Here is a 49246-nt window from a genome sequence, read left to right on the forward strand (position 1 = left end):
TCTGCGGCACCGCCGGCTCGATGGGCACGGTGATTGCCGGGCGCGTGGTGCAGGGCCTGGGCGGCGGCGGGCTGATCGTGACCTGCATGACCACCGTGGGCGACCTGATGCCCCCACGAGAGCGCGGCAAGGCGCAGGGCTATCTTGGCGCGGCCTTTGGCGTGTCGACGGTGATCGGGCCGCTGATGGGCGGGGCCATCGTGCAGAGCATCGGCTGGCACTGGGTCTTTTTCGTCAATCTGCCCGTGGGTGTGCTGGCCTTTGTCGTGCTGAACCGCGCGCTGCCCACGCCGGTTGAACGCTCGGACAAGCCGGTGGACTATCTGGGGGCGCTGTTGCTGGCGGCGCTGCTGGGCAGTGTCGTGCTGGTGCCCCAGGTGGCGGGCACCTATGGCTGGAGCGGTCTGCCGACGGTGGGTCTGATCCTTGGCCTGATCCTTGCCCTGAGCGGCTTTGTGATGACAGAGAAGCGCGCGCAAGAGCCGATCCTGCCGCTGTCGCTGTTCTCCAACAACACCTTTCTGGTGGTCAATGCGGTGGGTTTTCTGGTCGGCATGGGCATGTTTGGCACGATCACCTTTCTGCCGCTGTTCTTGCAGATGGTCAAAGGCGTGACCCCCACCGCGTCGGGTCTGTTCCTTGTTCCGATGATGGGCGGTCTGATCCTGTCGTCCACGGTGGCGGGCCGGATCATGTCGTCGACCGGGCGGTACAAACTGATGCCGACGCTGTCGACGGGTCTGCTGGCGCTGGCGATGCTGGCGATGTCGCGGCTTGATGCGGACAGCGCGTTGTGGGTCATCGGGGCCGTCATGGTCTTGGTCGGCCTTGGCCTTGGGCCGGTTTTTGCGGTCGGTGTGGCGGCGATCCAGAATGCTGTGCCGCACTCCATGATGGGGGTTGGCACCGCCTCGACCAACATGTTCCGCCTGATCGGCGGGTCGGTCGGCACGGCGGTCTTTGGCGCGATGTTCAGCGCGGGGCTGATGCGCAATCTGGCGGATGCCTTGCCGGGTGACGTGTCGGGCGGGATCGGCGCGCTGGGTGCGGAAGTGGTCAATGCGCTGCCCGCAGAAACGCAGGCTCGGGTGCTGGACGGCTTTTCCGATGCGCTGCACCCGATCTTCTGGGCGGCGGCGGCAGCGGCGCTGCTGGCCTGCATTGCCTCGATGTTGCTGCGGGAAGAGCCTTTCGCGGACGGCTAACCCGCGCGCGCGTCAGCGCGGGTCTGTCGTCATGAACCCGGCGATCCGGTCGATGGCCGAGGTGACATTGAGAATGCCGTTGTGACCGCCGTTTTCAAACACGTCCAACCGGGCCCTGGGCCAGGTCTCGGCAAGGGGCCGCACTTTTTCGACCGGGGCGGCGTAATCGTTGAGCGCTTGAACGATCAGCAAGTCCTCTTTCCGATCCTGCGCGACGGGACGCCATGGTTTGTCAATGGCGCAAGGCGCGCCAAGCGCGTCCACCCGCGCCACAAACCGGTCAAGGCAACGGCCCGACAGACCGTATTGCCGACCGCCGAGGCGGATCAGTCCCGGCAAGTCGAGCGGGACCGAGATCAAGGCAAGCTTCTGGCAGGCAACGCCCCGCTCCAGCGCGTGAAACATGGCGTTTGCGGCCACACAATGGGCAACGATACCGTCATAGGGACCTTCACTCCGGGCGGCCCGGCAGATCGAGTCGACCATGTGCCTCAGGCTGCAGATCCGGCGCGCGGCATGGCCGTGGCCCGGAAAGATCAGTATGTCGACGGCGGCGCCGCGTTTTTGCAGGGCGCGGACGACGCGGGTGAATTGCCGGATGTGTCCATCGTGGCCCGGCGCGATGAGCACGCGTGGTCCCCCGGGACGCGATATGGCGAAACGGGATCGCAACAGCGCGGTATCCTCGCCCAGATCAAGAACCTCGAACCGGCGTGACAGGCCGGACAGCGTGTCGATCACCGATTGATCCGAGGTCAGGTAACGGCGGGCAAGCTGGTCGGCGGTCAATCTGGGGGCCAGCGCGGTGGCAGATAGCAGGACCGTGCGGCGCAGCGCGGCCCGGAATCCCGGTTGCTGAACGGGGATAGGGGGGCTGTCGTCGGCCTGTGGGCGGGGCATTCTGTTGGCGTTTAACTGCATGGCGCTGATCCGAAGTACTGCTGCCGAAACGTGAAATTCCACGTTTACGACTCAACCTGTGGGGTGAAGATGGCGCAAATTGGACCGGATTGTGACCTTGGGATGGAACGGCAGCGCGCCACGGATTGGGGCTTTTACAGGGGCCAACCACTTCATAAAGTAGCGCATGGCTGATCCTCGATTCATTCACCTGCGTGTCCACTCTGAATATTCCCTGCTCGAAGGGGCCATGCGGCTGAAAAAGCTGCCCGGCCTCTGCGCTGACATGGGGATGCCGGCGGTGGCGCTGACCGACACCAATAACCTGTTCGCTGCGCTGGAGTTTTCCGTCGGGGCCGCAGGCGCAGGCGTGCAGCCGATTGTCGGCTGCCAGATGGACCTGCGCTATGTCGAGCCGCAGCCGGGAGAGCGAGCCAAGCCGCCCGCCCCGGTGGTTCTGCTGGCGCAGACGGAAACCGGGTATGAGCATCTGATGAAGCTCAACTCTTGCCTGTACATGCGCCGCGACAACGAGTTGCCGCATGTGACGCTGGATGAGCTGGAGGCGCATTCCGAGGATGTGATCTGCCTGAGCGGCGGGCCGGACGGGCCGGTGGGACGGCATCTGCGGCAGGGGCATCGCGGGGCGGCACAGGCGCTGATGACGCGACTGGCGCAGATCTATGGCGACCGGCTGTACGTCGAGTTGCAGCGCCACCCCGGCGAAGATGGCACCACGCCCGAGGCTGAGCGCCTGTCAGAGCGCGGCTTTGTCGAGATGGCCTATGAGATGGACCTGCCGCTGGTCGCCACCAACGACGTCTATTTCCCCAAGACCGAGATGTACGAGGCGCATGACGCGATGATCTGCATCGCGGACGGGGCCTATGTCGACCAGCAGGAACCGCGCCGCCGCCTGACTCCGCAGCACTATTTCAAGACGCCGCAGGAAATGGCGGTGCTGTTCGCCGATTTGCCGGAGGCACTGGAAAACACCGTCGAGATCGCCAAGCGCTGTGCCTTTATGGCGTATCGGCGCGATCCGATCCTGCCGAAGTTTGCCGACGATGAGGTGGCCGAACTGCGCCGCATCGCCAATGAGGGGTTGCAGAAACGTCTGGCGGTTATCCCCCATGCGGTGACGGTCGAGAAATATCAGGAACGGCTGGATTTTGAGCTGGGCATCATCGAGGGCATGGGCTTTCCCGGCTACTTTCTGATTGTTGCGGACTTTATCCAATGGGCCAAGGACAATCACATCCCGGTCGGCCCCGGGCGGGGGTCCGGTGCCGGTAGCCTTGTGGCTTATGCGCTGACCATCACCGACCTTGACCCGCTGCGCTATTCGCTGCTGTTCGAACGGTTCCTGAACCCGGAACGGGTGTCGATGCCTGACTTTGACATCGACTTTTGCATGGATCGCCGAGAGGAAGTGATCCGCTATGTGCAGGAGAAATACGGCCACGACCGGGTGGGACAGATCATCACCTTTGGTGCGCTGTTGTCCAAGGCTGCGGTGCGCGACATGGGCCGCGTGTTGCAGATGCCTTATGGTCAGGTGGACCGCTTGTCCAAGATGATCCCGGTGGAGGGCGTCAAACCCGTCAGTATCGAACAGGCGCTGCGGGATGAGCCGCGTCTGGCCGAAGAGGCTAAGAACGAAGAGGTCGTTGACCGGCTGTTGAAATACGGCATGCAGGTCGAGGGGCTGTTGCGCTCTGCCGGCACTCACGCCGCCGGTGTGGTGATCGCCGACCGGCCCACGGATGAACTGGTGCCTCTCTACCGCGATCCGCGCTCTGACATGCCTGCGACGCAGTTCAACATGAAGTGGGTTGAGCAGGCGGGACTGGTCAAGTTCGACTTTCTGGGTCTGAAGACGCTGACCGTGATTCAGAACGCGATGGACCTGATTTTCAAATCCGGTCGCCCCCTGCATGTGGCCGCCGACGGCACCCAACTGTATGAGCCTGCCGAGGGCGCCGAGAACCAGATCAACGCCATCCCGCTGGACGATGAGGCGTCTTACAAACTGTATGCGGCGGCCAAGACGGTGGCGGTGTTTCAGGTTGAAAGCTCGGGCATGATGGATGCGCTCAAGCGGATGAAGCCCACCTGTATCGAAGATATCGTGGCGCTTGTGGCGCTGTATCGTCCCGGCCCGATGGAGAACATCCCGACCTATTGCGAGGTCAAGAACGGGCTGAAAAAGATCACTTCGGTCCATCCGTCGATCGACCATATCCTTGCCGAAACGCAGGGCATCATCGTTTACCAGGAACAGGTGATGCAGATCGCGCAGGTCATGGCGAACTATACGCTTGGCGGCGCTGACCTGTTGCGCCGGGCCATGGGTAAAAAGATCAAGGAGGCGATGGACGCCGAACGCCCCAAGTTCGAAAAGGGCGCGGGCGAAAACGGCGTGGATGCCAAGAAGGCGTCCGAGGTGTTCGACCTTCTGGAAAAGTTCGCCAACTACGGGTTCAACAAATCGCACGCTGCGGCCTATGCGGTGGTCAGCTATCAGACCGCGTGGCTGAAGGCGAACCATGCGGTCGAGTTCATGGCCGGGGTCATGAACTGCGATATCCATCTAACGGACAAGCTGGCGGTTTACTTTGAAGAGGTCCGCAAGGGGCTGAAACTGCCGTGGGTGCCGCCCTGCGTGAACCGCTCTCAGGCGACATTCGACGTGGTGGACGGCGAGTTGGTCTATGCGCTGGGCGCGCTCAAGAACGTCGGGCTGGAGGTCATGCGGCTGGTGGTGGCGGGGCGCGAGGAGCGTCCCTTTGCCACGATCTTTGATTTTGCGCGGCGTGTGGACCTCAAGAAGATCGGCAAGCGTCCCTTGGAGATGATGGCGCGGGCCGGGTGTTTTGATGTGCTGGATTCGAACCGGCGGCGGATCTTCGATTCGCTGGATGCGCTGGTGGCCTATTCGGCGGCGATCCATGAACAAAAGGCCAGCGCGCAGGTGTCGCTGTTCGGCGAGGCGGGCGAGGATCTGCCAGAGCCGCGCCTGTCGCCGGTGGCCGATTGGCTGCCTGCCGAACGCCTTGCCGAAGAGTTCAAGGCGGTCGGGTTCTATCTGTCGGGGCATCCGCTGGACGACTACATGCCGCGTCTACGCCGGGCCGAACGCACCGGGGCCTTCATGACGCTGGATGAACTGACCCACAAGGTGCAGGGCAATGGCGCGATGGTGGCCAAGCTGGCGGGGGTTGTTGCCGGTCGGCAGGAACGCAAATCGGCGCGCGGCAACCGCTTTGCCTTTTGCCAGATGTCGGACCCGACCGGGGCCTTTGAGGTCACGCTGTTTTCAGAAGCCTTGGAAAAGTCACGGGAATTCCTAGAGAGCGGGTCCAAGGTATTGGTCACTGTCGAGGCGACGATGGAATCCGACCAGTTGAAATTGCTGGGCCGTTCTGTCGCGCCGGTGGATGTGGCAGTGGCCGGGGCGGGCGTGACGGGCTTGCGCATCTTTGTCGAGACGGCGGATGCCTTTCCCAATATCGCCTCGGTGCTGGGACGGGCGGCAGAGCAGATGCCCAAGGCGGCGCGCGGACCGATCACCCTGTGCCTCAACGATCCGGCGCTCCCGGGGGAGGTGGAACTGGATGCGGGGCTGGATTACCCGGTGACGCCCGAGATCAAGGGCGCGGTAAAATCGCTGGACGGAGTGCTTGCGGTCGAGGAAATTTGAGTCGGCGCAGCGCTGGATCACGCCAATTGGCGTGACGGATGGTGGACGCGGCCCCCTTGTGCGCGCTACAACCCCGTGGATTTGCCGGGAGAACGACATGCGCGCAGGCGTTTCAAAAGCCGGAGTGACCCTCTGTCTGGGCCTGAGTCTGGGCCTGATGCTTGCAGGCTGTGGCGATCCGCTGTCCGAGGTGCCGCGCTACAGCGATGTGCCTTTGGCCGACGATACCGGGCAGGCAGATGCACTGGCACCGGATACGCCACGCACACCCGTAACGGGAGACGCGCCGCAGCGTGGGCTGTTGGGGATCTTCGGGGCAAGGGCGGCGGCAGCGACCGGCGATGGCGGTGCCGATGCGCCGGGGCCTGCGCCCCGACCCGGCGCGCCTGACGCGCGAGAGGTGCCGCTGGGGGTCAAGCTGCCCTATGGTCAGTTGGCCCGGGTCTGCGGAGAGCCCAAGCGTAAGCTGGGCAAACAGATCGAGGGATACCCCGCCAAGGGCAGCAAATACGTGTTGTATGACAGCGCGCCGGGGACAACGGCACCGCGTTCCTTTTACCTGACCGGATTCAAGGATCGCTGCGCGCGGCAATTCACGGCGGCGCTGGTGATCTTTGGTGCGCCTGAGAGTTATGAGCAGTTGCACTATGGGCCGTCCGGTGCGGAACTGCCGGTTTCGTCCACCGATGCAGCCTATGAAAAGGTCAAAAGCCGGGTGTGTCGCGTCCGCAAGGGCAAGCCCTGCGGGAGCAAGATGCGGACGCTGGCGCGCGATACGGTTTTTGTCAGCGTCTACGAGCGGTTCGGCAGCAATCCACGCTGGAAGAACATCCTGCTGCATGACGGTGAGGTGGTCGCCGTCGATCTCAAGAACTGAAGGGGACGCCGCACGGCGCTCCTGCGGCCCTGCGGGACCGCATATCGCCCCGCCCGCCGTCCCATGCGGGCTGCGTTTCAGTAGTGCGGGGGACGCTCATCCCCCAGCACGACACCGCCGGTGCCTTCGCTTTCACGGCTGGCCTCACGTTGCAGCAGCATCTCGACCCGCGCGGTCAGGCGGGCGATTTCCTTGTCCTGACGCGCGACCATTTCGGACAGGTCATCGAGGGCGCGCAGCGCGTGGGCAAGACGTTCTTCGAGCAAGTCAGTTCTGTCGTTCATGGCGTTTGCCCCTTTGCTGGTCTTGCGTGTGAGTATTTTCACCAAGAAGAAGCTGCAAGGGGGCGTGCTTGCCCCTCCGCAGCCGAAGGGCTAGAGGGAGCGCGAGCGAACCGACAACCGGGGACGACCCATGGCCAAAGAGAAAAAATCTCCTCGCCCCAAGGCGCAGACGCCGAAGGGCTTTCGCGACTACTTCGGACCGGAAGTGACCGAACGGACCGCGATGTTGCAGACCATTGCCGGGGTCTATCATCGGTACGGGTTCGAGGCGCTGGAAAGTGCGGCGGTGGAGACCGTCGAGGCGCTGGGCAAGTTCTTGCCGGATGTGGACCGCCCGAACGAGGGTGTCTTTGCCTGGCAGGATGAGGACGGCGGATGGATGGCGCTGCGCTATGATCTGACGGCGCCCTTGGCGCGGGTTTATGCGCAGCATCGCAACGAGTTGCCTTTGCCGTATCGGCGCTATGCGATGGGGCCGGTCTGGCGCAATGAAAAGCCGGGGCCGGGGCGGTATCGGCAATTCTACCAGTGTGACGCGGATACGGTTGGTGCGGCAAGCGTGGCGGCGGATGCCGAGATTTGCGCCATGCTTGCGGACACCTTGGAAAAGGTCGGGATTCCGCGCGGCGACTATCTGATCCGGGTGAATAACCGCAAGGTTCTGAACGGTGTGCTGGAAACCATGGGTCTGTCGGATGACGCGCAGCGCGACGCGGTTCTGCGGACCATCGACAAGTTCGACAAGGTTGGTGAGGCCGGTGTGCGTGAGCTGTTGGGCAAGGGGCGTCTGGATGCCTCTGGCGCGTTTATCGACGGCGTGGGGCTGAGCGACGCGCAGGCAGAGCCGGTGGTGGCATTTCTGACATCCGGTCGGTTGGACGCGGCAGAGACCTTGGCCAATTTGCGTGTGGCCATTGGGGGCGCCAAGATCGGCGAAGAGGGGATCGCGGAGCTGGAACAGATCGCCGCGTTGCTGGATGCGCAGGGCTATGGTCCCGACCGGATCATGATTGACCCCTCGGTGGTGCGTGGCCTTGGCTACTACACAGGGCCGGTCTACGAGGCCGAACTGACGTTCGAGATTTTCGATGAAAAGGGCCGCAAGCGGCAGTTCGGCTCCGTCGCCGGGGGCGGGCGTTATGACGATCTGGTCAAGCGCTTTACCGGGCAGGCGGTGCCTGCGACGGGGGTTTCTATCGGGGTGGACCGTCTGCTGGCGGCACTGCGCGAGAAGGGCCGCATTGGCGGTGCGGTGCAGGGCCCCGTCGTGGTGACGGTGATGGACCGGGATCGCATGGCCGATTATCAGGCCATGGTCGCGGACCTGCGCAACGCCGGGCTGCGGGCCGAGGTCTATCTTGGCAACCCCAAGAACTTTGGCAACCAGTTGAAATACGCGGACAAGCGCGGCTCTCCGGTGGCGGTCATCGAGGGCGGCGATGAGAAAGAGCGCGGCGTGGTCCAGATCAAGGACCTGATCCTTGGCGCAAAGCTGGCCGCCGATGCCAGCCTTGAGGAATGGAAAGACCATCCTTCGCAATATGAGGTGCCGCGCAGCGATCTGGTCGCCAAGGTGCGTGAGATTCTGGACCTGCACAAATGACACTGGCCGCGATCAAAACCAAGGCGGCGGTGCTCAAGTCCGGGTTTGCCGCAGCGGGCGCATTGCCGGTGGACTGTCCGGTTCTGTTGCCGGCGGAGACCTTGCTGGACCTGTATGGCGAGGACATCCGCACGCGGGCCTTTCTGACCCATGATCCGGTGCGCGGTGAGGTGATCCTGCGCCCGGATTTCACCCTGCCCGTGGTGCAAAAACACATGGCCGAGGGGGCAGAGCCTGCGCGGTACACCTATGCCGGGGAGATCTTTCGCAGGCAGGAGGAGCACCCGGAGCGGCCTTCGGAATACCATCAGGTCGGCTATGAGGTCTTTGACAGGGCCGATCCGGCGGGGGCGGATGCCGAGGTGTTTGCCCGCTTTGCGGAGGCGCTGGCCCCTTACGGGTTGCGGGCGATTGTCGGTGACATCGGTATACTGATTGCCGCCGTGACGGGGTTGGAAACAAGTGAGGCGCGCAAGGCGGCTATGATGCGGCACATCTGGCGGCCGCGTCGGTTCCGGGCGTTGCTGGAGCGCTACGCGGGCCGTGCGCCCGTGCCGCCGACGCGGGCGGCGTTGTTGAAGGCGGCGGACCCGATGGCTGCAACAGGGCCGGTGATCGGGCTGCGCGACGAGGATGAGATCGCCCTGCGGCTGGCGGCGCTGCGCGCCGATGCAGCCGAGCCGCCTTTGCCTGCCGGTCAGGTGGACCTGATCGAGGCGCTGGTGCGGGTCTCCGAGACCTGCGGCTATGCGCTGGAACGGCTGCGCGACATCGCCGTCGACATGCCGGCGATTTCCGGCGCGGTGGACCGGCTTGCCGCCCGCTGTGACGCGCTGGCGGCGCGGGGGGTCGATGTGAACAACCTGCCGTTTGATGCTAATTTCGGGCGCACCTCGATGGAGTATTACGACGGCTTTGTCTTTGGCTTTTCGGCGCCGGGGCATCCCGATTGGCCGTTGGTGGCGTCGGGCGGGCGCTATGACGCGCTGACCCGGCAGTTGGGGCAGGGGCGTGAGATCCCGGCGGTGGGCGGGGTGATCCGTCCCGGTCTGCTGGTCGATCTGGAGGAGGCCGTGGCATGAGCATCAAGCTTGGGGTGCCCTCGAAGGGCCGGTTGATGGAAAAGACCTTTGACTGGTTCGGCGGCTACGGCATCGGCCTGACCCGGACCGGGTCGGATCGGGAATATTCCGGCGTGGTGGCCGGGGTTGACGATGTGGAACTGGTGCTGCTGAGTGCCGGGGAAATCCCGCGTGAACTGGCGGCGGGGCGGATTCATCTGGGCGTGACCGGCACCGACCTCATTCAGGAAAAACTGGTGCAATGGGATCAAAAGGTGGCCCCGCTGGCGGAGCTTGGCTTTGGCCATGCGGATCTGATCGTTGCTGTGCCTGCCTGCTGGGTGGATGTGGACACGCTGGACGATCTGGACGCGGCGGCGGCGGCGTTCCGGGCGCGGCACGGGTTCCGGATGCGGATCGCGACCAAGTATCATCGGCTGGTGCGGGCCTATCTGCATGACGGCGGCGTGGCGGATTACCAGCTTGTCGACAGTCAGGGCGCGACAGAGGGCACGGTCAAGAACCTGACCGCCGAGGCCATTGCCGACATCACCTCGACCGGCGAGACGCTGCGGGCGAACCACCTCAAGGTGCTGGCCGAAGAGCCGGTGTTGCGGTCGCAGGCGACCCTGTTCAAGTCCCGTCTGGCAGCACAGACAGAGGCAGAGCGGGCGACGCTGCGCGCGGTCGAGGACCGACTAGGGCTTTGAGCCCTTGAAGATCGGGCGTCATTCCCAGTGACGGGGCCAAGGCCGTGGCCCCGTCGTTTTTCTTAACGCTTCCGATCAGACCAAACCGTCGAAATCGGACGCCGCGTGGCGTTCCTCCAGCGTCCCCTCATCGGTGCGGTTGACGATCCGGCCACGTTGCACGGCGGGGCGTTCAAGGATTTCGTCCGCCCAGCGTCGCACGTGGGTGTAGCTTTCAACATCGAGGAAGTCGCCTGCGTCATAGCTCTGGCCATGAACGGTGCGCCCGTACCAAGGCCAGATCGCCATGTCGGCGATGGTATAGTCCTCACCGACCATAAAGCGGTTGTCCGCAAGGTGCCGGTCGAGAACGTCCAACTGGCGCTTGACCTCCATGGCGAAGCGGTTGATCGGGTATTCCATCGGATAGGGCGCATAGGCATAGAAATGGCCAAAGCCGCCGCCCAGGTAAGGCGCGCTGCCCATCTGCCAGAACAGCCATGACAGCATCTCGGCCCGTTTGGCAGGATCGCCGAGGAAAGCCCCGAATTTCTCTGCAAGGTGCATCAGGATCGCGCCGGATTCGAAGACGCGGACCGGGGTGTCGCCAAAGCGGTCCAGCAGGGCGGGGATCTTTGAGTTCGGGTTGATATCGACAAAGCCCGAGCCGAACTGGTCGCCCTTGCCGATGCGGATCAGCCAGGCGTCGTATTCGGCGTCATGTCCGGCGGCCAGAAGTTCCTCGAACAGGATGGTGACCTTGACGCCGTTGGGTGTGCCCTGTGAATAAAGCTGGAAGGGATGTTCGCCCGTGGGCAGTTCCTTGTCATGGGTGGCCCCGGCGATGGGACGGTTTAGCGAGGCCCAGGCGCCGCCGTTTTCCTTGTCCCAGGTCCAGGTTTTCGGGGGGGTGTAGTTTTCGGTCATGGCATCACTTCTCCTGTCGCGTTGGTCAGAACGTACAACTCTTGTGCCGGAATGCCAGAGGAGGGCTGGGCTGCGCACAGTGACTGTGCGTATCTGTGGCATGACCGATCAAAACGATAGCCCCGTGGCGCTGGTGTTGGGCGCGGCGGTGCGACCCGGGGGAAGGCCTTCGCCCGCTCTGGAGCGGCGCGCGCGTCATGCGGCGGCCTTGTGGCGGGATGGCCATGTGCGGGGGATCGTGCTGTCCGGAGGGGAGCAGACCCATCCGCCGTCAGAGGCCGAGGTCATGGCGCAGGTCTGCCGCGACGCAGGGGTGCCGGATGCGGCGATGGTCATTGAACCGGCCGCCTCGACAACCGAGGAAAACATGCGGTTGGCGCGGCCGATTCTGGACGCGTTGGGCGCACATGAGGTGATCGTGGTCACAGACCACTATCACGCAGCGCGGGCGCGACTGGTGGCGCGCCGAGTGGGGCTGCGAGCGCGGACAAGTTGTCCGCAGTTGACGGGCGCGCGGCCTTGGCGCGTGGCGCGGGCCTGGACGCGCGAGGCGGTGGCCTTGGTCTGGTACTGGTTGCGCGGGGCAGGGCGCTAAGGCACCGCCCCACGCCAGTCGCCGGATTACCCAGGGACAATGATCTCGATATATTGCATCCAGCCGTTCTGACCGTAGACTTTGACGACGATATGCACGTTGCCGCTCATGATGGCATTGGCCACATAGGGCGGCAGACCACCGTTGTTGACCAGTTGTTCCAGTCGACCACGGTTGTTGATGTCACCGAAATACGGATCCCAGTCGTCACCGTATTGCGAGATGCCAAACCGGTGATAGTTGGCCCGGTCCTGCCGCAGAACCTGCGCCGCAGACGACAGGCGCACGCCATTGGAATTGTACAAATCCTGCTGCCCGATGAAAGCGTTGTAGGAGCCCATCAACTGCTGGGCCTGTGCCGCCAAAGGTGCGACGAGTACCAGCGCAAGAGCGAGTAAAAGACGTTTCATGTGAACCTCCTCATGACCATTTTCGATAAATCAATTTTATCACTGTGGGGAGGCAGGCGCATTGATGCAGGCCAATCCCGGGGTCAGAGGACACCAATTTGGGCCAGCGCGCCAGCCAGTTCCGGCGGCAGCGGTTCTTCCTCGGCGCGGGCTTTCGGTAGATCGGGGGGCGCATCGGCGCGCGCAAGATAGCGCCAGCCCTGAAAGGCGCGTTTTGGCGCGGCGGCGGTGCGGATCAACTCCGGGTCAAGGATCAGGGCACAGCGGGCGATGCCGTCCTGTCCGGTGACCGGATCAAACCGCAAAATGCGCTGGCGGCACTGGATAAGGCCCTTGATGACCCAATAGATCGAGCCACCGTTCAGCACCTCGGCCTCACGACGTGGCCACATCCGGGTGATGTGCCGCGGCAGACCGTCCGGACCATGGGCGCGCCGCGTGCCCTGCCAGTCGATCAGGCTTTCGACGCTTTCGGTGCCAGCGCTGAGTTTGAGTAGATGGGTTGTATCCGGCATGACGGGCCTTTCGTGTCCGGGGGATCATAGCGGGCGCAAGCCTGTGTTCAAGAACGGGTATTGCTGCGGTAGCGACAGAGACGGACGTAAACCATTCGCGTTTTGGTGAACCTCATGATGTGGTATACTCATATTCCCCGTATTCAACCTGTTGCGTGGATTTGCTAGATTGCCGCTCTGCCACCTAAGGGAATCGCCTGACATGACCCGCTTTGCCGCCCCCATCGCCGAACAGATCTGGGACATGAAATACCGCCTGAAGCAGGCGGACGGAACGCCCATCGACCTGAGCGTCGAGGACACATGGCGCCGGATCGCCCGGTCGCTCGCCTCTGTCGAGACTGATCCGGCCCTTTGGGAAGAGCGGTTTTACGACGCGTTGGAGGATTTCCGATACCTGCCCGCCGGACGGATCACGGCGGGCGCGGGGACCAACCGCTCTGTCACCCTGTTCAACTGTTTTGTCATGGGCACTATCCCCGACAACATGGGCGGCATTTTCGAGATGCTCAAAGAGGCCGCCCTGACCATGCAGCAGGGGGGCGGCATCGGCTATAATTTTTCCACGATCCGGCCCAAAGGCGCGCCGGTGGCGGGGGTGGCGGCGGATGCCTCTGGCCCGCTGTCATTCATGGATGTTTGGGATTCCATGTGCCGCACGATCATGTCGGCAGGGTCGCGACGCGGCGCGATGATGGCGACGATGCGCTGTGACCACCCCGATATCGAGGACTTCATCAGCGCCAAAGCCGACAGCGCGCGTTTGCGCATGTTCAACCTGTCAGTACTGGTGACCGATGCCTTTATGGCGGCGGTCAAGGCGGACGGCCCGTGGGAGTTACAGTTCGACGGTGTTGTCTATCACACGCTGCCTGCGCGCGATCTGTGGAACAAGATCATGCGCGGCACCTATGATTACGCCGAACCCGGCGTGATCTTTATCGACCGGATCAACCAAGCCAACAACCTGAACTATTGCGAGACGATCAGCGCCACCAACCCCTGCGGGGAGCAGCCCCTGCCGCCTTATGGGGCCTGCCTGCTGGGATCGATCAACATGGCGCGGCTGGTGAATGACCCCTTCACCGGAGACACGCATCTGGACGAAGCACAGCTGGATGAGCTTGTCGCCACCGCCGTGCGGATGATGGACAACGTGGTCGATGCCTCGAAATTCCCGCTGGAGGCGCAGCGGCAAGAGGCGATGAACAAACGCCGGATCGGGCTGGGCGTGACCGGGCTGGCGGATGCCCTGCTGATGGTGCGGCTGCGCTATGGCTCTGAGGAGGCGGCGCGTCAGACCGAGCGTTGGCTGAAACGGATCGCCCGCGCCGCGTATCTGGCCTCGGTGCAATTGGCGAAGGAAAAGGGGGCCTTTCCCCTGTTCGAGGCCGAAGGCTATCTGGCCAGCGGTACAATGTTGGCTATGGATGAGGACGTCCGCGAAGCGGTGCGCGCGCATGGCATTCGCAATGCCTTGGTGACCTCGATTGCGCCGACAGGGACGATTTCGCTGTACGCTGGGAATGTGTCATCGGGGATCGAGCCGGTCTTTGCCTATGCCTACACCCGCAAGGTGCTGCAAAAGGACGGGTCGCGGACTGAAGAGGAAATCGCCGATTACGCCGTGACGCTCTACCGCGAGATGTATGGCGCGGATGCGGAGCTGCCCGAGTATTTCGTGAATGCGCAGACGCTTGCCCCGTTGGAGCATGTGCGGATGCAGGCGGCGGCGCAGAAATGGGTGGATTCGTCGATCTCCAAGACGATCAATTGCCCCGAGGATATCTCTTTCGAGGACTTCAAGGATGTGTACCTTGAGGCGTTCGAGACGGGATGCAAAGGCTGCACCACCTACCGGCCCAATGCGGTGACGGGCAGTGTGTTGAGTGTGTCGGAGAAAGAGGACATCGCGCCGGGTGAGGCTCCGGATCAAGTCCGGGGCGGGGACGGGCAGGGGGCGGATGTCGTCTACATGTCTGAACCGCTGGACCGGCCGCAGGCGCTTGAAGGCAATACCTACAAGCTGAAGTGGCCCGACAGCGAGCATGCCATCTATCTGACGATCAACGACATTATTGTCGGCGGACACCGCCGCCCCTTTGAGGTCTTCATCAATTCCAAGAACATGGAGCATTTCGCCTGGACGGTGGCGCTGACCCGGATGATCTCGGCCGTGTTCCGGCGCGGTGGCGATGTGTCGTTTGTGGTGGAGGAACTCAAAGCGGTCTTCGACCCGCGCGGCGGCGCGTGGGTGCAAGGCAAGTACATCCCCTCGATCCTTGCGGCGATCGGCGGGGTGATCGAACGTCACATGGTCTCGACCGGGTTTCTGGAAGGCGAAGGGATGGGCCTGAAAAGCGATCCCCAGGCACAGGTTGTCAACCTCGACCCACCGCGCGGCCCGGCCTGCCCGAATTGTGGCCAATACGATATGCGCATGATCGAAGGCTGCATGACCTGCGGGTCGTGCGGGCATTCCAAGTGTCAATAACCATCGGTTATGTCCGAGTTATGTTTTTACGGGTGTAGTTATGCCAAAACCCGTTAATTCGCCTGCCAAGGGTCGGGACTTGCTTTGCCAAGAGCCCGTTAAGGATTGAAATCACTGGGTTAATTGAGAACGCGTATTCAAGCCTGTTTTGGTGGGAAAATGCTGCCGTGACAGTCCTACTGGCAGGTCCCCCCCCTGAGTTCTCCGACATGAGTAAAAGTTCGGCCCGCTTCCCTCCCGGGAGGCGGGCCGTTTTTCCTTGTCAATTTCTGCTTTTATAGGGCCCATAGCCTCGCTGCCCGCGTGACAACTTGGGTCTTTTTCCTACAGCATTTCCGATCCACGGTGTCGGTAGTCGGAGCTCTGGGGCATCAATTACCCAAGGCGGCGCATGTTGGGCGATTTTGACGTGCTACATGAGAGCGTTTCGCGCCTGAGGCAGATGGAGACAGGACGCGGTTTCCAGAGAACGGATCGGAAGGCCTAAGTTGGCGGTGTGCCGAACCCGATAGGAGAAAATAAGGGCGGCTTTCGCCGCCCTTTTAGGAAGTGCCTGCGAATTTCCTATGGGGATCGCCAGCGTCGCAACGCACCCTCTATACGCGCGTAGGCTTGGATCGCCTCATGCTTCGAGTGATGCCCGTCGCAGAATTGGTGGCCGTAAGTGTCTGCGCGGGTATCTTCGATCGTGTAGCCGAGCGCGAGAAACGCCTCGTGCGCCGCCTCAGTCAGCCGCGCGGTATGGCGCGGTGAGGTCATGACGGTCACGCCGGCGATCTCCCGGCCGATCTGTGTGTAGTGCCGGTCCACCCAGACGTGGACGCGCGACAGGCCGTGCTTTTCGATGAGCCAGAGCGTCACGTCGCAGATGTCCTGCTCCATCCCGAACCGATCGGGATGGACGCTCAGGCGGCGCCGGCGCGCCAGCTGAAGGACACAATGCGCACCGGTCTCAGTCGGCATGGCGAAAGCGCGCGAGAAGTTCACTAACCCGCGCGCCATGCCAGAGGGTCATGTCAGAGGCCGGAAGGCCCCGTTCATGACCGATCCGGTCGAGTGACGAGGGCGTCTGGTTTGCCAGGACGCCGTGGATGCTCCGCAGTGCAGCCTCGACGGCATCGGCATCCGGGATCGGCTGCCCGAAACCCCCGTGCAGGTCACAGAGCGCCGAGAACCCCTTCCTGTCGTCGAGCGCGTCGAGCAGGTCGCAGAGGCTCGCGCCATGGCGGCGGAGGTGCTGATCCACCGTATAGGCGGCGCTGAGACGCGCCTCGGCGGTGTCGAAGGTGTTGGTGTTGAGCATGATAATCTCCCTTTCATGCGGTGGCGGTGTTGGATGTCACTGAGAACTGACCCAGCAGCAGTCGAAATTGTCACTGAGAATTGACCCATGTGGAACCTTGCCCCTGACGGGATTTGTCGGGGGTTATTGGAGTGATCGACATGGATTTTTTAAGCGTCATTCGACGTTGGGCGTTGCGGGACAAGATGCCCATCCGCGAGATTTCACGGCGGACCGGGCTGTCTCGCAACACCATCAGGAGGTATCTGCGGGCGGGCACTGTTGAGCCCAAGCTCCAGGCACCATCAAGGCCAAGCAAGCTGGACTCGTATGCAGAGAAGCTGACAGGCTGGCTGGTGACGGAGCAGCGCAAGTCGCGCAAGGATCGGCGGACCGCGAAGCAGATGCATGCTGATTTGGTGCAGCTTGGCTATGACGGCTCGTATGAGCGGGTCGCAGCCTTTGTTCGGGCATGGAAAGGGGATCGACAACGCGCGCAGCAGACGACCGATCGCGGGACATTCGTGCCGCTGGTGTTCCAGCCGGGCGAGGCGTTCCAGTTCGACTGGAGCGAGGACTGGGCCCATGTCGGCGGCGAGCGCATCAAGTTACAGGTGGCCCATACCAAGCTGTCGCACAGTCGGGCGTTTCTGGTCAGGGCCTATCTGTTGCAGACGCATGAGATGCTGTTTGACGCGCACTGGCACGCGTTCCGGGTCTTTGAGGGCGTTCCGGGCCGCGGGATCTACGACAACATGAAGACGGCGGTGGATCGCGTGGGCGCTGGCAAGAAGCGCGATGTAAATGCGCGGTTCCTGGCCATGACCAGCCACTACGTTTTTGAGGCCAATTTTTGCAATCCGGCAGCGGGCTGGGAGAAAGGCCAGGTCGAGAAGAACGTTCGCGATGCTCGCCACCGGCTTTGGCAGGTGATGCCGACCTTCCCTGACCTCGAAGCACTGAATGGCTGGCTTGAAGAACGCTGCAGGGTTCTATGGGCCGAGACTGGGCATGGCACTTTGTCTGGCAGTATTGCCGATGCCTGGGAGGCTGAGAAGCCGGCACTGATGCCCTTGCCTACGGCCTTTGATGACTTTGTCGAACAGAGCAAGCGCGTATCGCCCACATGCCTTATCACCTTCGACCGCAATCGCTACTCTGTGCCTGCCAGCTTCGCAAACCGCCCCGTCAGCCTGCACATCTACCCTGAACGGCTGGTGATCGTGGCCGAAGGGCACGTGGTCTGCGAGCATCAGCGCATCATTGAGCGGTCACACCGGCAACCTGGCCGCGTCATCTATGACTGGCGACATTACCTCGCCGTGGTCCAGCGCAAGCCGGGCGCGCTACGCAATGGTGCGCCCTTCGTCGAGATGCCGGAGGCGTTCCGCCAATTGCAGAGGCTGATGCTGCACAAGCCCAGCGGCGATCGCGAGATGGTCGAGATCCTGTCCTTGGTGCTGCATCATGACGAACAGGACGTGCTGTGCGCCGTGGAAATGGCTCTGGAGGCGGGCGTGCCGACCAAGACCCATGTGCTGAACCTGCTCCACAGGCTGGTGGATGGCACGCCAATCGACCAGCCCGATGTGACGCCACCTTTAAGCCTCGCACGGAAGAAGGAACCTGAGGCGAATGTCGCACGCTACGATGGACTGCGGGGAGGAACACGCCATGCGTCATGACCCCGCTGGAGCCGCCATTGTCATCATGCTGCGCAGCCTGAAGATGGTCACGCCGGAGGCGTGCTTCCAGCACGACGCATGGCGCAGGCCGTGCATGACCTTATGGAACAAGGTGCGCCTGCATTTGACGCGGCAATCCCGACCCTGTCGCAATTGCTCAAGGCTGAAATGGCCGAACGCGAGGTGCGCTCCATTGCCTATCACATGAAGGCCGCGCGCTTCCCGGCCTACAAGGACCTCTCTGGCTTCGACTTCGCCGCCAGCGAAGTCAACGAAGCCCTCGTGCGCCAACTGCATCGGTGCGAGTTCATGGACGCGGCCGAGAACGTGGTTCTGATCGGCGGACCCGGAACTGGGAACAGCCATGTTGCGACTGCATTGGGCATTCAAGCCATTGAGCATCATCGCAAGCGGGTGCGCTTCTTCTCGACCGTCGAACTGGTGAATGCGCTGGAACAAGAAAAGGCCCAGGGAAAGGCTGGAAAGATCGCCGAGGCGCTGGTGAAGACCGAATTGGTGATCCTCGACGAGCTCGGCTACCTGCCGTTCAATGCCTCGGGCGGTGCGCTGCTGTTCCATCTTCTCAGCAAACTATACGAGCGCACCAGTGTAGTCATCACCACCAACCTCAGCTTCAGCGAGTGGGCCAGCGTTTTTGGCGATGCAAAGATGACCACGGCACTCCTCGATCGCCTCACCCATCGCTGCCACATCCTTGAAACCGGAAACGACAGCTATCGGTTCAAAGCCAGCTCCGAGACAGCAAAAAAGAAACGGAAGGAGACAGTGGCATTGACCCAATCATGAATCAGGAAACATAACGAACGGGAGGGTCAGATCTCGGTGAAAATGCTGGGTCAGTTCTCAGTGACATCCAACAAACTTGGGCTCGGGGCGCGGCTCTGCTTCCGTTTCCCAGTGGACCAGTTCGCTAGGAAAGAATACACTGGCGTCCGTTTCGAAGACGTGCCGGGAAGTCGATGCGCAATGTCGGTAGGTGTCTGCGCGGGTGTCTTCGATCGTGTAGCCGAGGGCGAGAAACGCCTTGTGCGCCTCCACGGTCAGTCGAGCGGGGTGGATCGGAGAGGTCATGACGGTCACGCCGGCGATCTCCCGTCCGATCTGCGTGTAGTGCCGGTCCACCCACACGTGCACACGAGACAGGCCGTGCTTCTCGATGATGACCGGCGAGGGCGTGCCTGGTGCGCTACATCGTCGACGTCTACCACCGGTCCCCGCACAGCGGGTTGAATGGGGAGACACTTCTCGACTGCTGGAACCGGCTGGTCGAAAAATTCGGCGTTCAACCGCCCCCCGACCTTGGCCGCCGGCGTCTGATTTTCGGCCATGAGCGGGAACGGACCGTGACCCGGCAGGGGATCACCATCCTGGGGATCCGGTATCACTCGGAGGTCCCGGCCTGGTTCATGACGAGGGCGCAGGAGCGCAAGGTCTCAATCCGGTGGTATCCCGAGGATATCGGCGCCGTCTGGGCCGAACTGAATGGACGCTGGTTCGAGATCCCCGCTGTTTTCGATCGGTATCAGGGTGTCTCCGCCCAGGAGTGGGTGGATGCCGCGGCGGAATCCGGGCCCAGAACGCCCGCAACGCCGACGTGAACTTCGCGGCCGTCCGCCAGGCGCTCGACTTCATCAAGGAAACCAACAGCGCTGCCATGACCCGTGTCGGGCTCATCATGGAAGACTGGTCCGAGAAGCGTATCGACTACGAGGAAGACCGCCTGTTCATCGGGTTCAGCACCTCGGAGACGGAGCCTGAGAACCCCTATGACGGGGACCGGGATGGATGGGGGACAAGCCTTCCCACGGCAGGTTCAGCGACTTCGGACGGCACTGCCGATGCAAATCAGCCCCGTGCCGAAGATTCTGCTTCCGGCAATTTTGGCCCGATCCAATTTCCCGATCATCAGCCTGGCTATGGTGCCGATGCGGCTGGTGACGGCGACGACTGGACCCTGGTGGACGAAGGACCATGAGTGCATCAGATCTCACCAGCAACGCGAAACTCGCAGCCGTGGACCGGTTGCGAGACAAGTATCTCGCGACCCCTCGGGACGCTCAGTTCCGGAGCTATCTGGACCGGCTGCTGCAGCGCGATAACCAGGGCAACCTGATTCCGAAGCCGCGCCTTTTCAACAAGGCCGGCGATACACGCCGCGTCGCGGTCGTGGAGCCCGCCGGCGGAGGCAAGACCTCGCTGGTTCTTCATGGCCTCAAGACCCATCCAGCCCTGCAACCGCGCGATGCGGCGCATCAGCCTTGGGTCGGGGTCCGGGTCCCGAGCCCGCCCACCGCCAAGAGTCTCGCGATCGAGATCCTCAAAGCCAGCGGTTAACGTCGCGATAGGGCGCAAACAACTGCTCCACACTGTCGCTATGTGCAATGATCTCGATGTCTGCGGACAGGTTTCTGATCCTCTTGGACTTTGTTCTGCAGGTATGTAATCATGCGATTACAGCGTGGAAGCACAGCAAGTCAACAGGTGATAACTTGAATAATAGAACAGATCGACCACGCGTCACCGAGATCAAAGAACGCAATTCGGTTGCCACAAAAGAGGCGCTTCTGGCTGCGGCCCGCGTTGAATTTCAGAAAGCAGGGTATGTGGGCGCCAGCACTCGCAAAATCGCGTCAGATGCCGGATGCAATGCAGCCCTCATTAACCGGTACTTCGGTTCAAAAGCCGGACTGTTTGACGGTGTGATGGAGGCATGCATCGATCTGGATGCTCTTGAGTGTCTGTCAAACGATGAGATAGTGTCCGCGTTGGCCGATATCGCCTTGTCCAAAGCGGAATTGAAAGCTGAATTCGACCCGATTGTCGTAGCCATCAAATCGTCAGGTTCACCAGACGCGCAACTTGTTGTGCGAAACCGACTGGGGAACCCAATGGTTGAGCAACTTGCATCGCTTATTGGCGGCGAAAGTGCCGAGCAGAAAGCCGGCGTCATTCTTAGCCTGATTTCAGGAATGTATGTCGGTCGTGTGTCCGTGGGTGCCCAAGCGTTATCCCAATCGCAGAATGAAACGATCCGACCGATGCTGACCGCAGCGCTGCGCGCGATTTTGACATCGGAACGCACTTAAGTATTTGCATTTCCTTTCGTGAGGAGGCTGTAAGGGGACCTTGATGTTCAACGCAGCATCCGCCGCTCTGGGCTCGGAGCCGACATGCGGCGCCACGGCGGATCGTGCGCCTGGCAGGCCGCAGCGGCCGTCGCACCCGGCCCTAAGCGGCCGTTTGCTTCGTGTCCGAGAGCTGCGGTTCAGCCTTGCCAGAGCGGCCACTCGTCCACCGTGCAGTCTTCTGGGGGAGAAAAATCAGCACGGCGGAGAAAGTTGCCCCCTAACGGTCACCTCTCTCTTAATGTGATCTCCGCAATTGATGCCGCGCTTTCCTTGAGGGCGGACTGGCTTTGGGTCCAGGCGGCGGACTCTATCGCAAAGGTGCTCCTCAACCAGGCCAATGTCAGCCGCCGCGTGGCCTCCAGCGCGTCTGGGTCTTCTGCTTCGGTTTCGCGCGCGTCCCAGCCTGCGATGCCGCCCAGGCCATGGCCCACATCGTTGATCGTCAGCAGGGCTTCGGTGCCGGGGGCCTCGTGGAACGCATCGGCGTGCCACTCGGGACCGCGGGGCGTGAAATACGGGTCGTCATCGGCACCGCAAACCACGAGGGTCGGGGTGCTGAGACCGCCGAAATCGACGTCGAAGAATGGAAAGCGCGCGGCGTGTTCCGGGGTCAGGTCCGCGCCGCCACGGCCCGGAGAGGCCAACAAGATGCCAGCACAAATGCGCGGGTCGGAAAAGTCCTCGCCCAGCAAGCGCGCGCCAAGCAGCAGGCTGCAAGTGTGTCCACCGAAGGAATGCCCGGCCACGGCGATCCGCTCATGGTCCAGCCGTCCGGCCACGGCCGGTGCCTGCCGCTCGACCTCGCTCAGATGGTCGAGGATCGCGCGCATCTCCGCGACCCTTTCGCGCCAGAAGAACGGCCCACCGGGAAGATCTGGGTCAAGCCCGCCGACCCGCGAACTGGCGTGGGTCGGTTGGATGACGGCCAGCCCCCGCTCGGCCCAGAACTGCGCAAGCGGGGCATAGCCATCCTTGGAGGAGATGTAGTTTGAGGGACCAAAGCCATGCGACAGGATCACGATGGGCAGATCCCTCCCGGCAGCAGGTGCTGTCAGGCGCAGCTCCAGCGGCTGGCGGCCGGACATGGGAAGATGGATCGGCGCATAGGCGATGGTGATCTCAGGCTCTGGTGTCGGCAGGGCGCGGGAGAGAGTGATCAGTCTGTTCATGGGGTGTTTCCGTTTGAGGGGATATCAGCAAAGGACGCGTCACGCCGTGGCAAGGCCCTCTTCGCGGAACCAGGTTTCTGCATCTGCGCCTGCCGGCAGCTTCATCGGCGCAGTTTCGTCCATGACGGCACGCCAGACGGCCTGCGCGACATCCTGCGCCTCGGTCCTTTCGGTCGCGGACCGTAGGCTCTGAAAATACGCCTCCACGAAGGGGCCATAGGCCTCCGGGATATTCATGCCCATTCGCGCCACGGCATTGCGTCCGAAGGATGTCGATGGCGCGCTGCCGGGCAGGACCAGCCGGGTGCGCACGCCGAATTCCGCGGCCTCAAGTGCAAAGCTTTCGGTAAAGGCATTCAGCGCGGCCTTGCTGGCGCTATAGATCGACAGGGCTGGCAACGGGCGCAGCGTCACGCTGGAGCTGACGTTGACGATGACGCCGGCCCGCTGTGCGCGCATGGCGGGCATCACGGCGCGGGTCATCGCCATGGCCCCCAGAACGTTGGTTTCAAACAGCTCACGCGCCCGGGAGATGTCAGCCCCTTCCAGCACGTTGAGCATGCCGACACCGGCGTTGTTCACCAGCGCGTCGATCTGGCCCGCATCGGCGATCGCAGCCGCGATGCTGTCGGGGTTGGTCACGTCCAAGGCCAACACCCGCAGGCGATCGGACACCGGTAGCCCGTCGCCGGAGGGGCTGCGCATTGTGGCGACAACCTGCCATACCTGATCGAGGAACTGCGCGGCGATGGCCTGTCCGAAACCGGAAGAACACCCGGTGATGAAGATACGCGGCATGGAAAATCTCCTTGTCTTGCTTTTCACAAAGGTAGACGGCAGGATCCGGCCTAACTATATGGAGATATCCGCAATCAGACATAGATCGTCCAGAATCATGCTCGACAGTGCCATGGACCCGCTTTCCAGCGTCGTGACCCTGCTCAAGCCGTCGGTCTCGATCTCCAAGATGGTGGAAGCGGGCGGCCAGTGGCTGGTGGAGCGTCACGACATGGCCAGCCCATTCTATTGCGCCATGGTCGAAGGGCAGTGCCGATTGCACATTACCGGGCGCGATCCGGTCACGCTGTCAGCTGGTGATTTCGTGCTGATCCCCCAGCTGCGGGGTTTCACCATGACAAGCGAGGTGCCCCCGCCCCCGCAGGTGCCCCGCCTGCCGCTTGAAACCGGCCCCGGAAAGTTCCGGCTTGGCGCGGCGGAGGTCCCGGTCGATATGCGCGCCCTCGTCGGGCACTGCCGATTTGACACGCCGGCCCGAGGGCTTCTCGTGTCACTGCTGCCGCAGATGATCCATGTTTCCGATCACAACCGCCTGACGGCTCTGGTGCCGGTGATCCACGAAGAAACCCGCGCCGACCGCCCGGGGCGTGAAATGATCCTCGAACGTTTGCTTGAAGTGTTGCTGATCGAGGCCCTGCGCTCGGGCCCGGCGGCGACCCTGCCGCCAGGGCTGCTGCGCGGCCTGTCGGATCCACACCTCTCCGGCGCATTGCACCGGATCCACGCCGAGACGGGCGGCCCCCTGTCCGTTTCACAACTGGCAAAGGCGGCGGGCCTGTCGCGCTCCGGCTTTTTCGAACGGTTCCGCAGGCAGGTTGGCCGCGCGCCGATGGAATACGCCACCGAGTGGCGCATGGCCGTGGCCAAGACCTTGCTGCGGCAGGGCGGGCTGACCAACGCCGAGATCGCCCAGAAGGTCGGCTACGGGTCCGCCAGCGCATTCGGATTGGCATTTGTACGACACGAGGGCCTGTCACCTGGCGCGTTTGCGAACAAGGGCGGTGGTTAGAGCCGGAAGCGCGCCCCCGACCTGCGTCACCCGCCCTTGGGCACAAGCGGATCCGGGCTCAGTGCAGGCCTGCGGCACCGCAGCGGCCGCCTCGCCCTACTGAGACGACCCTCTCTATACATCCATCACGCTCGCACCGGATGACCAGTTTCTGCGATCAAGGGGCGGTCGACTCTTCGGCGCCATGCGGGGCGGCTGACTGAAACCGGATGCAAGCTGCACCCGTTGCCCGCGGTCACGGCGTGCGCGGGCGACGGCACCAGGCGACCAGCGCCTCGGCGAAGCGGGACATTGTCGGCGACACTTCGCGCGACGGGTAGTAGAGATAGAACCCTGGCAAGGGTCCGATGTGGTCGTCCAGCACACTCTCCAGCCGACCCGCTTCGAGATCTTCCGCCACCATATGGCGCCACAGGCAAGTCAGCCCCAGCCCCCGGATTGCGGCCTGCCGCAGCAACGCCCCTTCGTTGAACACCATTGTGGTGGCATCCCGGAAGATCACGTCACCCGTCGGCCCGACGAACCGCCATGGCATCACGCGGCCCGCCGAATGCATCCGGTAGCCGAGGCAAGGATGTCCCGCCAGGTCCTCCGGCCGGGCCGGCCGTCCGGCCCGATCAAGGTAGTCGGGAGCCGCGACGACCACCGGCCGGGTCTCCTCGGTCAGGCGCCGGGCGATCATGTCCTGCTCCAACCGGTCCCCCATGCGGATACCGGCATCGAACCGGCCCTGCACCAGGTCTTCCAGTGCATCGGTTGCGGCGATCTCGACCCGGATCCCGGGGTGCGCGGCCCGGAAGGCCGGGAGCATCGGCAGGACCAGCAGTTCAGCCGCGTCGCGTCCCATTGTCAGGCGCAACAGCCCGGAAGGCTGATCCGCCCCGGCAGCCACCTGCGAAAGCGCCGCGGTGATCTCGTCGAGCGCCGGGCCGAGCCGCGTCAGCAGGGCCTCCCCCACGGCCGTCGGCGCAACCGAGCGCGTGGTGCGCGACAACAGCCGCTGGCCGATATCATCCTCCAGCCGCCTGATGGCATGGCTCAGCGCCGATTGCGTCACGCCCAGCTCGGCCGCCGCGCGGGTAAAGCTGCCGTGCTCGACCACCGCGCGCAACGCGGTAAGGGTATCAAGGCGGTCACGCGCCATTCATGACTCCTTTTCATTGACTTCAGAAAAATGACGGACTTCTGGTGCGAATGAAAGCATCGTATCTCCCTGCCATGACGCATGGCCGCAACTCCTCGGCCGCCCCGACGCAAAGGACATCAGATGACCGACAGGATCACTCGCCTCAACCCGACCTCCCTGCCCAACACCAGCGCCATTGGCTACGCGCAGATTTCCATCGCACAACCGGGGCGCATGGCCTTCGTCTCTGGCCAAGTGGCTGGCGCAGAGGCCGTGGCAGAGGGCTTCGAAGCGCAGGTCGCAGACGTGATGCGTAGAGCTGGTGCCGCTCTCGTGGCGCTGGATGCAACGCCCGAGGATATCGTCCTGGCACGCATCTACGTGGTCGACCTGGACGAGGTCCGGCTGGGCATCTGCGTCGCGCAGTTCAACGCCTTCTGCAACGCCGCCACGCCGTCACTGACGGGGGTTGGTGTGGCCGCATTGGCCGGTTCGGGTCTACTGGTCGAGTTGGAATTGCAGGTCCTGCTGCGCGATTGATGCCATATCAGCGATGCCACACGGGAGGCTTGTTCCGAAAAATCAGTTCGAGCGACCCGTGTCCTGACGTTCACGTCCCTGTCGGGCGGCGATGAGAAACAAAGCTGCCCGTCGGATATGGTGTTCCCGAAGGCTCGCGCGCCGCGACAAGCTCCGCACCCCTTCCCGAAGCGTCAATGCGGGTGCGCACAGAACCTTCTGCCGAAAAAGACAGGACGATATGACCCTTGCCGCGCCTTGCGGGAGGGAGAGTTCCTGCCTGTACTCCCGTCGCTCTTTCGCAGTGATTTACGGATGCACTGAATGACGCCGCGGCCCAGGGTGAACCCTGCGCAGAGCCGCCGCTCTTCCAGGACGCAGCGAAGGTCGGCTGTCCGCCCTTCGTGTCGATCATCCCCGTACCGCTCGGCGCAGCCTGGCTGAATGTCCGCTTCCGCGGTGCGGCCGAGGTGCCTTCGCGACCGCGGCAAAAGTCCGCTTCCCGCCGGTCCTGTCGGATGCCAACGGAATGCGGCGCTGTTCCCGAACGGCCAGATCGGGCAGTAGGCCGCCCTCCCGACCGCGAAGTCGCATTCCGAAACGGGCATCCGTTTGCGTTAGGTCAAGGCTCCCGCTTCTGGGGTCCTGCTAGCTGAAAGCCAGCAGGGAGGGCTGACCATGACAATAATGAAAAGTCTTTTGTTGGGATGGGGTCTGGCGCTGGCCTTGGCATTCGGCGCCGCGCCAGCGGCCGCGCAATCGGTCGATGCCATCAATGATCTGTTGCGCGGCGGCTCGGGCAATGTTCCGAAAACCGTTCAACCGGCGCCCCCCGTGGCCGCGCTGCCCGAGGGCAACACATGGTCCGCACCCAAGGTCGAGCGGGATGGTGATGAAAACCCCAAGCTCACCTACCACGGGCAAGCCGCCGGTGATGGGCGCGCAGCCCGGATCACCCTGACCTTTGACGGGGCGGACGTGACCGGCACCATCTGGATTCAATCGGTCTGCGAAAAGAACATCCGCCTGGGCGGCGCCGATCTGACCTTTGACGGGACGCTGTCGGGCGCATGGGAAAGCAAGAACGCTCGGATCGTCGCCGATTGGGAGGGCACCGAACATTTTTGCGGTACGGATTTGAAGAACCACGGCACGCTGGAATTCTTTCTTAAGGACGATGGCTATTTCGATCCGGTCATGCACCTGCGGATCATGGGAGAACGCGGGCGCTATGGCTGGAATTTCAGACCCGCAGGCAAGGTCCTGGTGGACGATCCGGCAAAAGGCTCGGTGATCCTGCCGACCGATGCCGAAGACCCGGTCATCCCCGGAGACACCAAACCTCGCAAACCTGCGGTCACCAAAGACCCCGATGCGGACGGCAAAGGCACCAAGCCGCGCCTGCCGTGGCGCGAACCTATCGACCCTGACACGGTCAAAGGTTTTAGTCTGTTGCCCAATTCGCTTGCTATGAAGCCCGGCACCTCGCGGAAGCTGCCCTGGGTGCTCGCGTTGATTGGCGACTATGACGGCGGATCGGACCGCAATGTGCCTGCCGCAAACCTGACCTGGGACTTGCCTGCAACGCTCGCGATCGTTGATGGCAAGTTGAAGCTGTCCGGCACGGTCAAAGACGACAAGGCGATCCCGTTTACGATCAAGATCACGCTGGAGGAACTGAAGACCGAACTGGAAGGGTATGTCAGGCCGGTGATCGGCGAAAAACTCGGCAGCATCTCTGGCAGGGTCTCTTTCCAATACAGCCCAACGCCTGTCGGCGGGGCTCCGAAACGACCGGTCACGGCAACGCTGGAACTGATTCCGGAAGGCAAAGCCCGCAGCGAAAGACAACGCATCACGGCAGAGCGTGACGGCAGTTACAAATTCGAAAACCTGCGCAAAGGGCTGTATCGCCTGATTGTCGTCGACGTGGCCCCCACGGATTTCCCGAAAGGCTATGTTTTGGACCGGTCTAGATCCTGGGGCTGGCGGTACGGTTTTTGGTCGATCCCTGTTGGGATGGAGTACTATGACGACGAGCCCCTGACCTGGGATCACAAAAACATCTACGCTAGTATTTTGGTCCATATCCCGCCGCCGCTCGAAGGCACCGTTCATGGCCGGGTGATTTACAAGGGCAAGGGACTCGAAGGCGTAACCGTGATGGCCCACAACGTCGCTGACAGCGATATCAACGGCAAGGTCGTGTCCGGTAGGGATGGGGCATTCCGGATGGAAATAGACGCTTTGCCAGACGGCAAATACTGGATCCGGGCCGAGAAGTATCAGCGTGACAGGATCGCAGGGCCGGACGATTATCTGGATATTCGCACCAACCGGTTGGAGGATCCGATCCTTGTCCATAGTCCCCTGTCCGATCCACTTGGGCTGAACTTGGATATCGAGGTCGACAAGCGACGGGCGATTTTCGGCGGACAGGACAAGCCCTATGAGATTCCGCCACTTCCGGGGGAAGACCCCAAGAAATAGGGCCGCAGGCGAGCAGCCCCCAACCCGACGCGCTACAACACGAAATCATCCGCCGTCAGCCCGGTGACGCCTGCAGCCCGGGTTTACGCGTCGATCCGCACGATGGTCGATCCCGTGGGTGTTTCGAACAACCGCAGCTCCGGGTTGCCGGATGGCGTAAAAGCCGTACAACTCAGACATTCAGGCCAAGCATAGCATCGGTCAGAGTGGGCTCGAAGCAGACCTAAGGCAGCGCGGCGTGATACGATGTAGCGCCGACACGGTGTCGGCGAAGAGGCGGCGTGCGGCGGAACGGAGAAAAACGTGATGTCCGCTGCCAATCTTCCAGCCATCCGTTCCTGCCGCCCAGCTTGGAACAAGGGCCGTATCGTCGGCCAGAAGCGACCGCTCATGCCGAAGCATGTCTGGGCGATCCGCGTGCGCCTCGAGATCGCAGGGCGCACCCGCGATCATGCGCTTTTCAACCTCGCCATCGATAGCAAGCTCCGCGGATGTGGCCTCGTGATGCAGAAGGTCGCGGACGTCTATGCCGCTGCCGCTGGCCAAGTCAAGGAACGAACCTCCATCACACAGAGCAAGACCCGACAACCGGTTCACTTTGAGATTGCCGAGGGGACGCGGACGTCGCTGGTTGCTTGGCTTGAAGATGGACCTGTCGCGGTTTGATGCCGCTCTTTTGATAGCATTTACTGCAGCAAAGGAGACAAGCTATGGAACTGAAACGCACGGCCGAATTCCGCGCTGATGCGGTGCGCATTGCACTGACCAGTGGGTTGACGCGTAAGCAGGTGGCTTATGACCTTTGCGTTGGCATGTCTACGCTGAACAAATAGCGGGCGAAGTATGGTGGCATGGATGCCAGTCTCATCAGCGAGAAGGAGGCGATGGCCGAGGAGAACCGGCGGCTGAAGCGCATGTATACCGACGTCAGCATGCAGAACGACCTGCTGAAGGAGGCGCTCGGAAAAAAATGATACGGCCAGTTCAGCGCCGGGAGTTGGCCGTGAAAGCGGTGGCAATGAAGAACGTCAGCGTTGCGCTGGCGGTAATAGCCTCTCAATCAGCGATATTCCGAAGGTGTTATGGCCCTGAATACATCAGCGGCACCCTCATGGAATGGGCTGAGGATGGCATCACCCTGGCCCATATCCAGCCCGGAAAGCCTCAGCAGAATGCCAATGTCGAACGCTACAACCGGACGGTCCGGTACGAATGGCTGGACCTCTCCATTTTTGAAAGCATCGAGGAAGTCCAGAAGATTGCCACCGAGTGGCTGTGGTCCTACAACAACGAGCGCCCCAACATCGGCAACGGCGGGATGACACCCGCTCAGAAACTGAGAGTGGCCGCGTAGATTCTGCGACCCAGCCTCCGCAAAACCGGGGGGATTACTTCACCAATCCACGCAATCTGCAGCGCATCCGAGACAAAGAAGGCCTGTCGATTGCGGCGGGCCAGCCTTAGAAAAGTGACATCTGCCGGTCGTTGGGATCGGCAATTCGACAGCGGTGTCGGGCCTTCCAGGACCACAGCTGTCGCCCAAGCTGCCAAGCACCCGGACGAGGGCGGCTTCGAGATCCTTGTCAGTCATACCAGCGGCGATCTCGTTGACATACCAGCGAGTCAGCGCCTTGGTGGCGATCCGAAAGGCGTCTTCCTTATCCGCCTGGCTGAGTGGGCGGGCTTCTCGGGCCATCTGTATTCACTGGCCGGCATGATCGTCAGAACGCGGGGCTCAGGCTGGGTCATCCCCATGATAGTTCTCTTTCCGTAGGGTGGCGGCCCGAAGGGATTTCAGGCGCACCCTCGAAAGTAGAGAAGGGCTTCTAGCATTATTGTTCGCGGACAAACAGGAACCGACAACTCCCCCTCATCTGCGGATTTTGCAGATGGACAGGCCGTTGGTTATGCGTAGTCGGTCCACCCTGCAAGACGGCAGCTGCAGGTTGACCTCCAAGAGACAACCGGCCCTGACCTGCCGTACATGTTGCCTGAAACGAAAGTCCGCTGTTCAGACGCTGGCATCCAAACGCTTGGCACTTTACATCACACGTTCATCTTACCCCCATCGACGTTCAGCGTCTGTCCGGTGACGAAATTACTGTCGGACGATGCCAGATACAGCAACGTGCCTAACAGGTCCTCGGGCAGCATCTCGCGCTTTATCGAGCGTGAGGCGACTGTCGGCGCGCGTGCCATGTCAAAACCCGCGTTGCTGCGGATGCCTTCGCTTTCGGTCAGGCCGGGGGCGATGGCGTTGATCTGGATGTTCTTGTCGCCCAATTCGCGCGCATGGCAGCGGGTCAGCGCGATGACCGCGCCCTTGGACGCGGTGTAATGGGACAGCCCCGGCGGGCCGTAATAGAACGTGCCCGAGGCGATATTGACGACCTTGCCGCCGCCCTGCGCGATCATGGTGGGCACGATGGCTCGCATGACCTGATGGACCCCGCGCGCGTTGACCCGCATGATCGTGTCGAATTCCTCGTCGCTGATCTCGAAGAAAGGTTTCGGCGTCAGCGTGGCAAAGATCGAGGCGTTGTTAACCATGATGTCTAGCCCGCCCATGTCCTTGGCGGTATCGACCATGGCCGACAGGTCGTCGTTGTTGGTGACATCGACTTTCATGCCTTGCGCCGTGCCGCCCGCGTCTGTGATCGCCCGAACAGCGGCCCCTGTGTCCTGGACATCCGTCACCAGAACCTGCGCGCCGTGCTCTGCCATGGCCTTGGCCATCAGGGCGCCGATCCCCTGTGCGGCACCTGTGATCACTGCGGTCTTTCCTGTCAGTCGTCCCATGGTGTCCTCCTTTGGTGCCCCGCCGCTATGCGGTCTGTGGGCGTGTTCAAATGTCAATCTCGAGGATTTTGGCGACCTCGGGCCAGCTTTTGGAACCGTTCTCGCGCAGATCATTTGTCAGGTCTTTGGGTACCCAGTCGATCAGACACCGCTGGAAATTCGGCCGCGCCTCGATCCGGGCGAACCATTGATCCACATTGGGCAGGCGGCCGCCCTCCCACAAGCCGCGCATGGACATCATGGCAAGTCGGTTGACGTAGGGCGTCATGGCGATGTCCGCGATGGAGAACCGGTTCCCCACCAGCCAGTCATTGCCCTCCAGCGCGTCCTCCATCTTGTGCAGGTAGCTGTCGTACAGCTTGACCTTGTCCGCAGCACCCGGCGCGTCGAACCCATAGCGCACGTAGATGTCCTTGAGATCCTTCCAGTTCGCCGTGACCGAGGCCTTTGGCGTGGAGGCAAGGAATTCCTTCACCCCCTCCGGCCCGAGATTCTTCAGCACCGTATGCCGGTGCGAGCAAACAAAGGTGACCGCGCCGCAGGCGGGATGCAGGTCTTCGTCCACCGCCTTGGTCCAATAGCGCGCCTGCGCGCGTTCCCACGGGTCGGTTGGGTGAACCGAGGTTTCCGGTTCGATTTGGTCGAGATATTCGATGATCACCGTTGAATCCGGGATCACCGTGTCGTCATGCACCAGTGTCGGAACGACCCCCTTGGGGTTCAGAGCCAGATATTGGGGCGTAAACTGTTCTCCCTTGAGAATATCGATGTAGACGCCCTCCCAAGGCAGACCCTTTTCGTCCATGGCAAAGCGTACCTTGGCGGCGCAGACGGATGATCCGTGGTGGTAAAGTGTAAACGTCATAGTTGCACCGTGATCCATTTGAGTTCCGTCATCGCTGCCATGTCGGCATCCGTGCCTTCGCGCCCGACGCCGCTTTCGCCGTTGCCGCCGAAGGGCACATGGGCCTCGTCATGGATGGTGGGGCCGTTGATGTGGCACATGCCGGCCCCGATGTTACGGGCGAAATGCATGGCCTTGTCGATGTCTCGGGTAAAGATGGCGGAGGACAGGCCGAAGTCCGTGTCGTTGGCGCGGGCCAGGCCCTCTTCATACGAGTCGATCGGATAGATCGAGGTGACAGGGCCAAAGGTCTCTGACTGACAAACGGTCATTTCCTCCGTGACGCCGGTCAGCAAGGTGGGTTGGCAGCGGTTGCCCTCCCATTCGCCGCCGTTGGCGACGGTTGCACCCTTGGTTACGGCATCCTCGATATGGGCGCGCACGCGGGCGCGCTGGCGTTCCGAAATGATCGGCGCAATCACGGTGCTCGGGTCGCGCAGGTCGCCCATGCCGACCTTGCCGGCGATCATCGCAAAGCGTTTAACGAAGTCGTCGTAGATCGGGCGTTCAACGTAAAACCGGCTGGAGCCGATGCAGGCTTGTCCGCCGAACATGAAGATCGAGCGCGCCGCGAGCGGCACCGCCTTGTCCAGATCCGCGTCGGCCAGGATGACGGTCGGGCTTTTCCCGCCCAGTTCCAGCGTGTTGGGCGTCTTGTTGCGGGCGCAGATCTCGGCAATGTGCTGACCGATCACCGACGATCCGGTGAAGGTTACGAAATCCACGTCCTTATGCCCGGTCAGGGCATCCCCGACGTCTGCGCCGATGCCCGTGACCACGTTGTAGGCCCCCTTGGGCACGCCCGCCTCTGCCACGATCTGCGCAAACAGCACCGTCAGATGCGGTGCCATTTCCGAGGGCAGGTGCACGACGGTGTTGCCCACCGCCAGCGCGTTGCAAACAAGGCGCGTCGTCTTGATCAGGGGCACGTTGAACGGGGTGATGACGGCCACAACGCCCAGCGGTTCCCGCACCGACATGGAAAACGTGCCGGGCCGGTCCGAAGGAAAGGTCTCGCCCCGCACATTGCGGCACATGCCAGCCGCGGCGCGCACCATGGTCAGGCCCTTGTCGAATTCGAACATCGCCTTCTGGATGGGGGAGCCGATCTCGTCGATCAGGCAATCGAGCAGATCCTGCTTGCGCGCCTCCATGATCTCGGCCACGCGCAGCAACCAGCGTTCGCGCTCTTTTGGCAGTGTGTTGCGGTAGTCGGCAAAGGCGGATTTCGCGGCGGCCACGGCGCGTTTCATGTCCTCTGCGCTACCCCGCGCCGCATGGGCGTAGAGGCTGTCATCCAGCGGGTTGAGCACGGCAAAGGTCTCGCCGCCGGTGGCGTCCGTCCAATCCCCGCCGATGAAATGTTGCAAGGTCTTAATTTCAGTCTTGGTGTCCATGTCTTTCTCCTGACCGTGTCTCGACACGAATGTTCTCTCCAATCTGGTATGCGGCCGCCGTTTCACTCGACCGGCAGGCTTCCCTTTGGCGGCAGCAGCATCGATTCAAGGTCCAGAGGCTGGGTCACGGTCCAAAGCTGGCGCTCGATGGCGGCATCGTCGCAAAGCTCCAGCGACAGTGACCGGGCCCGTGCGCGGGTCTCGAAACGCTTGCCGCCCGGCGTCAGTTCGGATCTCTCGTCGGCGATGGTCACGCACAGGACCGGGTCCTGCCCGTGCTTCAGGCGGGCGTTTTCATACCGCCAGGTCGCTGCTTCTGCGACGCAATCGGCAAGGACAATTTCGCTGCCCGCCTGCGGGTTTGCTGCAAGGCACTTGTCGTATTGCGGCATCCGCAGCCGGGTTTCGCTATCCACCCAGTCGAACCGCTGATCAAGGTTCCACATGCCATCCTTGCAGGTGTGAACCGTAAAGGCCGCCGCCAGATCCACCTGATCGCCATGCCCGGGAAGGTCGATGCAAAGGTGGCGCGGCTCATCCAGTGGCAGGGCGGCCCGGATGTAGCGGGCCGTGTCTGCGCCACCTTGCGCCTGCGGTTCGATCATCTGCGCGGCGGCCTGCAACGGCAGCAGGCACAGAAAAGCGCAGGCCAGCGTGTTGGTTTTCTTGGTCATAAGACTTGCTTCCTTTGGATGTCTGACCCCGAAGGCCGTGTCGGCGGGCGCTATGCGCTATCCGCCGACAATCGTCTGCGGCAGGAAAAGTGCGATTTGAGGGAAGAGGATGAGCAGACCGATCATCGCCGCCATGGCGAACCAGAAAGGCCAGATGCCGCGAAAGATCGTGTTCATCGGCACTTCGGGGGCGATGGATTTCACGATGAAGACGTTGATGCCGACCGGCGGGCTGATCATGCCCATTTCCAGCACGATCACGATGATGATTCCGAACCAGATCAGGTCCCAGTCGAGCCCCATGGCGATGGGGATCACAACCGGAATGGTCAACACCAGCATCGCCATGCTTTCCAGGAACATGCCAAGGAACATGTAGGCGAGGATGATGACCAGCAGCACGCCAAGGTCGCCGATGGGCAGCGAAGTCAGAAGTACGACCAGGTCCGCGGGCAGTTCGGTCAGTGACATGAAGGGAATAAAGACAAACGCCCCGATGATGATCAGGAACACCGTCGCCGTCGCGTTCATGGTTTGCAGGATCACGGTCCGCGCCGAGTGCAACGACAGCGACCGGCGGGCCAGTGCCACGAGCAGGGTAAAGAACGCGCCCACTGACGAGGCCTCTACCGGGGTGAAAAACCCGGTGTACATGCCCCCGATGGTGACCAGAACAACGCCCAGGATCGGCAACGCGCGCCACAGGGAGGCCAGACGCTCGGCTTTGGTCGAGCGGTCCCCCTGCGGTCCGGCCGCGGGGTTGCGCATGACGACAAGGTAGATCGCGCCGATGAACAGCAGCGTCAGGATGATGCCGGGAAAGACGCCGGCCATAAACAGGCGGCCAATGCTTTGCTCTGTCAGGACGGCGTAGATGATCATACCGCCCGACGGCGGGATCAGAAAGCCCAGTGTGCCTCCGGCGGCGACTGACCCGGTGGCAAGGCTGTCGGCGTATCTGTAGCGCTTCATCTCGGGCAGGGCGACCCGGCCCATGGTGACGGCGGAGGCAAGCGAAGATCCCGACAGCGCGGCAAAGCCCGCGCAGGCCGCGATGGTGGCCGAGGCCAGCCCGCCGCGCAAATGCCCCATCCAGCGATAGGCCGCATTGAACAGGTCCTGCGACATGCCCGACACCCCGGCAAGATTGCCCATTAGGACAAACATCGGGATCACGAGCAGGTTGAAATTCGACGCTGCCTCAAAGGTTTCGCCGGCGAGGTTGGAATAGGCGATCTTCCAGCCGCGCGCCCATGCCTGATCTGTGCTCATGCCGACGGTGATGAACTTGTTGGCATTGGCGATGACGGTTCCGACAAATCCGACCCCCAGCATCGACAGCGCAACAGGCATCCTGAGCGCCAGCAGAACAAACAGCGTCAGTAGGCCCAAAAGACCAAGAACGGTCATGTCGATCATTGCAGATCACCGCGGATTGTGAGCGTCGTGATCGCACCACCGCGCGCCAACCGGATGATGTCCAGCACCAGCACCACGGCATACAGCGCGACCGAGATCGCAAGCGCGTAGTAGAACGGCTGATACGAAATCAGCAGTTGCTGCGTCGTCTCGCCGAACCGCACCGCGCTGTCGCCCGCGTGCCAGAGCTGCTGCGCCATGATGACCAGTAAGGCAAGGCCCAGCAGCTTGACAAAGACCATCGACCAGCGGGCAAAGCCGGGCGACATGGCGCTTTCCAGCACCTCGATTTCGATATGGGCACCGCTGCGCGCGCCCAGCGGGATCGCCAGCGCGACCACCACCACCAGAGAAAGGATAAGCAAGTCTTCGGCGCCGACGATGGGGCTGTTCAGCGCCTTGCGCATGATCAGCACGTTCCAGACGGAAAACAGCGTCATGAAGGCCAGCGTCAACCCTCCGCCGATCAGCGCCACCCACGTCAGGACAGCATCCAAGAGCCCGGTCAAGCCGGGGGCCTTGCGATTGTATGTCATTGAAGTCCCCTCCCAGGGCCGGCCCGGGGCCGAGTGGCCCCGACGCCTGTCTTAGCGGTTGATCGCGTTGTAGATCGCTTCGGCATTGTCGATGCCACGATCCGCGTAGTCGGCGAAGATCGCCTTCAGACCTTCGGCGACGGCGGCGTCCATCTTGGCGCGCTCTTCGGCGGACACCTCGACAAGCTGGTAATTCTTGTCGGTCGCGGCCTTCATCATCTCCAGCGATTTCACGTCCGCGCCGTCAAAGCTCTCTGCCAGCTTGAAAGAGGCGGCTTCGCCTGCCAGTTCGTCGATGATCGCGCGGTGTTCGTCGCTCAGCCCCTCATAGCGTTCGCGGTTCATCACCACGAAGATTACCGCGTGTTGCACCGGAACATTGGTCGCGAAATGCGAGGCCACGTCCCAGAAGTTCCAGGGCGGGGTCATGTTGTTGTAGGTCGAATAGGCCCCATCGATGGTGCCGGTGCTGAGGCCGGTATACATTTCCGTCACCGGCATCTGGACGGGGACCGCACCCATCGCCTCGACGATCGGCGTGGTCAGCGCGGCATAAGGAACCACCTTTGCGCCTTTTAGCCCTTCCATTGTCGACACGTCGCGGGTTGCGGCGATGCCGATCCCGGCGGCGGTGCTCAGGGCGATGACCTTTACGTCTTCGTATTCGCTGGCAAGGTGCTCATCAAACACGGCCAGCATCCGTTCCGTTGCCTCGTGCGAGCTTTCTGCCTTGCCCGGCAGGATTGCCAGCATCGTCTTTGGAAACAGGGCGGGGGTGTAGGCCGAGACGCCAAAGGTGATGTCTGCCACGCCCTCGACCGCGCGCTTGTATTGCTGAACCGGCCCGGCGCCCAACTGGCCGGCCGGGTACAGCTTCATCGTCAGATCACCGCCCGAACGTTTCTCAAGCTCGTCTCCGAACCATTTGAACATCACGGTGTTCGAATGGTGTTGCGGCGGCACGAAGGTGGCGACAGACAGTTCTTCGGCGCTGAGCGGAAATGCGGAAACGGATAGCCCGGCGGCCAACGCCAAGGCAGAAGTGAAACGTGCAAAACTCATGGTGTCCTCCCTGATGGATTTGCGACGGTGCGGTACAGTTTGGGATCCCAACCCCGAAACCAGACCGCCCGGGCGAGCGATTCTCATCGTGCCGAGGCCAAGAAACACCGTTTAAGGATCCCAAATCAAGGAAAATCTGAATTTCAAATCAAGAATGCTGGGGTTCTTCTTGACTTTGGGATCCCAAGTGGACTGAATGCGCCTATGGACTCGATAGATACAGAACTCGCCGCGCGCATCCGACGCGACATCGTCTCAGGCACCTACGCAGCCGATGAACGGCTGTCAGAGGCGCAGCTTTGCACCACACACAGCGTGTCCCGGACGCCGGTTCGTCTGGCCTTGCGCCTGCTGGAGCGAGAGGGGCTGATCCGCCGCAACGAGGGGCGCGGGTATATCGTTCAAAGCCCCAGCGTCGATGACATCCTGCAAGCCGTGCAGGTACGCGGGCATCTCGAAAGCCTCGCCGCAAGGCTGATGGCCCAGGCCCCGGATCGGGCGGACCACCTGCCCGACATGGCAATCGCGATCGACGCGATCGACGCGCTGATCGAAACCGGCAGCGTCAACGACGAGGTGATCCGCAAGATGCAGGCCGCCAACCGTCAATTCCACAGCACGATCCTCAAGGCCTGTGGCAACGACTACGTCGGCTATACCTGCGAACAGATCAGCCATCTTCCGATGCTGGCGGTCGGGTCGATGGTGTTCGACCGCGCAGTGTTCGAAGAGCCGGAGCAATGCGAACGCGGTCTGTTTCGCCTGCGGCTGGGCAATGCACAACACAAGGTCATTTACGAGGCAATCGAAAAGGGGGATGCCGTTCGCGCCGAAGGCATGATGCGGGAACATTCACATACGATGCTTGAATATATCCGCATGTTCGAAAAGCGTGACGCAAACCTGACGGTTGCCGATCTCATTGCCTATTCCGGGGTCGAAGGCTGAGCCTCGCCCGCTGACATCATCGACACCGAATACTGTACCCAACAGGGAGGATACCCCATGCCACAGGGGCCGAACATGCTTGCGCAAAGCGGCACGCCACTTTTCTTTGAACTGGTCAACGCGGCCGACGTGGGCATCGCCCCGCCCGAAACCCGTATTGGTGACAGCCTCCGCACCTGGGTGCGGTCCCTGTCGGTGTTCCAGAAAGAGGCGCTGGTGGCCTCGTCCAGAACCGGCAAGGTCTGGCGGCTGGCCTCTGACGAAGGCCCCTATCTGGACGGTCACGACGCCGCGCCTTGCCCCTTGGCCTTTCTGAGTGTGGGCATGGTCGCCAGCTACATGAACGAGATCACCGCGCTGGCTAAACAGCAAGGGGTCGAGATCCGTAAGCTGAAGCTGACGCAGGACAATTATTACACCATGACCGGATCCATGCCGAAACGGACCATGGTGGGCGGCGCGCTGCCGGTGGAATTGCAGGTCGAGATCGATTGCGATCTGGGCGACGCGGCGCTGAACCAGTTCCTTATGAACGCGGTCCATGCCTCGCCGCTGAACGGCCTGATGCGCGGGCACTTGGAAAGCCTGTTTGCGCTGTCCAAGAACGGTGTAGAGCTGGCACCGGCCAAGGCGCTGCGCGTTGATGGCCCGATCTATCCGGATCCCGGCGATCACTTTGCCAAGGCGCAGCCCGTTGCCGACCCCGCGAACGAGCGGCTGTGCTGGCCTCAGGGGGTCACGCCGAAAAAGCCTGTCACGGGCGGGACGGCAACGGCAGGCTCCTCGCTGGCCGCCGAGCAGAACCGGACATTGAACATCGGCGCGACCTGCACATTGCGCGAGGATGGCATGAAGGAGATCCTGCAACTCCAGTATTCTCCGCACGGAACGTCCTTCAACTTTCTATCGGAAGAGGCGACCGAAAACGGCGGTTTGGGGCGTGCGCCCGATGCCAACAGCTATATCAGCGCCGGGATCGGCTTTTGTTTCATGACGCAGTTCGGGCGTTTCGTGAAAATGCTGAACCTTGATCTGAGCGACTACCGGATCGTGCAGGACAGTCATTTCTCGCTTGGCGGCGCTTCGGGCGGCACCGGTGAGGCCGGTCGCGCCGATCCGCTGGAAACCCATGTCTATCTGGAAACCGGCGAGAGCGATGAAACAGCGCGCGAGATGCTGGATATTTCCGAGCAGACCTGTTTTCTACACGCCTTTTGCAAAACGGATCTGAAGACCAAACTTCGCGTCCACCGCCTGTAACGGCCAAGGGGCGACCCCGACGGGCCGCCCCATATGTCACGCCACCTGCGGGCGCGGACGCAGATACCAGTACCAGACGCGATAAGCCTCAAGCAGGCCCAGCGGAACAAAGTGTACCAACGCTCCCGGAAGCCCACCCCAGTCGTGCAGCGCCGCCCAGTGCAGCAGTGTCAGAACGGCGGCGGCATAGGTGGTGCGCTGCAACGTTTTCCAGTTGCGGCCCATCTTGCGCACGAAGTAGTCCGAAGACGTCACGGCCAGCGGCACAAAGATCAAAAAGGCGATCCAGCCGGTCCAGATGTAGAACTTTGGCAGGTCTGTCATGACCTTCTGCACCGTTCCCAGATCGACAAGATACAGCACTGTATGCGCCAGCGCGTAGAAAAAGGCCGCGACGCCGAAATAGCGGCGGTTCTTCTTCAGCCAGCGCGGACCGCGCCATCCCTTGAAGACCAGCGCCAGCGGCGAGGCCAGCATGGCGATGATCATGAAGCGCGCGCCGAATTCGCCGGTGGGATGCAGCGCCTCGTGGATCGCGGTTGCATCGGTGGCATTGATGAGACTCATCAGGATGCCAAAGCCCGGCAGCGCCATCAGCGCCCAGAGCCAGTAAGGAGTGAGTCGTGACAGCATGTCTGTCGCCTTTCGTGTTCGTGTCGCCATGGCGAATTTGGATGTGTTTTTCTTTCCACGCTGCTCCGCAGCATTTCCGTCGCGGTTAGACGCTCAGAGTATTGAAATAATCGGCCCAGCTTTGATGCGGGCGGCCGGTCACCTCGGCAAAGTCGCCGGGACGGTCATAAGCGCCGTGCCGGATGCCCTCGTAGATGCCGCCGATGATCGGGCCGATGAAATCGCCCAGTTCGGCGCTGCGATCGGCTACAAAGTCCCCGGGCGTCATCTCTCGGTAGGTCAGATCGGTTCCGAAGGCGCGGTTCATGTACCCGACCAGTTCCAATTGTGAGATCGGCGTGCCATTCAGATCAAAGGTGCCGCCGTTGAGATCGGCGCGCGTCAGCAGCGCGGCATAGGCATGGGCCAGTTCAGACCGCGTGGTGTAGCCGCATTTGCCCTGCCCGGCACTGTTGGCGATCTCGCCGCGCGCCTTGTAGCTGTCGATATATTCGACATCGGGTTCGATATAGATGCCATTGCGTCCTATGGCCCAGTCCAGCCCGCTGGTCCTGATGTCCGCCTCGGTCTGGCGATTGCTGTGGACCACCGCGGAAAATGGAGTGCCCTCTTCCGGCCCTTGGATGCTGGTATAGACCAGCTTGCGCACGCCAGCCGCGCGGGCGGCGTTGATCACGTTGCGGTGCTGCTGAATCCGGTCCTCGGGCGGGGCCATGCCTGACACGATCACCAGTGCATCGACCCCGTCTAGTGAGGTCTGCAATTGCTCTGGCTGGTCATAGTCTCCGGGACGCAAGTCGACCCCCAGATCGGTGACTTTGTCCGGCGTCCGGGCCAGACCAATCACGGGAGCGCCGCCCGGCAGGGCGATGAGCGTCTTGGCGATTTCGCGGCCAAGTTGGCCCGATACGGCGGTGACGGCAAGCGTCATGGGTTGAACTCCTCAGTGGCAAAGGCAGTGTCTGCGGTGATTTCAATAATGGTGTCGCAGAACCCATGTCCCGCGACGCCTTTGGCGGGCGATTGCTATGGGTCCAACACGATCAGGTGCATGAACATCGTTTGGCAATTCTCTGCCATGTTCAGCTCGACGTTGCGCACCTTGCCCGCCCAATTTTCGATCATGTGGGTGGCACAGGCGTTCGAGGCGGTGGTGATGCCGTGCTTGTAGGTGAAATGCGCCGCGCTCTCGTCGTACCGCCGTTCGCTTTCCATCATCACGGCCCGGTACCAGTCGCTTTGCACGATCCCCATCAGCGTCTGCTTCATGTCACCGATGAAGGCCTGATAAGTCCGCATATGCTCCTGCGTGCCGGGAAAGCGTTCGTGGCCGGTGACGACGAAGTTGAAATCATAAGCCTCCAGCAGCAAGTCCGGCAGGCCGAAGGCAAACCACGGATCGGTGCTTTCGCCCCAGTGGATCCACGGCGCGGCGTCGGGGTGGAACATGTCGACCGCAAAGAGGATCTTTTGCTCGGGCGCCCAGGCGATGATGTCGCTCTGGCTGTGCCAGTTGCGATCGAGGTCCTTCAACTCCAGGCGGAAACCGCCGGTTTCCAGCAGGTATTCATCCTCAAAGACGAAATCGGGTTGCGGGCGCTTGGGATCCTGCGCAACGGCCAGCAGGTCAGCGGTTTCCTTCTCGGCAATCAGGATCGCCTCTTCGGGAAACAGGTAGGCGCCCTGGCTGTGGTCGCGGTGGTGGTGGGAATAGATCACATGGGTGATCGGCTTGTCCGTCACCTGAGGAATCACTTCCAAAACAAAGGGCGAGACGTCGGGCTTGGGGTCATAGACGACGACGCCGTCATCGGTGACAAAAAACACCATGTTCTCGAAACTGTCATGCACGAACCAAGCGTTCTCGGCGATCTGGTAGTAGCCGTAGCCGCGTGCAGGCAGCGTGGAATAGGCATAGTCGCGTGTGCTGTAGGTCGATTTGACGGTTTCGACATCGAAACCTTCCTGTGCGGCGGTCAGGCTGGGCAAAAGCCCGATCCCGACGCAAAGCATGGCTTTCAGGTCTGTTCTCACGTCCGGTCTCCATATTGCGGGGTGTCGTCGCGCATTTCCAAGGTGGGCAGGCGGGCCTGCGCACCGAGCCGTTTCAGAGAGTGGCTCAGTGCCGGGCAAAGCAATCCGGGCGGCGGGTTCGACAGCCCGCCGCCCAAATCGGCTTACTTCCCGTGATAGGCTTGGCTGACGGCAAAGCTGTCTTCGAACCAATGCCACAGCACGACTTGGCCATCTCTGACCTTGGCGCGCAGGGCAAAGGTAAAGTCACCCGTTTCCTTGCCGGAATGGGGGGTGATGGCGTTCATCACGCCGAAGACGGCGACCGTGTCGCCCGAGGCGAAGGCGTCGGTGTTTTCCCACTTGATCGTTTGCACGTTCTCGGAGAAGACACCGAGGAATTTGAAGATGTTTTCCTTACCGGTCGCACCGCCGATCCATGGCAGGCTGTCGTCGCCTTCGTTGTGCCAGACCATGTCGTCGGCCATCAGCTTGCCCATGGTCTCCATGTCGCCCGACCCCATCGCGCCCATGAAGGCCATGACGGTGTCAAAGCTCGCTTGTGTCTGATCGTCCATGTCTTGTGCTCCTGCTTGTGTTCCGAGAATGATCGCGAGCGTCGCGCCCAGCGATGTGGTCAAAAGGGTTCTGCGGTTCATGTCGTGCTCCTTGGTGGCGCGCCCGTCCGGCGCAGGCGGGATCAGAATTTTCCGGCTTCGTTGTGGGGGGCATCGGGGCCGGGCATGGGCGCGATGACGTCCCAATGTTCGACGATCAGCCCGTCCTCGAGGCGGAAGAGGTCGTAAAAGGCGGTCGGTTCATTCCCCAGGGCGCCTTCGGACAGGGTCAGGACAAAGTTACCCTCGCCAATCACCTGGTGGATCTCCGAGTAATCCATGGTGATGCCCTGCTGCGCCATTTCGGCCATGAAGGCGCCAAAGCCGTCCAGACCGTCCGCCACCATCGGGTTGTGCTGCGCGTAGTTGGCCGGATTGATGTATTGGGTGAAATCCAACTGCTCGTGGTTGATCAGCGCGCGGGTGATGAACTCTTCGACCTTGGCCTTGTTGGCATCGGTCTGGTCCAGATCAGTGATCGCGGTGGCACCGTCGATCTGGGTGCGGCCCGAGGGGTTCACGGGCTGTTCGGGGATCAGGTTGTCCCAGTGTTCGGCGATCTTGCCGTCCTCGATGCGGAAGACGTCAAAGCCGATCACCGGGGTCTCGCCAAAGCCCTCGTAACGGGCATGCACGGCGACAAGGTCGTCATCCGCGATGACACGGACATACTCGGCCTTGAAGTTCCCGTTTCCGGCCAGGAATCCGACGACTTCCTTCTGCGCCTCGATGCCGTTGGCGAACATCTCGTTGTGCTGGATGATGTCCTTGGCGAAATACTGATCGACCGCAGCCACGTCGCCCGCCAGCAGCGTGTTTTCCAGCGCTTCGAGAACGAAGGTCTTGTTTTCGGCGCTGTCGGCCTGGCCCGCAAACGGCAGGGTCGCGACGATCGCGGCCGATGCAAAAAGTTTTTTCAGGGTCATTGTGGTCTCCTCGGGGTTGGTTGGGACATGCCCGCTACGATCGCGCTCCGGGGTGGGGCGCGCTGGGGCAGGGATTGGGTGGTTAAATGGCGGTGTTAGCGGTTGGGCGTCAGGCGTTGGTGCCGTTGGCGACAGTCCACGTCAGGTCCGGGTTCTCGCGAAAGGCGAAGCGCTCCAGGTGGCTGGAAATGACCTTGATCGTCTTGTCGAGTTGGGACTTGTCTGAGGCTTCGACGCTCAGGGCCAGCCCGGTCTCGTCAGCACTCAGCACACAAAGTCCAAACGGCAATTCGATCTGTCCGGTCCCCTTGTCATGGCGGACCGGAACCTTATGCCCAAAATGCTTGCAGAGCGTGCCCAGATACCGGTCGGCGCGGTCAGTGCTGAAAAATGTGCTCGCGTTCATGTCGGTGCTCCTTGTGGTGTACCTGACATCTATCCTTGTCGAATTGATCGGAGTATCCATCGATATCAGAAGTCATAATTCGAGTCTGCGGAACAATGATTGAGCATCTGCGCCACATGGCAATCTTTGCCCGCGTCGTCGACGAAGGCTCGTTTCGCGCGGCGGCCAAGGCGATCGGACTCGCGCCCTCACGGGTCAGCGAAACGGTTTCTGACCTTGAGAGTTATCTTGGTGTGACTTTGCTGTATCGCACGACGCGCAAGATCGCGCTGACCAATGAGGGTCGTATGTTCTACGCCCGCGTGGCCGAGATGCTGCGCAGTGCGGAAAGCGGTTTGAACGAACTCAACGCCTTGTCGCTGGAACCTGTCGGCGCGCTGCGGGTGTCGATGCCGGCCTTCATGTCATCGTCATCTCTGGCGACTGCCATCGCGGAATTTGTCCGGCAGCACCCGCAGGTCGCCGTTTCGATCACTTTCACCGACGGGCGCACGAATCTGTTGGAAGACGGGTTTGACGTGAACATTCGCGCGGGGTGGCTGGACGACAGTTCAATGATGTCCCGCAAGCTGGGCGAAAGCGACCGAGCGCTGGTTGTCGGGGCGCGCTATGCGGCAAGCCGCCCGCGCCCCGCGCATCCGTCGGATTTGGAAGACTGGGATTGGCTCCGCTACAAGTATCGGTCCGACCAAACCACGCTGCATGGGCCGGCGGGCGAAACCGTCAAGGTCCTGGGTCAGGCCCGTCTTGAGGCTGACAGCATCGACGCACTCTATCATTTCACCTGTCAGAACCTTGGCGCCACGGTTCTGCCCGAACACCTCGCCGCGCGCGGCGAAGCCTCTGGCGAGCTGGTGCGCCTGTTGCCAAAGTGGCGGCTAATCCCGCTGGGCTTCTTCGCCGTCTGGCCGGACACGTCCCGACGCGAAAGCCTCACGCTATTGTTCGTGCGATTTGTCGCCGAGTGGCAAGGAAACTTGCACATCAAGAAATCGGCATTTGGCTGACGCAACAGCCACCGCGCCATTATAAAGGCGCCGTCCAATACTCGGTACAGCAAAGCGCCAGCGGACGCACTGAACAGAAGGTAGCCGAGCTCGTCGAGGATGACCAAGTCGATCTTCGTCAGCATCTTGGCCCTCTTTCCGGCCTTTCCGACGGCCTTTTCTTGTTCCAACGCATTCACGAGTTCCACGGTTGAGAAGAAGCGGACCTTGCGCCGGTGATGCTCGATGGCCTGGACACCTACGGCCGTCGCGACATGGCTTTTTCCGGTGCCGGGCCCACCGATCAGCACCACGTTCTCGGCGTTTTCCATGAGCTCGCCACGATGCAATTGGCGGACGGTGGCCTCGTTGATATCGCTGGAGGCAAAGTTGTAGCTCGAGAGATCTTTGTAGGCCGCGAAGCGCGCAACCTTCATGTGGTATGCGATGGATCGCACTTCCCGTTCCGCCATTTCCGCCTTCAGCAGCTGTGAAAGGGTCGGCATTGCAGCCTCAAAGGCAGGAGCGCCCTGTGCGACGAGGTCCTCGACAGGTCACGCCAAAGGCGTGCTTTCAGCACGACGCCATGCCATACATTTTGAGGCTACGAAGCATGATCCCGGTTGAGGCACCTGCTGGATCATGACGCATGACGCTTCTCCTTCATCTGCCTCGGACCGTCGTAGCGGGCGACATCGGTCTTCGGGGCTGTCGCCATCGCCAGTGCTTCCGGCGGGTCGATCTCGGCATGGTCGGTCTGTTTGCGATCCACCAGGCTGTGAAGCAGGTTCAGGATGTGCGTCTTGGTTGGCACGCCGGCTTCAAATGCCAATTCCACGGCGCACAGGACGGCTTCCTCGTCATGGTGAAGCACGAGGGACAGGATATCGACCATCTCCCGGTCCCCACCGTCCTTGCGCAGCATGTGATCCTGCAGGCGACGGAAGGCGGTGGGCATCTCCGCGAACGGAGCGCCATTGCGCAGGGCGCCGGGCTTGCGCTGGATGACCGCGAGGTAATGCCGCCAGTCATAGATGACCCTGCCGGGCTTATGATGCGACCGCTCGATGATACGCGCATGCGTGCAAACTGTTTGGCCCTCGGCCACGAAGACCAACCGATCCGGGTAGACATGCAGGCTGATGGGGCGGTTCGCGAAGCTGGCTGGGACGCTGTAGCGGTTGCGCTCGAAGGTCACCAAGCGTGTTGGGGAGACGCGTTTGCTATGCTCGACAAACCCATAAAAGGCTGGCGGCAGCGCCATGAGCGTCGGCTTCTCCGCATCCCAGGCATCCGCGATTGAGCCGGGCAATGTCTGATGCGCTGTCTCCGCCCACAAAGCGACGCAACGGTCCTCCAGCCACCGGTTCAGCTCGTCCAGTGTGTTGCAGATCGGCATTACCTGCCACAGACGGTTCCGGGCGTCTTGGACGCTCTTCTCGATCTGCCCCTTCTCCCCACCCGCCGCAGGATTGCAGAACTCCGGCTCAAACACGTAGTGGCTGGCCATGGCCTTGAAGCGCGCATTGATATCGCGCTGCTTGCCAAGTCCGACACGGACCACCGCCGTCTTCATAGTGTCATAGATATAGTGTCGTAGATCCCGCGCCCGGGAACGCCGCCAAGGACGCGGAAGGCGTGCCAATGGGCGTCGAACAGCATCTCATGGGTTTGGAGCAGATAGGCCCGCACCACGAAAGCGCGGCTGTGAGACAACTTCGTATGCGCGACCTGCAGATTCACGCGTTCCCCGCCAATGGTGCCCCCGTCCTCGCTACAGTCGAACGGGAACGCTTCTCCGGGCTGGAAGGCCAACGGCACATACGTGCCGCGTCCCGTCGTCTGCTCAACAATGTGCCGATCCGCGCGCCAGGCGCGAGCGAAAGCGGCAACACGTCCGTAGGACCCGTCGTAGCCGAGCTTCACAAGGACAGCGTGCATCTGCTTCAGGCTGCGGCGCTCCTTGCGAGGCTTGCGCGTCTACGCCAAAAGCCAGGCCGACCATCGATCCGCATAAGGATCCAGTTTGCTGGCCCGCGGCGGCGACTTGAACCTCGGCTCCACTGCGCCCTTGCGAATGGGCATCTTGTCACGCAAGGCCAGGCGTCTGATGACACGCAAAAATCCCATGTCGATCACTCCATATCTCCCCGACAAAATCCGTCAGGGAAAGGTGTTCACATGGGTCAATTCTCAGTGAAAATTTGGCAGGCCACCGGGTCAGTTCTTATCGGAAATCATCAGGTCGGTATCGCTGATCTGCTTAAGCCCGTAGCTGGCCTCTATTGCTCCGATCCGCTCGGCAAGTGGGGTCATCCTGGTGCCAAGGTAAGGGTCGATTTTGCGGGCTACCACCCGGTGCAAGTCGACGGAATGCATGGTTGGAAAGTTGAGGGGACCTACCGTTTTCTCTAACAAGACGCAAACAGCATCCCCAATCCGACCATGGGCGCTGTCGCAACGAACTCAAGCCTGCCGCCCAATCCGGGCAAAAAGAATCTGGACCGTCAATCGAAGGGTGGGCAGTAAGGTGGACAAGCGTAAACGATCATCCATTAAAGCGTTAGAAAATATAATCATTATAGTATTTTATGATGCCCGGGGGCGGGCTGCACAAATTTCAATAAATCAGACACTTAGGCAAAGGTGGGACGCGAAATTTTCCCATAATGTCACAATGCTTTTTGGGATTATTGTCCCACTGTTTTGCTCCGTCCTGTGGCTGGAGGCGGCAGGCCTATCCGGTCCGCGAGGCACGGAAGCTGGGTCGGTTGACAGTGGCCCCGAGATACTTCAACCGGAAAGTGCGATTACCAAGAGGTAGCGATGAGTTACGCCGATGAATTAGAGCCGTGGGAAGCCTGGCTGCAAGACTGTTGGGTTGCGCGATACACCGACGAGGGACAGGTCAGTCGGTCAATCTACAAATCCGGGCAACTGTTTTTGGCGGTTCTATCCCGCTTTGCTGATCCAAAACAAAAGGAAGGGGCGCGTCTGCGGCGCTCTCACCTCCTCACCGTAGAAGACGTCTATCTCAATGCGCCCAGGGGTGCTCAATCTGGCAACTATGTCGTTCAAGTCTTTGATCCATTCAGGACTTCGCGCCCGCTCTTCGAAAAACGATACTCGACACTCCGGGATGCCGAATTAGAGCTATCGGTGAGGCTTTTTCAACTTGACGAGATCGCCCAGAACTTCACCGAAGACGAGTGGGACGACATGGCGCGATTCTTTGACTACGACAGTGAAGAATGGGTCGTTCGCCCATCCGAATAAACCAGCAGGCAGAATGATGACGGAAGTGTATGAAGTCGGACCTACAAAGGTCGAAAATTACAGGGCTGTGCTGAAAGACAAATATCGCCCGCCGAGCAAAGGTGGAAACACTCGGGCTTGGCATCAGCACTCGTTCGAAGTGGACGGCGAGCGCTACGCCTTCCTCGGGCTGGGCTCGAAGCGGTGGATATACGCCAGCGACAGCGTGACCTTTCGATGGTCATGGGACGATTCTCGTCTATATCGGAACGTGATTCCTGAAACGATCCGAACTTTTGATCAATCGGGGAAAGAGGTCGTGCGCGGTGAGCGAGGAGGCAAGAAATGGCGAACGGCCGAAACTCGACTTCCCGTCAGCCGCCGCGAGGCGCGTGACTAACTCTTCCTGAGCCTGCGCCGCGCAACCTTCGTGCTTCACCGCCCAGGCTTCCCCGCGCCCCTACATTAGCCCTCCCCATGCTCTCCCCTTGAGGGAGACTGGCTTGTGTGATGCGGCCTGGCCGCAAGTGGCCAGACGGTGAATTTGCAGGCTCGTGGGCAATCCGGGGGAAGCGGGGGGAGGGTATGGGGAGGCTCGAGGGAACCCGGTGGAGGCTGTGATGCCAAATTTTATAATTATATTTTAAATACTTGCACTCCTTAAGGATGTGGTGGGGAGAAGGGGGATGGGTATACTAGCTCCGTGAGAAAAATCGGTCACTTGGTGATTATTTGGTGCAGAGAGAAGTAGCCCTCCCCGCTTTCCCCACGCTCTGATTTCCGCCGGGCCAGAAGTGTCAATCGGCACACAATTTTGACCCACTATCGGCGTCCAAAAATGACCCCCTGCTGCGCCCTCGGGTAGCTGGCCCGATGCGGTGTAGCCACCACACAGCGCAGCCGTATCGGGCCAGCGGGAGT

At 61.7% G+C, this 49246-nt stretch carries 48 protein-coding genes and 4 pseudogenes (1 of these 52 cut by a window edge); 25 read left to right on the plus strand and 27 right to left on the minus strand.

The window, feature by feature from the left end:
• Positions 1 to 1205, plus strand: partial view of an MDR family MFS transporter gene (locus VOI21_RS19685; protein ID WP_323771668.1) — the 3' portion only. It extends 304 nt beyond the left edge of the window; 1205 of the gene's 1509 nt are visible here — the last part of the coding sequence; its start codon lies off the left edge, out of view; the stop codon is at positions 1203 to 1205.
• A gap of 12 nt (positions 1206 to 1217) precedes the next feature.
• Here the strand turns inward: VOI21_RS19685 and VOI21_RS19690 are convergent, their stop codons facing one another.
• On the minus strand, positions 1218 to 2126 hold the full coding sequence (locus VOI21_RS19690; protein ID WP_323771669.1) for a hypothetical protein: 909 nt from the start codon (positions 2124 to 2126) through the stop codon (positions 1218 to 1220).
• A gap of 166 nt (positions 2127 to 2292) precedes the next feature.
• Between VOI21_RS19690 and dnaE the strand changes: the two genes are divergently transcribed.
• Positions 2293 to 5808, plus strand: coding sequence for a DNA polymerase III subunit alpha (gene dnaE / locus VOI21_RS19695; RefSeq protein WP_323771670.1), 3516 nt, complete (start codon positions 2293 to 2295; stop codon positions 5806 to 5808).
• Between the two features lie 97 nt (positions 5809 to 5905).
• Positions 5906 to 6685, plus strand: a complete 780-nt coding sequence (locus VOI21_RS19700; protein WP_323771671.1) for a hypothetical protein — start codon at positions 5906 to 5908, stop codon at positions 6683 to 6685.
• A gap of 77 nt (positions 6686 to 6762) precedes the next feature.
• Here VOI21_RS19700 and VOI21_RS19705 read toward each other — a convergent pair whose 3' ends face one another.
• Entirely contained in the window at positions 6763 to 6969 is a 207-nt protein-coding gene (locus VOI21_RS19705) for a SlyX family protein (protein WP_323771672.1), read from the minus strand.
• A gap of 130 nt (positions 6970 to 7099) precedes the next feature.
• Between VOI21_RS19705 and hisS the strand changes: the two genes are divergently transcribed.
• Genes hisS through hisG form a run of 3 tightly spaced genes read left to right on the plus strand, consistent with a single transcriptional unit; the run spans position 7100 to position 10343 of the window.
• Positions 7100 to 8572: a histidine--tRNA ligase gene (gene hisS, locus VOI21_RS19710; protein ID WP_323771673.1), complete on the plus strand. Its 1473-nt coding sequence runs from the start codon at positions 7100 to 7102 to the stop codon at positions 8570 to 8572.
• Positions 8569 to 9654, plus strand: a complete 1086-nt coding sequence (locus VOI21_RS19715; protein ID WP_323771674.1) for an ATP phosphoribosyltransferase regulatory subunit — start codon at positions 8569 to 8571, stop codon at positions 9652 to 9654. The genes hisS and VOI21_RS19715 overlap by 4 nt, the downstream gene beginning before the upstream one ends.
• Complete coding sequence (hisG, locus tag VOI21_RS19720; RefSeq protein WP_323771675.1) at positions 9651 to 10343, plus strand: ATP phosphoribosyltransferase; 693 nt, start codon at positions 9651 to 9653, stop codon at positions 10341 to 10343. The genes VOI21_RS19715 and hisG overlap by 4 nt, the downstream gene beginning before the upstream one ends.
• 75 nt (positions 10344 to 10418) lie before the next feature.
• Here hisG and yghU read toward each other — a convergent pair whose 3' ends face one another.
• Entirely contained in the window at positions 10419 to 11249 is an 831-nt protein-coding gene (yghU, locus tag VOI21_RS19725; RefSeq protein WP_323771676.1) for a glutathione-dependent disulfide-bond oxidoreductase, read from the minus strand.
• A gap of 100 nt (positions 11250 to 11349) precedes the next feature.
• Here yghU and VOI21_RS19730 point away from each other — a divergent pair, with 100 nt between their 5' ends.
• Positions 11350 to 11844, plus strand: a complete 495-nt coding sequence (locus VOI21_RS19730; protein ID WP_323771677.1) for a YdcF family protein — start codon at positions 11350 to 11352, stop codon at positions 11842 to 11844.
• Between the two features lie 26 nt (positions 11845 to 11870).
• Here the strand turns inward: VOI21_RS19730 and VOI21_RS19735 are convergent, their stop codons facing one another.
• Positions 11871 to 12254 carry a hypothetical protein gene (locus VOI21_RS19735; RefSeq protein ID WP_323771678.1) on the minus strand — a complete coding sequence of 128 codons (384 nt, stop codon included), beginning with the start codon at positions 12252 to 12254 and terminating at the stop codon, positions 11871 to 11873.
• 83 nt (positions 12255 to 12337) lie between these two features.
• Complete coding sequence (locus tag VOI21_RS19740; protein WP_323771679.1) at positions 12338 to 12769, minus strand: DUF1489 domain-containing protein; 432 nt, start codon at positions 12767 to 12769, stop codon at positions 12338 to 12340.
• Between the two features lie 202 nt (positions 12770 to 12971).
• On the opposite strand from VOI21_RS19740, the gene VOI21_RS19745 reads away from it, so the two are divergent.
• The gene (locus VOI21_RS19745; protein WP_323771680.1) at positions 12972 to 15263 is read left to right on the plus strand and encodes an adenosylcobalamin-dependent ribonucleoside-diphosphate reductase; all 2292 of its coding nucleotides are present in this window, start codon (positions 12972 to 12974) and stop codon (positions 15261 to 15263) included.
• Between the two features lie 564 nt (positions 15264 to 15827).
• Here the strand turns inward: VOI21_RS19745 and VOI21_RS19750 are convergent.
• Both VOI21_RS19750 and VOI21_RS19755 read right to left on the minus strand, forming a co-directional pair.
• Entirely contained in the window at positions 15828 to 16265 is a 438-nt protein-coding gene (locus VOI21_RS19750; RefSeq protein WP_323771681.1) for a hypothetical protein, read from the minus strand.
• Entirely contained in the window at positions 16216 to 16566 is a 351-nt protein-coding gene (locus tag VOI21_RS19755; RefSeq protein ID WP_323771682.1) for a hypothetical protein, read from the minus strand. The genes VOI21_RS19750 and VOI21_RS19755 overlap by 50 nt, the downstream gene beginning before the upstream one ends.
• A 140-nt stretch (positions 16567 to 16706) precedes the next feature.
• Here VOI21_RS19755 and istA (VOI21_RS19760) point away from each other — a divergent pair, with 140 nt between their 5' ends.
• Together istA (VOI21_RS19760) and istB are read left to right on the plus strand one after the other, a co-directional pair.
• Positions 16707 to 18230: an IS21 family transposase gene (istA, locus tag VOI21_RS19760; protein WP_323771719.1), complete on the plus strand. Its 1524-nt coding sequence runs from the start codon at positions 16707 to 16709 to the stop codon at positions 18228 to 18230.
• Positions 18231 to 18308: 78 nt separating this feature from the next.
• Positions 18309 to 19037: an IS21-like element helper ATPase IstB gene (gene istB, locus VOI21_RS19765; protein ID WP_323771683.1), complete on the plus strand. Its 729-nt coding sequence runs from the start codon at positions 18309 to 18311 to the stop codon at positions 19035 to 19037.
• A gap of 57 nt (positions 19038 to 19094) precedes the next feature.
• Here the strand turns inward: istB and VOI21_RS19770 are convergent, their stop codons facing one another.
• Positions 19095 to 19331 carry a hypothetical protein gene (locus tag VOI21_RS19770; protein ID WP_323771684.1) on the minus strand — a complete coding sequence of 79 codons (237 nt, stop codon included), beginning with the start codon at positions 19329 to 19331 and terminating at the stop codon, positions 19095 to 19097.
• Positions 19332 to 19432: 101 nt separating this feature from the next.
• On the opposite strand from VOI21_RS19770, the gene VOI21_RS19775 reads away from it, so the two are divergent.
• The 4 genes from VOI21_RS19775 (at position 19433) to VOI21_RS19790 (ending at position 21337) form a co-directional block, all read left to right on the plus strand.
• Positions 19433 to 19849 carry a Mu transposase C-terminal domain-containing protein gene (locus VOI21_RS19775; RefSeq protein WP_323771685.1) on the plus strand — a complete coding sequence of 139 codons (417 nt, stop codon included), beginning with the start codon at positions 19433 to 19435 and terminating at the stop codon, positions 19847 to 19849.
• Complete coding sequence (locus VOI21_RS19780; protein ID WP_323771686.1) at positions 19846 to 20226, plus strand: hypothetical protein; 381 nt, start codon at positions 19846 to 19848, stop codon at positions 20224 to 20226. The genes VOI21_RS19775 and VOI21_RS19780 overlap by 4 nt, the downstream gene beginning before the upstream one ends.
• Positions 20223 to 20585 (plus strand): hypothetical protein, encoded by a 363-nt coding sequence (locus VOI21_RS19785; protein ID WP_323771687.1) that lies wholly within the window; start codon positions 20223 to 20225, stop codon positions 20583 to 20585. The genes VOI21_RS19780 and VOI21_RS19785 overlap by 4 nt, the downstream gene beginning before the upstream one ends.
• Positions 20586 to 20668: 83 nt before the next feature.
• Positions 20669 to 21337 (plus strand): TetR/AcrR family transcriptional regulator, encoded by a 669-nt coding sequence (locus VOI21_RS19790; protein WP_323771688.1) that lies wholly within the window; start codon positions 20669 to 20671, stop codon positions 21335 to 21337.
• Between the two features lie 266 nt (positions 21338 to 21603).
• Here the strand turns inward: VOI21_RS19790 and VOI21_RS19795 are convergent, their stop codons facing one another.
• Positions 21604 to 22548, minus strand: coding sequence for a dienelactone hydrolase (locus VOI21_RS19795; RefSeq protein ID WP_323771689.1), 945 nt, complete (start codon positions 22546 to 22548; stop codon positions 21604 to 21606).
• A 39-nt stretch (positions 22549 to 22587) separates the two neighbouring features.
• Positions 22588 to 23346, minus strand: a complete 759-nt coding sequence (locus VOI21_RS19800) for an SDR family oxidoreductase (RefSeq protein ID WP_323771690.1) — start codon at positions 23344 to 23346, stop codon at positions 22588 to 22590.
• A gap of 97 nt (positions 23347 to 23443) precedes the next feature.
• On the opposite strand from VOI21_RS19800, the gene VOI21_RS19805 reads away from it, so the two are divergent.
• On the plus strand, positions 23444 to 24355 hold the full coding sequence (locus tag VOI21_RS19805; RefSeq protein ID WP_323771691.1) for an AraC family transcriptional regulator: 912 nt from the start codon (positions 23444 to 23446) through the stop codon (positions 24353 to 24355).
• Between the two features lie 235 nt (positions 24356 to 24590).
• On the opposite strand, the gene VOI21_RS19810 is transcribed toward VOI21_RS19805, so the two are convergent.
• A complete protein-coding gene (locus VOI21_RS19810) occupies positions 24591 to 25499 on the minus strand; it encodes a LysR family transcriptional regulator (RefSeq protein WP_323771692.1) in 909 nt (302 codons plus the stop codon).
• A gap of 123 nt (positions 25500 to 25622) precedes the next feature.
• On the opposite strand from VOI21_RS19810, the gene VOI21_RS19815 reads away from it, so the two are divergent.
• The 5 genes and pseudogenes from VOI21_RS19815 to VOI21_RS19835 form a co-directional block, all read left to right on the plus strand.
• Positions 25623 to 26021, plus strand: coding sequence for a RidA family protein (locus VOI21_RS19815; protein ID WP_323771693.1), 399 nt, complete (start codon positions 25623 to 25625; stop codon positions 26019 to 26021).
• A 657-nt stretch (positions 26022 to 26678) separates the two neighbouring features.
• On the plus strand, positions 26679 to 28490 hold the full coding sequence (locus VOI21_RS19820) for a carboxypeptidase-like regulatory domain-containing protein (RefSeq protein ID WP_323771694.1): 1812 nt from the start codon (positions 26679 to 26681) through the stop codon (positions 28488 to 28490).
• A gap of 306 nt (positions 28491 to 28796) precedes the next feature.
• Positions 28797 to 29138 (plus strand): annotated as a pseudogene (locus VOI21_RS19825) (integrase); the annotation flags it as partial.
• Between the two features lie 62 nt (positions 29139 to 29200).
• The gene (locus VOI21_RS19830; RefSeq protein WP_416358992.1) at positions 29201 to 29323 is read left to right on the plus strand and encodes a hypothetical protein; all 123 of its coding nucleotides are present in this window, start codon (positions 29201 to 29203) and stop codon (positions 29321 to 29323) included.
• A pseudogene (locus VOI21_RS19835) lies at positions 29324 to 29844 on the plus strand (integrase core domain-containing protein); the annotation flags it as partial.
• Between the two features lie 692 nt (positions 29845 to 30536).
• On the opposite strand, the gene VOI21_RS19840 reads toward VOI21_RS19835, so the two are convergent.
• From VOI21_RS19840 to VOI21_RS19870, 7 genes are all read right to left on the minus strand, one after another.
• On the minus strand, positions 30537 to 31289 hold the full coding sequence (locus VOI21_RS19840) for an SDR family NAD(P)-dependent oxidoreductase (protein ID WP_323771695.1): 753 nt from the start codon (positions 31287 to 31289) through the stop codon (positions 30537 to 30539).
• A 46-nt stretch (positions 31290 to 31335) separates the two neighbouring features.
• Positions 31336 to 32154 (minus strand): glutathione S-transferase family protein, encoded by an 819-nt coding sequence (locus VOI21_RS19845; protein WP_323771696.1) that lies wholly within the window; start codon positions 32152 to 32154, stop codon positions 31336 to 31338.
• Positions 32151 to 33590: an aldehyde dehydrogenase family protein gene (locus VOI21_RS19850; RefSeq protein ID WP_323771697.1), complete on the minus strand. Its 1440-nt coding sequence runs from the start codon at positions 33588 to 33590 to the stop codon at positions 32151 to 32153. The genes VOI21_RS19845 and VOI21_RS19850 overlap by 4 nt, the downstream gene beginning before the upstream one ends.
• A gap of 62 nt (positions 33591 to 33652) precedes the next feature.
• The gene (locus tag VOI21_RS19855; protein ID WP_323771698.1) at positions 33653 to 34264 is read right to left on the minus strand and encodes an RICIN domain-containing protein; all 612 of its coding nucleotides are present in this window, start codon (positions 34262 to 34264) and stop codon (positions 33653 to 33655) included.
• A 57-nt stretch (positions 34265 to 34321) separates the two neighbouring features.
• Entirely contained in the window at positions 34322 to 35683 is a 1362-nt protein-coding gene (locus VOI21_RS19860) for a TRAP transporter large permease (RefSeq protein WP_323771699.1), read from the minus strand.
• Positions 35680 to 36219 carry a TRAP transporter small permease gene (locus VOI21_RS19865; RefSeq protein WP_323771700.1) on the minus strand — a complete coding sequence of 180 codons (540 nt, stop codon included), beginning with the start codon at positions 36217 to 36219 and terminating at the stop codon, positions 35680 to 35682. Before VOI21_RS19865 ends, VOI21_RS19860 begins: the two co-directional genes overlap by 4 nt.
• 51 nt (positions 36220 to 36270) lie before the next feature.
• Positions 36271 to 37281: a TRAP transporter substrate-binding protein gene (locus tag VOI21_RS19870; protein WP_323771701.1), complete on the minus strand. Its 1011-nt coding sequence runs from the start codon at positions 37279 to 37281 to the stop codon at positions 36271 to 36273.
• 204 nt (positions 37282 to 37485) lie between these two features.
• On the opposite strand from VOI21_RS19870, the gene VOI21_RS19875 reads away from it, so the two are divergent.
• Both VOI21_RS19875 and VOI21_RS19880 read left to right on the plus strand, forming a co-directional pair.
• Positions 37486 to 38229, plus strand: a complete 744-nt coding sequence (locus VOI21_RS19875) for a GntR family transcriptional regulator (RefSeq protein ID WP_323771702.1) — start codon at positions 37486 to 37488, stop codon at positions 38227 to 38229.
• 57 nt (positions 38230 to 38286) lie between these two features.
• Entirely contained in the window at positions 38287 to 39489 is a 1203-nt protein-coding gene (locus tag VOI21_RS19880; RefSeq protein WP_323771703.1) for an OsmC family protein, read from the plus strand.
• Between the two features lie 36 nt (positions 39490 to 39525).
• On the opposite strand, the gene VOI21_RS19885 is transcribed toward VOI21_RS19880, so the two are convergent.
• From VOI21_RS19885 to VOI21_RS19910, 6 genes are all read right to left on the minus strand, one after another.
• Positions 39526 to 40122: a sulfite oxidase heme-binding subunit YedZ gene (locus tag VOI21_RS19885; protein ID WP_323771704.1), complete on the minus strand. Its 597-nt coding sequence runs from the start codon at positions 40120 to 40122 to the stop codon at positions 39526 to 39528.
• A gap of 85 nt (positions 40123 to 40207) precedes the next feature.
• A complete protein-coding gene (locus tag VOI21_RS19890) occupies positions 40208 to 41053 on the minus strand; it encodes an NAD(P)H-binding protein (RefSeq protein ID WP_323771705.1) in 846 nt (281 codons plus the stop codon).
• 95 nt (positions 41054 to 41148) lie between these two features.
• Complete coding sequence (locus VOI21_RS19895) at positions 41149 to 42156, minus strand: MBL fold metallo-hydrolase (protein WP_323771706.1); 1008 nt, start codon at positions 42154 to 42156, stop codon at positions 41149 to 41151.
• Positions 42157 to 42299: 143 nt separating this feature from the next.
• On the minus strand, positions 42300 to 42794 hold the full coding sequence (locus VOI21_RS19900; RefSeq protein WP_323771707.1) for a nuclear transport factor 2 family protein: 495 nt from the start codon (positions 42792 to 42794) through the stop codon (positions 42300 to 42302).
• Positions 42795 to 42835: 41 nt separating this feature from the next.
• Positions 42836 to 43678: a nuclear transport factor 2 family protein gene (locus VOI21_RS19905; RefSeq protein ID WP_323771708.1), complete on the minus strand. Its 843-nt coding sequence runs from the start codon at positions 43676 to 43678 to the stop codon at positions 42836 to 42838.
• A gap of 109 nt (positions 43679 to 43787) precedes the next feature.
• Complete coding sequence (locus VOI21_RS19910) at positions 43788 to 44084, minus strand: DUF2218 domain-containing protein (protein ID WP_323771709.1); 297 nt, start codon at positions 44082 to 44084, stop codon at positions 43788 to 43790.
• 95 nt (positions 44085 to 44179) lie between these two features.
• Here VOI21_RS19910 and VOI21_RS19915 point away from each other — a divergent pair, with 95 nt between their 5' ends.
• Positions 44180 to 45091, plus strand: a complete 912-nt coding sequence (locus VOI21_RS19915) for a LysR family transcriptional regulator (RefSeq protein ID WP_323771710.1) — start codon at positions 44180 to 44182, stop codon at positions 45089 to 45091.
• Between the two features lie 35 nt (positions 45092 to 45126).
• Here VOI21_RS19915 and VOI21_RS19920 read toward each other — a convergent pair.
• The 3 genes and pseudogenes from VOI21_RS19920 to VOI21_RS19930 all read right to left on the minus strand — a co-directional run.
• Positions 45127 to 45667, minus strand: a pseudogene (locus VOI21_RS19920) (ATP-binding protein); the annotation flags it as partial.
• A 43-nt stretch (positions 45668 to 45710) separates the two neighbouring features.
• Positions 45711 to 47200: pseudogene (istA, locus tag VOI21_RS19925) on the minus strand (IS21 family transposase).
• Positions 47201 to 47290: 90 nt separating this feature from the next.
• Entirely contained in the window at positions 47291 to 47449 is a 159-nt protein-coding gene (locus VOI21_RS19930) for a hypothetical protein (protein ID WP_323771711.1), read from the minus strand.
• Between the two features lie 447 nt (positions 47450 to 47896).
• Here VOI21_RS19930 and VOI21_RS19935 point away from each other — a divergent pair, with 447 nt between their 5' ends.
• Together VOI21_RS19935 and VOI21_RS19940 are read left to right on the plus strand one after the other, a co-directional pair.
• Positions 47897 to 48346, plus strand: coding sequence for a hypothetical protein (locus VOI21_RS19935; RefSeq protein ID WP_323771712.1), 450 nt, complete (start codon positions 47897 to 47899; stop codon positions 48344 to 48346).
• 13 nt (positions 48347 to 48359) lie between these two features.
• Entirely contained in the window at positions 48360 to 48725 is a 366-nt protein-coding gene (locus VOI21_RS19940; protein ID WP_323771713.1) for a hypothetical protein, read from the plus strand.
• Positions 48726 to 49246: the final 521 nt, after the last annotated feature.

Source organism: Antarctobacter sp. (assembly GCF_034670325.1).
Taxonomy (GTDB): Bacteria; Pseudomonadota; Alphaproteobacteria; order Rhodobacterales; family Rhodobacteraceae; genus Antarctobacter.

Bases quoted from the DNA above. Each gene is read 5' to 3' on its own strand.
- VOI21_RS19855 (WP_323771698.1), bottom strand. From the start codon at position 34,264: ATGACCAAGAAAACCAACACGCTGGCCTGCGCTTTTCTGTGCCTGCTG.
- VOI21_RS19820 (WP_323771694.1), top strand. From the start codon at position 26,679: ATGACAATAATGAAAAGTCTTTTGTTGGGATGGGGTCTGGCGCTGGCC.
- VOI21_RS19740 (WP_323771679.1), bottom strand. From the start codon at position 12,769: ATGCCGGATACAACCCATCTACTCAAACTCAGCGCTGGCACCGAAAGC.
- VOI21_RS19690 (WP_323771669.1), bottom strand. From the start codon at position 2,126: ATGCAGTTAAACGCCAACAGAATGCCCCGCCCACAGGCCGACGACAGC.
- VOI21_RS19815 (WP_323771693.1), top strand. From the start codon at position 25,623: ATGACCGACAGGATCACTCGCCTCAACCCGACCTCCCTGCCCAACACC.
- VOI21_RS19845 (WP_323771696.1), bottom strand. From the start codon at position 32,154: ATGACGTTTACACTTTACCACCACGGATCATCCGTCTGCGCCGCCAAG.
- VOI21_RS19890 (WP_323771705.1), bottom strand. From the start codon at position 41,053: ATGACGCTTGCCGTCACCGCCGTATCGGGCCAACTTGGCCGCGAAATC.
- VOI21_RS19795 (WP_323771689.1), bottom strand. From the start codon at position 22,548: ATGAACAGACTGATCACTCTCTCCCGCGCCCTGCCGACACCAGAGCCT.
- VOI21_RS19785 (WP_323771687.1), top strand. From the start codon at position 20,223: ATGAGTGCATCAGATCTCACCAGCAACGCGAAACTCGCAGCCGTGGAC.
- VOI21_RS19900 (WP_323771707.1), bottom strand. From the start codon at position 42,794: ATGAACCGCAGAACCCTTTTGACCACATCGCTGGGCGCGACGCTCGCG.
- VOI21_RS19935 (WP_323771712.1), top strand. From the start codon at position 47,897: ATGAGTTACGCCGATGAATTAGAGCCGTGGGAAGCCTGGCTGCAAGAC.
- VOI21_RS19860 (WP_323771699.1), bottom strand. From the start codon at position 35,683: ATGATCGACATGACCGTTCTTGGTCTTTTGGGCCTACTGACGCTGTTT.
- dnaE (WP_323771670.1), top strand. From the start codon at position 2,293: ATGGCTGATCCTCGATTCATTCACCTGCGTGTCCACTCTGAATATTCC.
- VOI21_RS19930 (WP_323771711.1), bottom strand. From the start codon at position 47,449: ATGCATTCCGTCGACTTGCACCGGGTGGTAGCCCGCAAAATCGACCCT.
- VOI21_RS19850 (WP_323771697.1), bottom strand. From the start codon at position 33,590: ATGGACACCAAGACTGAAATTAAGACCTTGCAACATTTCATCGGCGGG.
- istB (WP_323771683.1), top strand. From the start codon at position 18,309: ATGGCGCAGGCCGTGCATGACCTTATGGAACAAGGTGCGCCTGCATTT.
- hisG (WP_323771675.1), top strand. From the start codon at position 9,651: ATGAGCATCAAGCTTGGGGTGCCCTCGAAGGGCCGGTTGATGGAAAAG.
- yghU (WP_323771676.1), bottom strand. From the start codon at position 11,249: ATGACCGAAAACTACACCCCCCCGAAAACCTGGACCTGGGACAAGGAA.
- VOI21_RS19705 (WP_323771672.1), bottom strand. From the start codon at position 6,969: ATGAACGACAGAACTGACTTGCTCGAAGAACGTCTTGCCCACGCGCTG.
- VOI21_RS19840 (WP_323771695.1), bottom strand. From the start codon at position 31,289: ATGGGACGACTGACAGGAAAGACCGCAGTGATCACAGGTGCCGCACAG.
- VOI21_RS19715 (WP_323771674.1), top strand. From the start codon at position 8,569: ATGACACTGGCCGCGATCAAAACCAAGGCGGCGGTGCTCAAGTCCGGG.
- VOI21_RS19885 (WP_323771704.1), bottom strand. From the start codon at position 40,122: ATGCTGTCACGACTCACTCCTTACTGGCTCTGGGCGCTGATGGCGCTG.
- VOI21_RS19700 (WP_323771671.1), top strand. From the start codon at position 5,906: ATGCGCGCAGGCGTTTCAAAAGCCGGAGTGACCCTCTGTCTGGGCCTG.
- VOI21_RS19735 (WP_323771678.1), bottom strand. From the start codon at position 12,254: ATGAAACGTCTTTTACTCGCTCTTGCGCTGGTACTCGTCGCACCTTTG.
- VOI21_RS19745 (WP_323771680.1), top strand. From the start codon at position 12,972: ATGACCCGCTTTGCCGCCCCCATCGCCGAACAGATCTGGGACATGAAA.
- VOI21_RS19750 (WP_323771681.1), bottom strand. From the start codon at position 16,265: ATGGCGCGCGGGTTAGTGAACTTCTCGCGCGCTTTCGCCATGCCGACT.
- VOI21_RS19830 (WP_416358992.1), top strand. From the start codon at position 29,201: ATGGAACTGAAACGCACGGCCGAATTCCGCGCTGATGCGGTGCGCATT.
- VOI21_RS19915 (WP_323771710.1), top strand. From the start codon at position 44,180: ATGATTGAGCATCTGCGCCACATGGCAATCTTTGCCCGCGTCGTCGAC.
- istA (WP_323771719.1), top strand. From the start codon at position 16,707: ATGGATTTTTTAAGCGTCATTCGACGTTGGGCGTTGCGGGACAAGATG.
- VOI21_RS19805 (WP_323771691.1), top strand. From the start codon at position 23,444: ATGCTCGACAGTGCCATGGACCCGCTTTCCAGCGTCGTGACCCTGCTC.
- hisS (WP_323771673.1), top strand. From the start codon at position 7,100: ATGGCCAAAGAGAAAAAATCTCCTCGCCCCAAGGCGCAGACGCCGAAG.
- VOI21_RS19875 (WP_323771702.1), top strand. From the start codon at position 37,486: ATGGACTCGATAGATACAGAACTCGCCGCGCGCATCCGACGCGACATC.
- VOI21_RS19870 (WP_323771701.1), bottom strand. From the start codon at position 37,281: ATGAGTTTTGCACGTTTCACTTCTGCCTTGGCGTTGGCCGCCGGGCTA.
- VOI21_RS19800 (WP_323771690.1), bottom strand. From the start codon at position 23,346: ATGCCGCGTATCTTCATCACCGGGTGTTCTTCCGGTTTCGGACAGGCC.
- VOI21_RS19880 (WP_323771703.1), top strand. From the start codon at position 38,287: ATGCCACAGGGGCCGAACATGCTTGCGCAAAGCGGCACGCCACTTTTC.
- VOI21_RS19810 (WP_323771692.1), bottom strand. From the start codon at position 25,499: ATGGCGCGTGACCGCCTTGATACCCTTACCGCGTTGCGCGCGGTGGTC.
- VOI21_RS19940 (WP_323771713.1), top strand. From the start codon at position 48,360: ATGATGACGGAAGTGTATGAAGTCGGACCTACAAAGGTCGAAAATTAC.
- VOI21_RS19865 (WP_323771700.1), bottom strand. From the start codon at position 36,219: ATGACATACAATCGCAAGGCCCCCGGCTTGACCGGGCTCTTGGATGCT.
- VOI21_RS19905 (WP_323771708.1), bottom strand. From the start codon at position 43,678: ATGACCCTGAAAAAACTTTTTGCATCGGCCGCGATCGTCGCGACCCTG.
- VOI21_RS19910 (WP_323771709.1), bottom strand. From the start codon at position 44,084: ATGAACGCGAGCACATTTTTCAGCACTGACCGCGCCGACCGGTATCTG.
- VOI21_RS19755 (WP_323771682.1), bottom strand. From the start codon at position 16,566: ATGCTCAACACCAACACCTTCGACACCGCCGAGGCGCGTCTCAGCGCC.
- VOI21_RS19730 (WP_323771677.1), top strand. From the start codon at position 11,350: ATGACCGATCAAAACGATAGCCCCGTGGCGCTGGTGTTGGGCGCGGCG.